Consider the following 56,478-nt stretch of genomic DNA (forward strand, 5'->3'; position numbering starts at 1 on the left):
CAATCGTGCCGATGTTGACGTGCGGTTTTGTACGCTCAAACTTTTCCTTTGCCATGATGGCCTCCTTTTTCGGTAATGAAGGGAGCCCGTGAACCGGACCCCCTCAAATCTTTGATTATGCGTATTTCGCCTGGATCTCGTCCGAGATGTTCTGCGGAACCGGATCGTAGTGGTCGAACTGCATGGTGAACTGGGCACGGCCCGACGACATCGAACGCAGAGTGTTGATGTAGCCGAACATGTTCGCCAGCGGAACGAACGCGTCGATCGCGATCGCGTTGCCGCGCGGTTCCTGACCAGACACCTGGCCACGACGCGAGGTCAGGTCGCCGATGATACCGCCGGTATATTCTTCCGGGGTGATCACCTCGACCTTCATGATCGGTTCCAACAGTTTCGCGCCAGCTTTGCGCATGCCTTCACGCATACACATACGGGCCGCGATTTCGAACGCCAGAACGCTCGAGTCAACGTCGTGGAACTTACCGTCCAGCAGGGCAACCTTGAAGTCGATCACGGGGAAGCCAGCCAGCGGGCCGCTATCCATGACCGAGTTGATGCCTTTTTCAACACCCGGGATGTATTCCTTCGGAACGGCACCACCAACGATGCGGCTTTCGAACGAATAACCTTCGCCTGGCTCGGTCGGCTGGATTTCCAGCTTAACTTCACCGAACTGACCCGAACCACCCGACTGTTTCTTGTGGGTGTAGGTGTGTTCAACCGGCATCGAGATGGTTTCGCGATAGGCCACCTGCGGTGCACCAATGTTCGCTTCAACCTTGAACTCGCGCTTCAGACGGTCAACCAGGATGTCCAGGTGAAGTTCGCCCATGCCCTTCATGATGGTCTGACCGGATTCCAGGTCAGTTTCCACACGGAAGGACGGGTCTTCGGCGGCCAGACGGGCCAGACCCTGGGACATCTTTTCTTGGTCGCCCTTGGTTTTGGGCTCAACCGCGATCTCGATCACCGGATCGGGGAAGGTCATGGTTTCCAGAACCACCGGATCCTTCGCATCACACAGGGTGTCACCGGTGGTGGTGTCTTTCAGACCCGCCAGCGCGATGATGTCGCCTGCAAACGCTTCTTCGATCTCTTCCCGGTTGTTGGAGTGCATCATCATCATACGACCGATGCGCTCTTTCTTACCTTTGGTCGAGTTCAGGATCGAGTCACCCTTGTTCATGGTGCCCGAGTAGATCCGGGTGAAGGTCAGCGAGCCAACGAAGGGGTCGTTCATGATTTTGAACGCCAGACCCGAGAACGCCATGTCGTCATCAGCACGACGGGCGATGTCACGAACTTCTTCCTCGTCGCCGGGTTTGAAGCCCATGTAATCAACAACGTCCAGCGGGCTGGGCAGATAGTCGATCACAGCGTTGAGCAGAGGCTGAACGCCTTTGTTCTTGAACGCCGAACCACCCAGAACCGGAACAAACGCGATGTCCAGAGTACCTTTGCGCAGCAGGGCGCGCAGGGTCGGAACGTCGGGCTCATTGCCTTCCAGATATTCCATCATCGCGTCGTCGTCCATTTCGACGGCCGCTTCGATCATTTTGCCGCGCCATTCGTCAGCCATGTCTTTCAGGCTGTCGCGGATCGGAGCTTTGATCCAGCTTGCGCCCAGATCTTCGCCCTGCCACAGCCATTCTTCCATGGTGACCAGGTCAATCAGACCTTCCAGCTCGGACTCGGCGCCGATCGGAATACCAACCGGAACAGCGCGTGCACCGGTGCGGTCTTCGATCATGCGAACGCAGTTGAAGAAGTCTGCGCCGATCTTGTCCATCTTGTTGACGAAAACCATACGCGGAACCTTGTAGCGGTCAGCCTGACGCCACACGGTTTCGGTCTGGGGCTCAACACCGGCGTTTGCGTCCAGAACGCAGACGGCACCGTCGAGAACCGCCAGCGAACGCTCAACTTCGATGGTGAAGTCAACGTGGCCGGGGGTGTCGATGATGTTCAGGCGGTGCTTGGGGGTATCGGCGGTTTTACCGTCCTCGGTGCGCTCCCAGAAAGTGGTGGTCGCAGCCGAAGTGATGGTGATGCCGCGTTCCTGCTCCTGCTCCATCCAGTCCATGGTGGCTGCACCATCGTGCACCTCACCGATGTTGTGGGATTTACCAGTGTAATACAGGATACGCTCCGAGCAGGTGGTCTTGCCTGCGTCGATGTGCGCCATGATACCGAAGTTACGGTATAGTTCGAGCGGATATTCGCGTGCCATTTTGGATAAGCCTCTGGATTACCAACGGTAGTGGCTGAAGGCTTTGTTCGCCTCGGCCATCTTGTGGGTGTCTTCGCGCTTCTTCACGGCAGTACCGCGGGACTGTACAGCGTCCAGCAGCTCACCGGCGAGGCGTTCTTCCATGGTGTTTTCGTTGCGGCCACGGGCGGCGGTGATCAGCCAGCGGATGGCCAGTGCTTCGCGGCGCTCGGGGCGAACCTCGACCGGAACCTGATAGGTTGCACCACCAACCCGGCGCGAGCGAACCTCGACCGACGGTTTGATGTTGTCGAGCGCTTCGTGGAACACTTCGACAGGTGCGCGCTTGATTTTGTTCTCAACGCGGTCAAACGCGTTGTAAACGATGCGCTCTGCGACCGACTTCTTGCCGTCGATCATCAGGTTGTTCATGAATTTTGTCAGAACCTTGTCGCCAAATTTGGCGTCAGGCAGGACTTCGCGTTTTTCGGCGGCGTGACGACGTGACATATCAGCCTCTCCTTCTTACTTGGGACGCTTCGCGCCGTATTTCGAACGACGTTGCTTACGGTCTTTGACGCCCTGAGTATCCAGAACACCGCGCAGGATGTGGTAACGCACACCGGGAAGGTCTTTTACACGGCCGCCACGGATCAGAACAACCGAGTGCTCCTGCAGGTTGTGGCTTTCACCGGGGATGTACGAGATGACTTCGAACCCGTTGGTCAGGCGCACTTTGGCAACCTTACGCATAGCCGAGTTCGGCTTTTTCGGTGTGGTGGTATACACACGGGTGCAGACGCCGCGTTTCTGCGGGCACTGCTCCAGGTGCATGGACTTCGAGCGTTTTACTTTGGGCTGCCGCGGTTTGCGGATCAGCTGTTGAATAGTTGGCATTCCGGTTTCTTCCCCGTTTTGCAACACACATGACATGCACGCGCATTGCGTGCGGTTAAACTTTGCTGCGCTCATGCGTCCACAAGCGCAAAACCCGCGAGCGTTCCCATTCCGAGGTGAACGTCGCGGTTGGTTATCAGAGGACGCGAACTGCAAAATTGTCCGGGTCTTGACCAGTCCATTACTGAGATCGGTTTTGGGGCGGCCCCCGGTACCGAGATGGGCGCGTAATAGGGGGAGTCGGCGCAAGTGTCAACAGTACACCGGACCCACCGCACGACAGGCCGCTTTGCGCTGATATATCCGGTCCGATTGTCGGCCGCCAGTACTGCTGACCGTTGCGAGTTCGCGACCGCAGGGGCATAGTCAGCCACAACGCCACGCACTACGGATGACCCATGCAAATCATCGGCCTGTGCCGCTTTTCCTACCCCGCTCATGGCGGCTTTCAGGTCGAACATGACACGATCGAGGAACGGCGCGCCTATCTCTACCACCCTACCCGGCTGGAAGAGAGGTTTCGCCTGTTCGAAACCACCACCCTGCCCTGTCTGCGCGAACAGACGGATGAGGATTTCCAATTGCTCATCGTGATCGGGGATTGCCTACCGAAACCCGCCTTTGATCGGCTGCACGACCTGACCACAGGCATGAAGCAGGTGCAGATCATCGCCCGTCGCCCCATGCGCCACCGCCGGGTGATGAAAGAGATCCTGAACGCCGCACGTCACGATCCCAACATGCCCTGCATCCAATTCCGGCATGATGATGACGACGCCGTGTCGGTGGATTTCGTCGAACGGCTACGTATCGCCGCTGACGAAGGCGGTGCGCTGATGCGCAACCACAAAACGGTCGCCATCGACTATAACCAAGGGTTTCTGGCGCGGTTCGGGCCCGAGGGCATTCACGCCGCGCAGGTATTTCAACCGCTGCTGGGGATCGGGTTTGCCATGTACGTTCGGGGTGGTAGCGATCTGACAATCATGAATTTCGGGCATCACCGGATCGGAAACTACATGCCGGTGATCAGCTATCCCGACGCGCCAATGTGGGTGCGCACACTAAATTCGTTCAACGATTCACCCCATGCCCGCAAAAGCAACACTCAACTTGCCCCCCTGACCCTCGAACAAGAGGGCGAGTTCATCGCCCGCTTTGCCATCGATCAGGACGCCGTGCGCCGCGTTCACTCGGGTGGGTGAACGGCCCGCTCACGGAATAGGGTGAAAAGCCCGGCACCCACGACCAGCGCGGCACCTGCCATGGTTACAGCGTCTGGCCAGTCTCCGAACACGACCCAACCCAAACCCAGGGCCCAAAGCAAGCTGGAGTAACGAAACGGCGCGATGAATCCCACATCGCCCTCGCGCATAACCATGACGCTGAACAGATAGCCCATCAGTACAAACACCGCCGCCGTCCCCACCATCACGCCCGCTCCGGGCGAAACTGGCACCCAACCTGTTGATACGGTCGCAATCGAGGCCGAAACGGTGATGGTGACGCTTGTGGCCAGCGTCACAACCAGCGACGGCACCTCACTAGACATGCGCCGCGTGATTAGATCCCGCACCGTGACCGAGATCACGGCGATCAGCGCGTAAATCGCATAGATGCTAAACCCCTCCGGACCTGGTCGGACGATCAGCAGCATCCCCACAAACCCCATCCCGATAGCCAGAATGCGCCGCCACCCGATCTGTTCGCGAAAAAACAGAACCGCGCCCAAAGTCACGGTCAGCGGCAGCGCCTGCAAGACCGCCGTCACATTGGCAAGCGGCATATGCAACAGAGCGGTCAGGAAAAAGAACGTGGCCGACAACTCGGCCAGGCTGCGCGCTCCGATCAGCCACTTGTCATGCCGCGGGAAGTTCAGATGCAGCGTCCCCAGGTTGCGCGCCATGAGATACACAAGAACCGTCGCCAAAACCCCGCGCATGGCCACCATCTGGAACAAAGGCACTTCGGCACCTGCCAGCTTGATCAGCGTATCGTTGATGGTAAAGGCCGCCATACTGCCCATCATCAGTAGGGCGCCTTTTATGTTTGGGGTCATCCAAAGTATCCCAGTCAGCAGTTTTTAAATACAGATACTATGTGTTTCGAACTAATCTGCCCCACCAGATTGCGTGCTTTGCCAACAACATCTTCTGTGGTCCATTCATCCAAGCAAAGCCGATCCACATCCTCCACGGTGATTTCCAGAACGGGCCACGGATCGGTTATATCCGCAAGCACAGCTTTGGCGTCTATTTCGTTAAGCGCACCCTCTTGATACGCCAATAAGGCGAAACGCACCCGAAATTCTTCCATATCATCAAGCCGCATTTCACGAAGTGCACCGTAGGCTTTAAAAAATGCACTCTGCAAGTCACCCAAACCCCTTACGATCACGAAATCCATCAGCCATTCTGGCGGCGCTTCGACCTGCAACAATAAATCCGCTGCCCAGTTAGAGAGGTCTTCGACTGTCCAGTAGTGTCCTTTGACAGCCGCGTAGACAGCGCAGATCAAATCCTCTTGTGATCGAATTCTCCAGTTTTCAATTTGCATTTATTCAACCCGCAGTTCCGAGCGCACTTGCATCAATATCTTACCAAGCTTGTTCCAACCCTGCCCGTCTGGCCCGCACCCCCAATAGGAATCCATCGGCGCGTTCTCGACGATTTGCGCTGTGCCCGTCGACAGCAGCAAAACGCGCGGGGTCTCATGGGTTGCGAATTTGACGCGAACGGCGTCCAGCATGATACGGTCCTTCACCTCTTCCCGATCTGACCGCAAAGGAATGCTGCGGGTCATGCCCAAAGCCTTGGCATCCTTGGGTTTAATGCTCTGACGAATACGCTCGCGGTAGGCGGCGTCATGAAACTTCTGAGCTTGAAAATAGTGTTCCACCGTGCGCCACCACACACCTTCCATGGCAATGCCAAAAGGTGCAAAGTTAGAAAACTCAGCGTAAAGATCTGTTTGCGCGTAAAAATAAATAGTGAGGCCATCTTCATTCATAGTGGGAACGAACACCAAATTGCCCGGCAGATGCAAGCAGTCGTTTCCCAACGCAAAAGAACAGGCCCCGCGTTTCCGCAGGGCCTGTTCTCTGTTCTGAAACCGCGCTTATTCGCGGCTTTCGGGGGCGTCGACCACGATGTCCAGCTCATCCCCGACCATGTCGTCATCGATCAGCGGCGCAGCCAGAGCAGCGGCGGCTTCGGCCTCTTCCCGGCGGGCTTCGATGACGACGTTATCGCGGGTTTGGGCGACCTGACGCACGGCCTGAGTGGCACCGCCGGTACCGGCGGGAATCAGACGACCGACGATGACGTTCTCTTTCAGGCCAACCAGCTTGTCTTTCTTGCCCTGAACCGAAGCTTCGGTCAGGACACGAGTGGTCTCCTGGAACGACGCCGCCGAGATGAACGAACGCGTTTGCAGCGAGGCTTTGGTGATCCCCAGAAGGATCGGTTCGCCCTGTGCCGGACGACCACCGCGGGCGATGGTCTTCTCGTTGGCCGCGTCGAACTCTTGCTTGTCGACATGCTCGCCTTTCAGCAGGGTGGTGTCGCCTGAATCCAGGATCTCCCACTTCTGCAGCATCTGGCGCACGATAACCTCGATGTGCTTATCGTTGATCTTCACGCCCTGCAGACGATACACGTCCTGCACCTCGTCGATCATGTAATCCGCCAGCGCTTCGACACCCATGATGGACAGGATGTCGTGCGGAGCCGGGTTACCGTCCATCAGGTATTCACCCTTCTGGATGAAGTCCCCTTCGGCGACCGGGATGTGCTTGCCCTTGGGCACCATGTATTCGATGGTCTCCATGGACTCGTCCGCCGGTTCGATGCTGATGCGGCGCTTGTTCTTGTAGTCGCGGCCAAAGCGCACGTAACCATCGGCTTCTGCGATGATTGCGTGGTCTTTTGGACGGCGGGCTTCGAACAGTTCGGCCACACGCGGCAGACCACCGGTGATATCCTTGGTCTTGGCACCTTCACGCGGGATACGCGCTACAACGTCACCGGCTTCGACGGTCTGACCGTCTTCGACCGACAGGATCGCATCCACCGACATCGGATAGTGAACCGGGTTGCCCGCGTCGTTGCGGACTGGTTCGCCATCTTCACCAACCAGAATGATCTCGGGCTTGAGGTCGCTGCCTTTGGGGGCCGCGCGCCAGTCGATCACGATCTTCTGGGTCATACCGGTTGCTTCGTCGGTCTCGTCGCGGACAGCAAGGCCCGAAACAAGGTCAACGTATTTCGCAGTACCGGCTTTCTCGGCGATGATCGGCAGAGTGTACGGATCCCATTCGAACAGCTTGTCGCCACGGGAAACGGTTGCGCCATCCTTGACGAACAGCTTGGATCCGTAACCCAGCTTGAAGCTGGCACGCTCTTCGCCGTGTTCGTCGTTGATAACCAGCTTCATGTTCCGGCCCATGACCAGGCTTTCGCCTGCGGCATTGATCAGAATCTGCGGGTTCTCGAACGCAACAACACCTTCCTGGTTGGCTTCCTGGAACGACTGCTGACCGCCTTGCGCAACACCACCGATGTGGAAGGTCCGCATAGTCAGCTGAGTACCGGGTTCACCGATCGACTGCGCGGCGATGATGCCGACAGCTTCACCCGTGTTGACCATGGTGCCGCGTGCAAGGTCACGACCATAGCAGGTTGCACAGACGCCTTCCTCGGACTCACAGGTCAGAGGCGAACGGATGCGCATCGACGCAACACCGGCCTCGTCGATGGTGTCGGCCATACGTTCGTCGATCAGCTGACCTGCTGCGACGATCACCTCATCGGTGCCCGGACGCAGGACATCGTCAGCCGCCACACGGCCCAGCACACGTTCGGCCAGCGAGGCAACAACCTCACCGTCGTTCACGGCTGCTTCGGCTGTGATTGCACGTTCTGTGCCACAGTCGATCTCACGCACGATACAGTCCTGCGCCACGTCCACCAGACGACGGGTCAGGTACCCCGAGTTCGCCGTCTTCAGAGCGGTATCCGACAGACCCTTACGGGCACCGTGGGTCGAGTTGAAGTACTCGAGAACGGTCAGACCTTCTTTAAAGTTCGAGATGATCGGCGTTTCGATGATGTCACCGTTCGGCTTGGCCATCAGGCCGCGCATACCGCCCAGCTGTTTCATCTGAGTGACCGAGCCACGCGCACCCGAGTGGGCCATCATGTAGACCGAGTTCGGTTCCTGCTCGGAGCCGTCCTCAGCCCGATCCGACGACGAGATCGTCGACATCATCGCCTCGGTGACGCGGTCGTTACACTTCGACCAAGCATCGACAACTTTGTTGTACTTTTCGCCCTGAGTGATCAGGCCGTCCATGTACTGCTGTTCAAAGTCCTTCACCTGACCGCGGGTGTCATCAACGATACCCCACTTGTCGTCCGGAATGACCATGTCGTCTTTACCGAACGAGATGCCCGCCTTGAACGCTTCTTTGAAGCCCATCGACATGATCTGGTCACAGAAGATAACCGACTCTTTCTGACCGCAATACCGGTAGACGGTGTCGATCACCTGCTGCACTTCTTTCTTCCGCAGCAGACGGTTGACCAGATCGAACGGCGCTTTGTTGTTCATCGGCAGCAAGGCACCCAGGCGCAGACGGCCCGGAGTGGTTTCATAGCGCTTCTGAACTTCGTTGCCTTCGTCGTCGATCTGCGTGATCCGCGCGGTGATCTTGGTGTGCAGGTGCACTTCACCGGAATCCAGCGCGTGCTGAACTTCGTCGATCGAACCGAACACCTTGCCTTCGCCCGGCATGCCTTCGCGTTCCAGGGTCACATAGTAGAGACCCAGGATCATATCCTGCGACGGAACGATGATCGGCGCGCCGTTTGCAGGCGACAGAACGTTGTTCGTCGACATCATCAGAACACGGGCTTCCAGCTGCGCCTCAAGGCTCAGCGGGACGTGAACGGCCATTTGGTCACCGTCGAAGTCAGCGTTAAAGGCCGAACAGACCAGCGGGTGCAGCTGGATGGCTTTACCTTCGATCAGGACCGGCTCGAACGCCTGAATGCCAAGACGGTGCAGTGTCGGCGCACGGTTCAGCATGACAGGGTGTTCGCGGATCACCTCGTCGAGGATATCCCACACTTCGGGACGCTCTTTCTCGACCAGTTTCTTCGCCTGTTTCACAGTCGAAGACAGACCTTTGGCTTCAAGGCGCGAGTAGATGAACGGCTTGAACAGCTCCAGCGCCATCTTCTTGGGCAGGCCACACTGGTGCAGCTTAAGCTCCGGACCGGTCACAATGACCGAACGTCCCGAGAAGTCGACGCGTTTCCCCAGAAGGTTCTGACGGAAGCGACCCTGCTTACCTTTCAGCATGTCCGACAGCGATTTCAGCGGACGCTTGTTGGCGCCGGTGATCACGCGGCCACGACGACCGTTGTCGAACAGAGCGTCAACAGATTCCTGCAGCATCCGCTTTTCGTTGCGGACGATGATGTCAGGCGCGCGCAGCTCGATCAGACGCTTCAGACGGTTGTTCCGGTTAATGACGCGGCGGTACAGATCGTTCAGATCCGAAGTCGCGAAACGGCCACCATCCAGCGGAACCAGCGGACGCAGTTCCGGCGGAATGACCGGGATTACGGTCATTACCATCCACTCAGGCCGGTTGCCCGACTCGAGGAAGCTTTCGACAACCTTCAGACGCTTGATGATCTTCTTGGGCTTCAGTTCACCGGTTGCTTCGGCCAGATCAGCGCGCAGCTGCTCGGCTTCGGCTTCCAGATCGATCTGGGCCAGCATCTCACGGATGGCTTCAGCACCGATATTGGCGGTGAACGCGTCCATGCCATAGGCATCCTGCGCGTCCATGTACTCTTCTTCGGTCAGCATCTGGCCATAGGTCAGGTCGGTCAGACCGGGCTCGATGACGACATAGTTTTCAAAGTACAGAACGCGTTCCAGATCGCGCAGTGTCATGTCGAGCATCAGACCGATGCGGGACGGCAGCGACTTCAGGAACCAGATGTGTGCAACGGGCGCAGCCAGTTCGATGTGGCCCATACGCTCGCGGCGGACTTTCTGCAGGGTGACTTCCACACCGCATTTCTCGCAGACAACGCCGCGATACTTCATCCGCTTATATTTACCGCACAGACACTCGTAATCTTTGATCGGGCCAAAGATACGCGCGCAGAACAGACCGTCACGCTCGGGCTTGAACGTCCGGTAATTGATGGTTTCGGGTTTCTTGATCTCGCCATAGGACCAAGACAGAATCCGCTCGGGCGACGCCAGCGAGACCTTGATCTCGTCGAAAACCTTCGGGGGCGTCAGCGGGTTGAACGGGTTGTTGGTGATTTCCTGGTTCATTTGTTACCTCAAATCTTGCGCAAGGGGGGACGGGAGAAAGGGCAGCGCCCTTACTCCTCAACCTCCGCATCCAGGAGTTCCATATTCAGGCCGAGGCCACGGACTTCTTTAACCAGAACGTTGAACGATTCCGGTACGCCCGCTTCAAAGTTATCCTCGCCCTTGACGATCGATTCATAGACCTTGGTCCGGCCGGCGACGTCATCCGATTTCACGGTCAACATCTCCTGCAGGGTGTAGGCGGCGCCGTAAGCTTCCAGAGCCCAGACTTCCATCTCACCAAAGCGCTGACCACCGAACTGCGCCTTACCACCCAGCGGCTGCTGGGTCACAAGGCTGTACGGCCCGGTCGAACGCGCGTGGATTTTGTCGTCCACAAGGTGGTGCAGTTTCAGCAGGTACTTGATGCCCACGGTCACCGGACGTGCGAATTGCTCACCGGTGCGACCGTCGAACAGAACCGACTGACCGCTTTCCGAGAAGCCCGCACGCACCAGCGCGTCGTTGACGTCAGCCTCTTTGGCGCCGTCAAAGACCGGGGTTGCGATCGGAACACCACGGGTCACGTTGCCCGCAGCCTCGATCAGGCCATCCTCGTCCAGACCCGTGATGCCTTCTTCGTAGACATTCTCGCCATAGGCCAGCTTCATCGCTTCGCGCACCGGGGTCAGATCGCCGGACCGGCGGTATTCACCCAGAGCTTCGTCGATGTTCAGACCCAGACCGCGCGCGGCCCAACCCATATGGGTTTCAAGGATCTGACCAACGTTCATACGCGAAGGCACACCCAGCGGGTTCAGACAGAAGTCAACCGGAGTACCATCGGCCAGGAACGGCATGTCTTCCATCGGAACAACCTTGGAGATCACACCTTTGTTCCCGTGACGACCGGCCATCTTGTCGCCCGGCTGCAGCTTGCGCTTCACGGCGATGAAGACTTTGACCATTTTCATCACACCCGGCGGCAGGTCGTCGCCACGGCGGACTTTCTCGACCTTGTCCTCGAAACGAGCGTCCAGAGCACGCTTTTGCACTTCGTACTGCTCGTTCAGAGCCTCGACGATCTGTGCGTCCTGCTCGCCTTCCAGCGCCAGCTGCCACCACTGACCACGGGTCAGGGTTTCCAGCAGCTCCTCGGTGATCACCGAGCCCGGCTTGACGCCTTTCGGGCCTTTGACAGCGGTTTTACCCAGGATCAGACCTTGCAGACGCGCATAGATGTTGCGGTCCAGGATCGCCAGCTCGTCGTCCCGGTCACGGGCCAGACGTTCGACTTCCTCACGCTCGATCTGCAGCGCACGCTCGTCTTTCTCGACGCCGTGACGGTTGAAGACGCGAACCTCAACGACCGTACCGTAATCGCCCGGTTTCACGCGCAGCGAGGTGTCGCGCACGTCAGATGCTTTTTCACCAAAGATGGCGCGCAGCAGCTTTTCTTCCGGGGTCATCGGGCTTTCGCCCTTCGGAGTGATCTTGCCGACCAGAATATCGCCCGGCTCAACATCCGCGCCGATGTAAACGATGCCCGCCTCATCGAGGTTGCGCAGCGCTTCTTCACCGACATTCGGGATGTCGCGGGTGATCTCTTCCGGACCCAGCTTGGTATCACGGGCGGCGACTTCGAATTCCTCGATATGGACCGAGGTAAAGACGTCGTCACGCGCGATACGTTCACTGATCAGGATCGAGTCTTCGTAGTTGTAGCCGTTCCAGGGCATGAACGCGACGACCACGTTCTTACCAAGGGCCAGTTCACCCATATCGGTCGAAGGACCATCAGCAATAACCTCGCCCTTCTGGACAGTGTCACCAACCTTGATCAGCGGACGCTGGTTGATGCAGGTGTTCTGGTTCGAACGCTGGAATTTGCGCAGACGATAGATGTCAACGCCAGCGTCGCCCAGTTCCAGATCCTCAGTCGCGCGGATAACGATACGCTGGGCATCGACCTGGTCGATGATACCGGCGCGTTTCGCCTGAATCGCAGCGCCCGAGTCAATCGCAACCTTTTCCTCAATGCCGGTACCAACCAGCGGTGCCTCGGCCCGCAGCAGCGGAACCGCCTGACGTTGCATGTTCGAGCCCATCAGAGCGCGGTTGGCGTCGTCATTTTCAAGGAACGGGATCAGCGATGCAGCGACCGACACCAGCTGTTTCGGCGACACGTCGATCAGGTCAACATTCTCGCGCGGGGCAAGGGTGTAGTCACCGGCCTGACGGGTCGACACCAGATCGTTGATGAACTTGCCATCCGCATCCAAAGTCGCATTCGCCTGCGCCACGGTGTGACGCATTTCCTCGGTCGCGGACATGTAGTGAACCTCATCGGTCACCTCGGCGTCTTTAACGACGCGGTAGGGCGTTTCGATGAAGCCATACTTGTTCACGCGGGCGAAGGTGGCCAGCGAGTTGATCAAACCGATGTTCGGACCTTCAGGCGTTTCAATCGGGCACATCCGGCCGTAGTGGGTCGGGTGAACGTCGCGCACTTCAAAGCCTGCACGCTCACGTGTCAGACCACCGGGGCCAAGCGCCGAGAGGCGGCGTTTATGGGTGACTTCAGACAGAGGGTTGGTCTGGTCCATGAACTGAGACAGCTGCGACGAGCCGAAGAATTCACGAACAGCAGCCGCAGCCGGTTTCGCGTTGATCAGGTCCTGAGGCATGACGGTGTCGATCTCGACTGACGACATACGCTCTTTAATCGCGCGCTCCATGCGCAGCAGACCGACGCGGTACTGGTTCTCCATCAGTTCGCCCACCGAGCGCACACGACGGTTGCCGAGGTGGTCGATATCGTCCACGTCGCCTTTGCCGTCACGCAGCTCAACCAGCGCCTTGATGCAGGCCACGATGTCTTCGCGGCGCAGGGTACGCAGAGTGTCAGGCGCGTCCAGTGCCAGACGCATGTTCATTTTCACGCGGCCAACAGCGGACAGGTCATAGCGCTCGCTGTCGAAGAACAGCGTGTCGAACAGGGCCGAGGCCGCTTCGACGGTGGGCGGCTCACCCGGACGCATGACGCGGTAGATGTCCATCAGCGCGGTTTCGCGGCTCATGTTCTTGTCCTGAGCCATAGTGTTGCGCATGTAGGGACCGACATTAACGTTGTCGATGTCCAGAACCGGGATGTCGGTGATGCCCGCATCCATCAGGTCCTTGACGGTGCCACCGATCAGGTCGCCGTCCTTGTCGTATTCCAGAGTCAGCTCATCACCGGCTTCGACATAGATCGCGCCGTTTTCTTCGTTGATGATGTCCTTTGCGACATACTTGCCGACGATGTTGTCGAAGGGAACTAGCAGGTCGGTGACGTTGCCTTCGTCTATCAGCTTCTTCACGGCGCGCGGCGTGACTTTCTTGCCCGCTTCGGCAATCACTTCACCTGATTTCGCGTCGATCAGGTCGTATGTCGGACGGGTCCCGCGCACACGCTCGGGGAAGAACGGCGTGACCCAGCCTTTCTTCTTGTCCAGCTTGTAGGACACGGTGTTGTAATACGCGTCCATGATCGCTTCCTGATCCAGACCCAGTGCGTACAGCAGGGTGGTCACAGGCAGCTTGCGGCGACGGTCGATACGGGCGAACACGATGTCCTTGGCGTCGAACTCAAAGTCCAGCCAGCTGCCGCGATACGGGATGATGCGGCAGGCAAACAGCAGTTTACCGGACGAGTGGGTCTTGCCCTTGTCGTGGTCAAAGAACACACCGGGCGAGCGGTGCATCTGGCTGACGATTACACGCTCGGTGCCGTTCACGATGAACGTTCCGTTCGGTGTCATCAGGGGCATGTCGCCCATGAACACGTCCTGTTCCTTGATATCTTTGACCGACTTGGCGCCGGTGTCCTCATCGACATCAAACACGATCAGACGCAGAGTAACCTTCAGCGGCGCGCTGTAGGTCATGTCGCGCTGCATGCACTCTTCGACGTCATATTTGGGTTTTTCCAGATCGTATTTCACGAACTCCAGCACGGAGGTTTCGTTGAAATCCTTGATCGGGAAAACCGACTGGAACACGCCTTTGATGCCTTCGCCGTCTGTGGGCTGTTCTGCATCGCCGGAGCGCAGGAAAAGATCATATGAAGATTTCTGGACCTCAATGAGGTTCGGCATTTCCAAAACTTCGCGGATTTTGCCGTAATATTTACGAAGACGTTTCTGGCCAAGGAACGTTTGAGCCATGTCAGATGTCACCTTTCGATGTTCTCAGCGGGCAAAGACACCGTCGGGCCCCGGCATCTTGCACAATCGAGACGACACGTCCGGATCAATTCGTGGCCACCGTCCCGAAGGTGGCCTCCCGATCCGAAAACCGTGTCTTAGAAAACGCCCCAAGATATGAGGCCCTTTCTAAGACAGGTTCGGCTGGACCCGGATTTCTCTGGGCCCAGCCTGAATTTTCGGCGCATCAGCGATGCACCTGTCGGTTGGCTTAGGCCAGCTCGACTTCGGCGCCAGCTGCTTCCAGCTTGCCTTTGACTTCTTCGGCTTCGTCTTTCGACACGCCTTCTTTGATCTTGCCGCCAGCTTCGACCAGTTCCTTGGCTTCTTTCAGGCCCAGACCGGTGATGCCGCGAACTTCTTTGATCACGTTGATTTTCGAAGCGCCGGCGTTCTTCAGAACGACGTCGAATTCGGTTTTTTCTTCCTCAGCTGCGCCACCAGCGTCGCCACCAGCTGCGACCATTACGGCGCCGCCAGCTGCGGGCTCGATGCCGTATTCGTCTTTGAGGATGGTTTTCAGTTCTTGTGCTTCCAGCAGGGTCAGACCCACGATGCTTTCTGCGAGTGCTTTCAGATCAGCCATTTTATCAGCTCTTTCCGTTTACAGTGTGTGTTCCAACGTCAGGGAGTGTTCCCTACGCAGATCATTCAGTGCCAACCGCTTACGCAGCTTCCGCCTTCTCTTCGATGGTGGAAAGGATGCTTGCGATGTTGCTTGCAGGTGCGCCAATCGCGCCGGCGATGTTCGAAGCAGGTGCGCCAATGCAGCCCACGATCGAAGCAATAAGCTCCTCGCGAGACGGCATTTTCGAAACTGTTTCCACGCCTTTGCGGTCCAGAGCGTTCTCGCCCATTGCACCGCCAAGGATTTCGAACTTCTTGTTCTCCTTGGCGAAGTCTTCGGCCACCTTGGCTGCTGCCACGGGGTCCTCGGAATAGGTCAGAACGGTCATACCCGTCAGCAGGTCAGCGATGCTCTCACATGGCTTTCCGTCGAGGGCGATTTTGGCGAGCCTGTTCTTGGCAACACGCACGGCACCACCCGCGTCACGAGCACGTGCGCGAAGGTCCTGCATCTCGGCAACTGTCAGACCGGCGTAGTGAGCTACCACTACGACGCCAGAGCTTTCGAAGATTTGGCCGAGTTCCTCGACCACTTTCTCTTTCTGGGCTCTATCCACAGTTCTCTCCAAGTTTGGGATGTTGGACATCCCGGCTCATATTTGCTGCGGTCGAAACCACAGCGTTCAGGTCCGTTGTTACGGGATTGGCCAAAATGCGCCCGAGGATCGCGACCCTCAGAATTCTTTGGTCTTACCCGTCTCAGGCAGGAGATTAAGGGGCCATATGGCACCACCCACCGTCTTGGACGAAACGAAATAAAGCGCACGACGAATCGCACGCTTTACTCCGCAAGTCTCTTTAGGGCAGATGGCGTGGGTTTCCAAGAGGTAAATTGCGGATTAGGCGCGGTTTTGCCATGGCATTGACAAGGGCTGCAACTGCCCGTCCATTGGGCAGATTATCAGACACGCCTGGACACGGTTCCCTCCAAGAATGCACCCTCTTTCGGACGCAGAATTTCACCGCGCCTCTCGCTATGTGGACGAGTTCGCCCGGCAAATCGGGGCCAATCCGGTTGGTGCGTTCGATTGCACCTACCGATCTCATGACTTTCCTGACACGCGTATGGTGATTAAACTGCGTGCTGCTCATGAGGTGTACGCCCTCAAGATTGACATCGACTCCCCTGACACCGGACGACTGAAACAGGAATTCGACCACCTTACCGCCTTGTCGGAGTATTTTTCACCTATGAAAGATTCCGACGTCGTGCACCCGGTCTATCTTTCGCCGTCTCAGGCGTTCTTTGTCACCCCCTTCATCGACCGACCAACCGCCGCAGACCTGATCCACAACAGCATAGATGACACCCAAGTCGCCCAGATCTATCGCCGCGCCGGCGCGTGGCTGAACGATCTACATTCTTTCCGTCCGTCCAAGGAGTACAGATTTCGCCCCAAATGGATGACTGACCTGATTGCAGAGTTGAACGCACAGGTTCCACCTTCGGTTCGAGCAGAAAGTGACGTCATGCTCAGGGTGCTGTTGGCCGAGATGGCTGGCCTGAGGGGCGCGCCCGAGACCCAGGTCCTGGCCCATGGTGATTTCCACAGCCAGAACCTGATTGTCGGGCAAGGGCAGATGGTCGGGCTGGATTTTACTGAAACCCGCGAAAAACTGGCGGTTTATGATATTGTAGACTTCTTGAAATCAGATGTATTCCGCAACGCGCCGACCGACGCCATTGACCGCAGTGGAATCGTGCAAGCCAACAAACAGATGTTCCTACGTCGATATCGCCATCCGTTCCGTATGGACGTCCTCGATTTCTGTCTGCGTGCCCGACTATTGATTGACTGGCTGTCCCTTTGGCAAGCTGATCACCCATATAGCGCCTATGATGAGGACAGGCGGAAAAGGCTCGGCGACCGGTTGCGTCCTGCGTTCCAAAAGCCCTGACTACACTGACGCTTTTTTGTAACGACATGGAAAGGTTTTGATATTTACCCTCTCGACCTGCACCAATATTTTGGTCCAGATTGCCTCGAAAAAATGATCCGTGATCCGGATCTTCAGCAGCTACAGGTGTTCGTATTCAATGGTACTTCGCAGCTTTTTTGCCCAGGATAGTGAAGCTCTGATCGTCACGTCCAGCCCCGACAGCTCGATTGAAGGCGATCCGATCATCAACAACTCGGACACGCCGGACGGAACGATTTTTGAATACTCCGGAGGCTTTGGCACCACTGTCACGCTGGATGACACCAGCGGAAGCCCTAACGTCTTCAACGATGACCAAGAAGCCGGGCACGTCATCACGGATGGTGGCGGTATCGTCGCCGACGGTACCCAGGTCGAATCCGAATCCATCATCGTTGTCCGCGCCCTCGACGAAAACGGAGTACCTACCGGCCCCGAGATCGAGATTTATGTCTTTTCGCAAAATGGCATCACCTCGGACGTTTGGGGGTTTGCAACATCCGAACCGCTGACACCCGGCACGTCCTACATCAAGATTTCCGGTTCCAACGCCGGGTCGTCTTCCTATGATGACTATATCCCTTGCTTTGGCCCCGGCACGTTGATCGAAACCGTCGATGGCGAAGTCGACGTAGCCCTGCTGAAAAAAGGTCAAATGGTCTGGACCCGCGACGCCGGGTTCCAACCCATTCTGTGGGTCGGCACAACCGAAGTGCAAGGCACCGGCGCCTTTGCCCCTGTCGTCATCGAAAAAGATGCGATTGGAAACAGCCGCAAGCTTATCTTGTCGCCACAGCACCGGGTACTGGTCTCGGCCCCCGTCACCGACATGCTGTTCGGCTCATCCGAAGTCTTCGTTGCCGCCAAACACCTGTGCGGCCTGCCTGGCGTTGAAATCTGCGAAATGGACAGTATCACCTACACGCATTTCATGTTCGACCGGCATCATATCGTCCGCTCAAACGGGGCACTGACTGAAAGCTATTTCTTTGGCGACACCGCCAAACACGCCCTGTCAGAGGCCCAACGGTCCGAGATTCTAACCCTATTCCCCATGTTGAAATTCGGAGTCTCTGCTTTCGGCGAAACCGCGGCCTCGACCATCAGCGCCCGTGAGGCAGAGGTTCTGCGCGCTTACTTGTAAACGCAAAAAAACCGGGCTGCATTTCGGCAACCCGGTTTCAAATCTGCATTGACGGAAGGGCTTATTCGCCCGACGCAGCCGCCACATCCAGGGTCACACCGGGGCCCATGGTCGAGCTCAGTGCGATCTTTTTCATGTAGGTGCCTTTTGCACCCGACGGCTTTGCCTTGGCCACAGCCGAGACGAAAGCGCGGACGTTTTCGGCCAGCTTGGCTTCGTCGAACGAAGCTTTGCCAACGCCTGCGTGCACAACGCCGCCTTTTTCCGCCTTGAACTGAACTTCACCGCCTTTGGCTGCTTCCACGGCCGCTTTCACGTCCATGGTCACGGTGCCAACCTTGGGGTTCGGCATCAGGTTGCGGGGGCCCAGAACCTTACCCAGACGGCCAACGATGGGCATCATGTCCGGGGTGGCAATGCAGCGATCGAATTCGATGGTGCCGCCCTGAATGGTTTCCATCAGGTCTTCTGCGCCAACGATATCCGCACCTGCTTCTTTCGCTTCGTCCGCCTTGGGACCACGCGCGAACACAGCAACGCGCATCGCTTTACCGGTGCCGTTGGGCAGACCAACAACGCCGCGAACCATCTGGTCTGCGTGACGAGTGTCAACGCCCAGGTTCATCGCGATTTCGATGGTCTCGTCGAATTTCGAGGTTGCATTGGCTTTGACCAGGGCAACTGCATCTTCAACCGACAGGTTTTCCTTGCCGGCGACAGCTTCGCGCGCAGCGCGGGTGCGTTTACCAAGTTTTGCCATCTTACTTCACCTCGATGCCCATGGAGCGGGCCGAGCCCAGGATGATCTGCATTGCGCCTTCGATATCGTTGGCATTCAGATCTTTCATTTTGGCTTCGGCGATTTCGCGAACCTGCTTCGAGGTCACGGTTGCCACGGTCTCGCGACCGGGGTTTTCCGCGCCACGGGGGCGGTTACGCTTGCCAACCGGCTTCAGACCAGCGGCTTTTTTCAGGTAATAAGACGCGGGCGGCGTCTTGATGTCCATGGTGAAGGACTTGTCCTGATAGTAGGTGATCACGGTCGGGCAAGGGGCGCCTTGCTCCATGTCTGCGGTCTTGGCGTTAAACGCCTTGCAGAACTCCATGATGTTGATGCCGCGCTGACCTAGCGCCGGACCAACTGGCGGCGAGGGGTTCGCCTGACCAGCAGGAACCTGCAGCTTCATTGTACCAGCAAGCTTCTTGGCCATTTGGTTTTCCTTTCAACTCGGGTGAAACGCGTTTCACCCAGACTATGTTGCGTGGTCCGATCCGGGATCGCGATCCCAGCAACCTCCCACGAGAGAATCTCGCCCGAAGACGATAGAGGCGGCATTTATAGTGGAATTGTGGGGTTGGCAAGTGGATGTCGCGCTATTGCCAGTTTGACTTTTTGTATTGACCGGACCTCAGTGGCTTTTGGGAACAGTCAAACAGAATAATTCATCTGAATACATAAGTTGCGTCAGAAAACAAGGCGGGTATCTTGGAGCAAATTGGCTACAAAAGAAGTGATCAGGGATGGCGTCATCTCGGCTAAACAAGGGGCTACTGATATGCGTGCTCTTAGCTATGTTGCCCGGATGCGGCAGCAAAGCGCAGGATCAGGGTGGTGCGTCCGGCGCAACTTCCCAAACCAGCGTGTCCAACACCGATGCTGCTTTCGCTGCGACAGGAATTGATCCCAGCACCTATTCGGGTCAGTTTCAGGTCAAGCTGACCAAGGAAGTTCCGCTGCGCGATATTCCGGTTCCCTTCACAGTCTACGCCGGCCTGGAGGAATCCAGCCCAACTCGGCTGCGATTGCGGGCGTTCATGGATTTGCGCGGATTGCAGGAAAAGGCACCGCAAATACTGACCGGTCCGTTGGAAGAAACCTGTAAGCGCCAGATCTATCTCGACATCCGAGACGTCACCGCCATCGGCGAAACCGTAAAGGTCGAGGGTTCGGCTCGTGCTCAATTCACGCGGTGCAAACGGAATGAAGAACCGGGCTTTCAATATTTTGGGGCCACGGTAGATGCAATTGCTGTCGCCAAGGCGGAAGTTAAGGGCCAATGCCTTACATTCAGTATCGAAAGCGCGGACCTCAGCCCGCGTGGGTTTATCGGAACTGTTACCAATCTTTTCGGGCTGACCGACCGCATCAACGAAGCGGTCCTTGAAAAGGGTGGAGAGTTTCTGGCAGCCAACCCGGTTTGCCCACCACTGCCAGAAGAATTCACGGTTCTTGATCCAATTTACGAGTCTGGTGGAACACGTGAAGTTGCACCCGGGGGAATGGGCGCTGCTGTTGTTGGATCAGCCGACGTAAGCGCCGAGACAATAGTCAAAGTTCTTGCGGGTCTAAAGAACCTTGGTGTTTTGGAGTTTGCTGAATGAGACTTTGGTTAATTATCCCAGTCTTGATGGCAGCCGTTGTAGGTGCCCGAGCCCCATACGCCCAACAGGTGGATTTTATCATCGACGCGACATTGCCAGTTCGCGATACGGATTTGCCCTACAAGCTAAATCTGACCCTAACTGCCGTTGACACTACACGGATAGGCGTCGGAGCATTACTCGACTTACGGGGCGCACAGAAAATTGTGCCCGAAAGACTGGCTGACAACGCGATAGTCGATAATTGCGGTCTGCAAGTCAGGCTAGATGACATAAGCTTTGGGGCCAAGGACGATGCAATTGATTTAGACGGCGAGGTTACTGTTACACTCTTTGAGTGCAGCCGCACCAGTGAGCGCGATTTTCAACGCGGCCAAGAAAAGAATTCCATTCTGGCGAACATGTCCACCGAAGCGACTGTCGAACTGCGCGACAATTGCGCCTACATCAAACTAATCGATCTCACACTCACGGCGCCGGAAGCGCAGCGCGAACAAATCTTGGAAGACGACACCCTCGAGTCCGTAAAAGAACTGATGCTGGCAGCTGTAGATCTTGTGCTCAACGAAACCCCATTGTGCCCGGAATTGCCGGCAGAACTCGCTTCACTTGATCCGGTCTACGAAAGCGGTGGCCCGCGCGAGATCGGAGACGGTGGACTTGGTATATTGCTTGACGGGTCTGTTGATGTCAGCCCGTCAACAATTCTGGATGTATTGACGGTGCTTCAGCAACAGGAACTCATTCCCGGTCGGCCCTAACCTCGGAGTGTTGCAACCGTTTCTTGCCAAAAAAGCGCCGCAGTGTTTTGGGCAGAGCGGGCGTTCCATTTCCAGGCACAGAGCGTTTAGCCCTGCTTCGTAACCTGCGTAAAGTCCAGCTCCACCGGTGTTTCCCGACCAAAGATCGAGACCGAAACTTTCAGCTTCTGGATCTGGTCATCCACGCCTTCGACCATGCCATCAAAATCCTCGAATGGGCCGTCGTTGACCTTGGCCTTCTCGCCAACTTCACAGCTGATCATCAGTTTCGGCGCTGCTTCGCCTTCCTGAACGCGGTTGATAGAGTTCACTAGGTTATAACCCTGTTTCTGCATCGCGCCTCGGGAAAAACCTCCGCCAGCAAAGCAAATCCCCGCGCACCGATCACGTCTTGGCTATTGTGACACTGCACGAGGGGCAGTTGTGCTATAGTGACTGCAACTATACGTATTTGGCGGAGGTTTATTATGATTATTCGATTCATCACAACACTGGGCATCGCGCTCTCGCTTGCCATTACAGCTCCACAGGTGGCCCGAGCGGATGCGGGCGAAATTCTTGGCGGTGCCGTCGTGGGTGGCGTCATTGGCTACGCAATCGGTAAAGAGCAAGGAAAGAAGCAATCCAGCCGATCGACAACAACGCGGACTTACAGATCGGGTATTCCGTCCACCTCACAGGGGGCTCAAACACAGACTGCCCTGAACTATTTCGGCTACAATGCCGGACGAGTCGATGGCCAAGTCGGGGGCGGTACCCGCGCAGCGATCGAGCGATATCAGGCGTCGATGGGCTACCCGGTCAATGGCTATGACTTTCCCCCCTATCAAAGCGACTTTCTGAACCAGGCCTACTACTGGGCGACCAGCGGCGGGCAAGCGGCGACGCAACTGTCGGGTCAGCCACTTTTGTTTGCCTATCGTCAGCAGGTTCACAGCGGCGCCGCGCTGGCGGCTGCCCCGCAGCCCCAGGCACAGGCTCCGGCCCCGATCACTCCGGTTGTGACTGCCCAGCCCGAGACCACACCCACAGAAGCCCCAACCGAAACCGCATCGACGGGCAGCTTGCCCAGCCTCTTTGCCGGTGGCACAGCACGGCCCTCACTTGCCAACCGGTGCAGTGCGGTGATGCTGCAAACCTCGACCAATGGCGGGTACACAACACTGGCCAATATGTCGGACCCCGATTTCGCCCTGAGCGAGCAGTTCTGCCTGGCTCGCAGCTATGCCATGGCGCGTGGTGAAGAACTGATCCAGGACATTCAGGGCCTGACCCCCGATCAGATCAGCACGCAATGTGCCGCCTTTGGTGACACCCTGTCGCCGCAGGTGGTTGCGCTTTCGCTCAGCTCGAAAGCCGATGCGGAAAGCCAGATGCGCAAATTCGCTCTGGATACCGGGCTGAGCCCAGCCGATCTGTCCGCCACAAGCAAGGTCTGTCTGTCGCTCGGCTACCGTCAGGACAACATGGATACAGCAGTTGGCTCGGCACTGATGCTGGTCGCCTTGGGTGAGCCTGCCTACGGAGAATTGGTCGGCCACCACCTGCGCGAAGGCTTTGGCGTGCAGGAACGTCAGGACCTTGCAATGCAATGGTATGACGCAAGCCTGTCGGCGCTTGACGCCGGATCGCAAGCGGTGTTCCTGCCGTCGCAAACCGACCGCCCGCAGCTTTTGCGTGCGGCCATGGTGCAGGCGCAATAAGCGGAGCATTAAAAACCAACTTTTGTGGCACTGAAAAGAAAAACGCCGCGTTGCTCATGGCAGCGCGGCGTTAGAAATTGCTGTGAAGGCTTAAATCAGCCCTGCTTGGTCACCTGTGTAAAGTCCAGCTCGACCGGTGTTTCGCGGCCAAAGATCGAGACCGAAACCTTCAGCTTCTGATTCTCGTCGTCCACGCCTTCAACCATGCCGTCGAAATCCTCGAACGGGCCGTCGTTGACCTTGACCTTCTCGCCGACCTCGAAGGAGATCATCAGCTTGGGCGCTTCTTCGCCTTCCTGAACGCGGTTGAGAATCTGGTTCACCTCAGCATCTCGCATCGGCATCGGGCGACCTTGCGGGCCCAGGAAACCGGTGACGCGGTTGATCGAGTTCACTAGGTGATAGCCCTGATCCGACATTTCCATGTGCACCAGTACATAACCAGGCATGAAACGGCGTTCGGTCGTGACCTTCTTGCCCCGGCGCACTTCGATCACCTCTTCGGTGGGCACCAGAACTTCGTCGATATCGTCCTCAAGGCCGTGTTCGGCCACCGACGTGCGGATCTGTTCTGCGATCTTCTTTTCGAAATTCGAAAGAACGCTGACCGAGTACCACCGTTTCGCCATGAACCTGTCGTCCTTGTTTGCCTTTGGGCCGCGACTGCGCCCGTCGTTTGAATTCAGTTACGTCATCCGGAATAAAAAGCGGCGCGCGGTCCGAATCGCCGCACGCCCATTCCGAAGAGTCCCGCGTGACCTACAAGGACATCGCGTGCTGTGCAAGGGGGAAGCGGCGTTTCCACCCAACCCCAAACGGGTTTAGCCGAACGCACCAAGGATCAGTTGAAGACCCCCGCGAATGCCCAGATCGACCAATGCAAAAAACACAGCGGTAAGAGCCGCCATGATGAACACCATGACCGTGGTCAGCAGAACCTCGCGGCGCGTGGGCCACACGACCTTTGCAACTTCGGCGCGGACTTGCTGAATGAACTGGATCGGATTCATGGTAGCCATTTGGCGGTGTTCTCTCTGCTAGCGGATGGGCCGGACATAACCGGGCATTGCGGCAATTTCAAGGGCTGTCAGGGCTTGGGCTTGTCGTCCCATTCATCGCTGAGGATACGACGGGCGTCCCCCTCGGGATCGTCATACTGATTCGAGCGGACAGTATAGACAAACGCCACCAGCCCAACCCCGCCCAGAAAAAGGGAAATCGGTATCAGATAGGCCAAGACTTCCATCGCTTTACCTTACCCGCAACGCGTTCAAAGACACAGTGATTGATGAGGCCGACATCGCCAGCGCCGCGATCAGCGGCGTAGCCAGACCAACCACGGCCAAAGGCACCGCGATGATATTATAGACGGTGGCGATGCGGAAGTTCTCGCGAATCCGTTTTGTGACTTTGGCAGCGGTATCGCAGGCATCGGCGATAGGTGACAGGTCGTTGCCCAGCAGCACGATATCTGACGCCACCCGCGCCGCATCCAGTGCGGACGCTGGTGAGATCGACACATGCGCCGCCGCCAGCGCCGCCGTGTCGTTCAGCCCGTCACCGACCATAAGCACATGATGGCCCTGATCGCGCAAAGCTTCGACATGCTGGGCCTTGTCCTGCGGCAGGGCCTGCGCAATCCAGTTTTCAATCCCCAGCTTGCCCGCCAGCGCCTGAACAGCGCCTTGCGTATCGCCCGAGATCAGGATGACCTCTTTGCCCGCTTCGCGCAGCGTTTGGACCGCATCCGCGGCACCAACGCGCAGCGCGTCCGAGAACAGGAATGCCGACGGCGCTTGCCCGGCGATGGCCAGCCATGCGGCGGTCTGGTCGCCCTCTTCCGCGCCGGTCCATGCCGCCCGGCCCAGACGTACGCGCTGACCACGATAGGTACCCTCAGTGCCGTAGCCCGGAACCTCGGTGACGTCTTTCAGCGTGGCGGGTTTTATCCCAGCCTCGCGAGCGGCCTTGGTCAAAGCAACCGACAACGGGTGCGAGGACGCCTCGGCCAGGGCCAGCGCGACCTCAAGATCCGCGCGGGAATGGTCGCCCAGATTGGTCAGTTCAGGGATACCAGAGGTCAGCGTGCCTGTTTTGTCGAAAACAACCGTATCAACCTCGGCCAGACGTTCCAGCGCGGTAGAGTGCTTGATCAGCATCCCCTTACGGAACAACCGCCCCGAGGCCGCCGTGGTCACCGCTGGCACAGCCAAGCCCAGCGCGCAGGGGCAGGTAATGATCAGAACGGCGGCGGCGATGTTCAGCGCCGTGCGCACGTCACCGGAATAGATATACCAACCCACAAAGCTGAGCGCCGACAGGATATGCACACCGGGCGCATAGAGCTTGGCCGCCTTGTCGGCCAGCGAGGTGTATCGCGAGCGCCCCGATTCCGCGATGGCCACAAGATCGGCCATGCGGTGCAGCGAGGTGTCCTCACCCACCGCCGTCGCGCGGATGGTCAGAGGGCCGGTCAGGTTGACTTCTCCAGCGCTGACAGTCGTGCCCGCCTCGGCGAACACCGGCAGGGTTTCTCCGGTCAGTAGGGACCGGTCGAGTTCAGACTGGCCCGAGACAATTTCGCCATCCACAGGCATCCGCCCGCCGGGGCGGATCAAGATCAGGTCGCCCACGCTCAGCGTGGCAACGGCGACCTCTTCCTCGATGCCATCCACGACCCGAATGGCGCGGGGGACTTCCAGCGCGGTCAGCTCCTCGGCCGCAGATCGGGCAGCGGCGCGGGTGCGGTAATCTAGATAACGCCCGGCCAGCAGGAAGAACGTCAGCGTCAGGGCGGCGTCGAAATAGGCATGTTCGCCGCTGAGCGTGGTTTCCCAAAGCGATGTGACCAGCGCCAACAGGATCGCCAGCACGATCGGCACGTCCATGTTCAGACGCCGCACGCGCAAGGCTGACCACGCATTCGCAAAGAAGGGCTGCGCGGAGAACGCGATCGCGGGCAGCGTAATCGCCGCCGATATCCAGTGGAACATGTCCCGGGTGGCGTCGGACGCCCCGGACCAGACCGAGACCGACAGCAGCATCACGTTCATTGAGGCAAACCCGGCCACAGCCAGCCGCATCAGCAGGTCGCGCCCCGCCTTGTCAGCCTGTGTGGCGGACAGGGCACCGGGGTCCAGCTCATGTGCCTCAAAACCCGCGTTTTCCAGCACTGGGATCAGATCGGTAGCACGCAGATCGGGCGCGGCTTTGATCATGGCGCGTTTCAGGGTCAGGTTGACGCGCGCATCTTCGACGCCGGGAGTGGCGTTCAGCGCGCGTTCCACCGTCGCGATACAGGCCGAGCAATGGATGCCCGGCAACGACAGAGCGATCTGTGTGTCCTGCGGAATGGGCCGTGCCGGTTCTGCTGGGGCCGCGATACAGCCCGGACAGGCCGCTGTGCCGGAACTGAGCTGCGCCACGATCCCCTACCCTTTCACATAAAGCGGCACGCGCTGCGCGAATTCCGCTCCGCTGTGGTCCTTGGCGACCAGACGGATGTTCCAGTTGCCCTTGCCCAGCGCCGCAGGGGTTGCATAGGCAGTACCGTCAAAGGTGAAATCAGGGGCGAAATCTTCTTTAACATGGGTGGCGCGGCCAATCACGGCCTGCAACTCGGCCACTTCGACCGGAGCGCCGGTTTGATCGGTGATGTGCAGAACCAGCAATCCGCCCGAAACCTCGGCCCGGATGAACCATCCAAGGGCTTGTTGTTCCTGCAAACGCTCGTTGAACTCTTGGCTCGCGACGTAAGAGTTTTTGACCTCTAGCCCCGGAAAGGTTTTCACCGCGCTGTATGCCAGCACCAGATTGACGGCGATGATCACACCAAAGGCCGCGACAAACACGGCCAGCGCGTGTTTTCCGGTGAATTGACGTTCAGCCATGCTCAGTTCCCCCGTCCGTTAAACGTGGTGTCCTTATAGGCGCGTTCGCCGCTTTCCAGATCCTCGACCCAGATGCGCACAGGCGTCACATCCGAAGCAGCAGGGCCGGTATCACCTGCGGTCACCACGTAGACACGGGTCAATTGTGCCGTATCTGCGGTGACATTGACAGTGTCTCCGTCGATGCCCTCGATCTGGATTTGCAAGGCCGGGTCGCCTGCCAGGGTCAGCTTGAACGGGCGTTCCTCACCATGTTTGTTGCGCAGACGCACGTCATAGGTGTTGCGGATTGTGCCATCTGAGAGGGTCACGAAGGTCGGGTTGCGCACAGGTGCGACGGTCAGGTCGATATCCGAGCGGATGAACAGCGCAAAAAGCAGCGCAAAACCAACCGCCGCCCACATGGCCGTATACATGATCGTGCGGGGCCGCAGAATGTGTTTCCAGACATTCTTGGGGGTCTCACCCGCCCGTTCGCGGGTCTCGTCACTCAGCGCCATGTAGTCGATCAGACCACGAGGCTTGCCGATCTTGGCCATCATGTCGTCACAAGCGTCGATACAGAGCGCACAGGTAATGCACTCCAACTGCTGCCCGTCGCGGATGTCGATGCCCACGGGGCAGACGTTCACGCAGGCCATGCAATCGATGCAATCGCCCAACTCAGAATCCGCCGTGCGTTTGCCCTTGCCGCGCGGCTCGCCCCGCCATTCGCGGTAGCCGACGACCAGAGTATCCTCGTCCATCATCGCCGCCTGAATGCGGGGCCACGGGCAAGCATAGATGCAAATCTGTTCCCGCGCGAAACCACCAAACAGGAAGGTGGTGCCGGTCAGGATCAGCATGGTTGTGTAGGCCACAGGATGCGCATTGCCCGTCACCAGATCACGCAGCAATGTGGGCGCGTCGGCGAAATAGAACACCCAGGCACCGCCGGTTGCTAAACCGATCAGGAACCAGGCGGTCCATTTCGTCAGGCGCAACCGTGCCTTTCGCATATCCAGCTTTTCTTGTCGGTGCAGACGTAGGCGGGCGTTGCGGTCGCCTTCGATCCAGCGTTCGACGAGAATATAGAGATCAGTCCACACCGTCTGCGGACAGGCATAGCCACACCACACACGCCCCAAGGCCGAGGTGAACAGGAACAGGCCCAGCCCAGCCATGATCAACAGGCCGGCAACGAAATAAAACTCGTGCGGCCAGATCTCGATCCAGAAGAAGTAAAAGCGACGGTTGGCCAGATCCAGCAACACCGCCTGATCCGGCAGGCTGGGGCCACGGTCCCATCTGATCCACGGAGTGATGTAGTAGATACCCAGCGTCACTGCCATGATGATCCATTTCAGATTGCGAAACGGACCGGACACGCGCCGGGGGAAAATCGGCTCTCGTGCGGCGTAAAGGCTAGGGGCGGGATCGGAATCGCTCACGGGCTGGCTCCAGACTCACTTCTATTCTGCGCCTTGTCCCAGATCACACCACCCGGCACTTTGACATGGGTCAAAAGCGCATCGTACAGACACCTTTTGTCACAGGTCGCGCGCCTGACGCCTAAGCCACGCGACAAAGGTCTTTACGGCAGGACGCAGGGGCGCATCGCCCAGAACGATATGATAACCAAAGTCGCCGGGTTCCTGAAACAGTTCGACGATACGACCGGATGATATGTCGCCTTCGACAAAATGCCGCGCGGTCACGGTCACGCCCTGCCCCGCGCGCACCCCATCCAGCAGCAGGTTGCCCGGCAGCGCGATGCGCCCGGCGCCCGGTCCGTGATCAACACCTTGCCGGGCCAGCCATGTGGTTGCCTCGGTCGTTCCGAATTCCTCAAGCCAAGGTAACTGGCTCAGCTCCTTCGCGGTCCAGTCGGTCTTGCCATCCAGCAGGGAAGGTGCGGCGACGATGACCATGGGGCTGGGTTGCAACATCTCGGCGCTGACACCCGGCCAGTCGCCCGTGCCATAGCGTATGGCCACATCCACCCCACCGGGTGTAAGGCTGACCAGCTTGGGCGAAGGGTCTAGCGCAAGATGGATATCCGGGTATTTGGCCTGAAACGTAGGCAGGCGCGGCATTAGCCAGGATGCCGCGAAGGATGAGGTCAAAGACACATGCACGGGCCGCCCCTGCCGGGCCTTGGTCAGATCAGCAATGGCCGTGCCAATCGCGCCAAAGCCCAGATGCAGGGCGCGGGCCAGCTCCTCGCCTTCCGGTGTCAGGGTCATGGATTTACCGGTCCGGTCCAGCAGGGCCACGCCCAGATGTTTCTCAAGCGCGCGCAATTGCTGACTGATGGCAGCGTGACTGACATTAAGCGCCGCACCAGCTGCAACCACATTGCGCCGCTCGGCGAAGGCAGAAAAGGCCCTTAGGGCCGCCAAAGGGGGCAGAGATAGCCAGTCCATATGTAATCCAAAATTACACGTTAGGGTTTCATTTGAGTCGCATTTCAAAGCCCAAAGGTCAATCTTTAACCCATGATCGCAGCGTATAGGAGGCTGACAATGTTCACCGTTTTTGCACGAACTTTTCTGACCGCAACCCGCGTCGATGCCCCGGTCATCCGGGATGCGCCCAAGCCAAACCAGTCCAGGAAGGAGTGGTTGCCGGACAGTCATTGGTGGAAAGAACCGCTCCGCGATGTCGATCTGAACGATCTGTGATCGCTTTACCCAAGTTCTGGACCCGTCATGGGCGGAACTCTACGGTAGGGAAATAGCACCGGCTGTTCTGGAAACGCGCGAACAGATGGAACAGCCGGTGCTGCAACCTTCGGGCGGCGAACCGTCCGAAGGTATTCTTTTGGCCTTACTGGCCGCCGCCCAACTGGTGGACGTAAGCCGTGACAGCGCGGATCTGCGCATCGGTCAGGCGGTTTTCCCAAGCGGGCATCACGCCAAACCGGCTGTAAGTCACCGTCTCGGTCAGCGCCTCTTGGCTGCCGCCATAGAGCCAGATCGCGTCGGTCAGGTTCGGCGCACCTTGAAAGACATCGCCAGTGCCGTCTTCGCCATGGCAAGCCGCGCAATTGTCTTCGAACACAACCTTGCCAGCCTGCGCCGCCGCATCATCGCTTTGGGCATTCGTCAGCGACATCACGTATTGAACCACCTGAGCAATCTCTTCTTTCTCAAGCAGCTCACCAAAGGCCGGCATCTCGGAATAGCGCGCATCGTCGCTTTCTTCGTTCCGGATGCCATGGGCGATTGTGAACTCGATATCCTCAAGTGAACCGCCCCACAGCCATGCGTCATCGAGCAGGTTCGGGAAACCCGGAGCACCCTGCGCTCCCGAGCCGTGGCATTGCGCACACCAGGTGCGGAACACGGCACCGCCTGAGTTCACAGCGTATTGCTGCAACTCGGCATCGGCCGAAATCTCTTCCAGCGGGGTTTCCACCAGACGTGCGTTCCAGGGCGCGTTGGCTTCTTCGAAGGATACAATATCCTGCTGCACTTCCCCGCGCGAGGACCAGCCAGTGACGCCTGCGGTTGCCGACTGAACCAGCGGCCATGCTGGATACATGATCGTGTAGATCACGCCCCAGAAGATACAGGCGTAGAAGGTCCACAGCCACCAGCGGGGCATCGGATTGTCGAATTCTTCGATACCGTCCCAGCTGTGACCCGTGGTATTCGGATCGCCTGGCTGTTTATCAGGTGTCTTGCTCATGGCCGCGCCTCCTTGGATTCGGCGGGTTTATCTTGATGCCGGAAGGGGATGTTGGCGGTGTCCTTGTATTCCTTGCTGGCACCGGGGCGGAAAACCCAGATGATGATGCCGACAAAGACCGAGAACAGCAGCAAAAGCATCCAGCTATCCGCGAACTGTCTGAGGAGTGTGTATTCTTCCATAACGCCCTCCTTAACGACTTGCGTCCGGGGTGAAGGTCGAGAAATCAACCAGCGTGCCCAGCATCTGAAGATAAGCCACCAACGCATCCGCTTCGGTCAGCTCTGGCTGACCGTCGAAATTGCGCACGCTGACCTTGTCGCCATAGCGTTCCAGCAGCCCGTCATAGTCGCTGTCCGGATCGGCCTGCGCACGGAAGTCGGCCTCGGCATTGGCCAGCATCTCTTCGGTGTAAGGCGTGCCGACAACGGCGTTCGCTTTCATGATGTCACCGATATACTTGCCGTCCAGCTTGCGATGCTCGAGGAAGCCGTATTTCGGCATAACCGATTCCGGCACAACCGACTGCGGATCACGCAGGTGGTCCACATGCCACTGGTCCGAATAGCGACCGCCCACGCGGGCCAGATCAGGACCGGTCCGCTTGGAGCCCCACTGGAACGGGTGGTCGTACATCGACTCAGCCGCCAGCGAGTAGTGACCGTACCGTTCGACCTCATCCCGCATGGGGCGGATCATCTGGCTGTGGCAGACATAGCAGCCTTCGCGCAGATAAACCTCACGGCCCGCCATCTCGAGAGGGGTATAAGGGCGCATGCCCTCCACCTTCTCGATGGTGTTCTCAAGGTAGAACAGCGGGGCGATTTGAACGATGCCACCAATGGTCACGACCAGAAAGCTGAACACCAGCAGGAGGGTCGCGTTGGTCTCGAGGATCTTATGTTTGTCGAGAATTGCCATTGCTCCGGCCCTCCTTATTCAGCCGGGACCGCGACGGTCAGGCTGGCCTCTTTGGCCGGTGCCTTCCGCACAGTCATCCACAGGTTGTAGCACATGATTACGGCACCAGCGACGAACATCACGCCACCCAGAGCACGCACCACATACATCGGGAACTTGGCTGCCACGGTGTCAGCGAACGAGTTCACTAGGAAGCCGTTGGCATCCACTTCGCGCCACATCAGGCCTTCCATAATACCGGTGACCCACATCGACGCGGCATAGAGAACGATGCCGATCGTGGCGAGCCAGAAGTGCCAGCTGACCATCTGCAGCGAATACAGACGCTCACGCTTCCACAGTACAGGCACCAGATAGTAGAGCGCACCAAAGGTGATCATACCGTTCCAGCCCAACGCGCCAGAGTGCACGTGGCCGATGGTCCAGTCGGTGTAGTGAGACAGCGAATTCACGGCACGGATCGACATCATCGGGCCTTCAAAGGTGGACATGCCGTAGAAACCGACCGAGATGACCATCATGCGGATCACAGGGTCCGTACGCAGCTTGTCCCATGCGCCCGAAAGGGTCATCAGACCGTTGATCATACCACCCCACGAAGGCATCCACAGCACGACCGAGAACACCATGCCCAGCGTCGAGGCCCAGTCAGGCAACGCGGTATAGTGCAGGTGGTGCGGACCAGCCCAGATATACAGGAAGATCAGCGCCCAGAAGTGGATGATCGACAGCTTGTATGAAAAGACCGGACGCTCGGCCTGTTTCGGGATGAAGTAATACATCATGCCCAGGAAACCTGCAGTCAGGAAAAAGCCCACAGCGTTGTGGCCGTACCACCACTGGATCATGGCATCTTGTACGCCCGACCAGACGATGACCGATTTCGAGCCCCAGATGCTGACAGGGATGGTCAGGTTATTGACCACATGCAGCATCGCAACGGTGACGATGAAGGCCAGGTAGAACCAGTTGGCGACGTAGATATGAGGCTCTTTCCGCTTGATGATCGTGCCCAGGTAAACGGCCAGATAGGCGACCCAAACGATGGTCAGCCACAGGTCAACATACCATTCGGGCTCGGCGTATTCCTTGGACTGTGTGCCACCCAGAACATAGCCGGTCGCGGCCAGAACGATGAACAGCTGATAGCCCCAGAACACGAACCACGCCAGGTTTCCGCCCCACAAGCGCGCGGCGCTGGTGCGCTGCACTACATAGAACGAGGTCGCCAGCAGCGCGTTGCCGCCAAAAGCAAAAATCACCGCCGAGGTGTGCAGCGGACGCAAACGGCCAAAGTTCAGATAGCCCTGTGCCCATTCGAAGTTGAGCGCAGGAAAGGCCAGCTGGAACGCAATAAAGGTCCCCGCCAGGAACCCGATTACCCCCCAAAAGGCGGTTGCGATCACGCCATAGCGGATCACGCCATCCATGTATTCACCCGAGCGATCAACGAACGTTTCTGGCTCATCCGTGTTTCTAAGCGTCCAGATGAACAAACCACCGGCGATCAACATCACCAGAATTGCGTGCACCTGATACGCCAAATCGCGTGCGTAATTGGTTGCGATCGCGGCGAATACCGCAATCACACCAAGCACGATCAGCTTGATATAATTTGACATATTGCGTCCCTTTGCCATGCCCCGCGCGATTCTTTATGTGTCGCGAGACCTTTTTGACTGGCTGCTGTTTTCTACCACAGCGGTTCTAACTGCTTTGATCTGTGTCAAGACGAGTCGGCAGATATTGTGACTATGCTTCAGAAACGAATGGGCTGGAACGTCGCAGTTTGCCCCGCCCCGTAGGCAAGAGGTCAAGATGTCTTACAAATCACTTCTCACCGTGATGACAGAAACCAAACCCTCAGATGCGGCACTGGGGCAGATGGTAGCGCTGGCCGAAGCGCAGGACTCACATGTCGAGGCATTATGCCTTGGCGTGGATCGCAGCCAGACGGGTTACTACTATGCAGGAGCCAATGCGCTGATCCTGCAAGAAACGCTGAGCCGGGCCAATGCCGAGGCCGAGGAAGTGCTGGATTATGCAAAGGCCTTCCTATCCAAATCCGGCACGCGCTGGTCTGCCGAAAACGGTGTGGCCCAGATCGCCGATCTTGGGCGCCACGTGGCGCATCGCGCCCGGTTTTCCGATCTGGTGATTCTGCCACAGCCCTATGGCGAGGACCGCGGCGCCGAAGCAGAACCAATTGTCGAGGCTGCGATGTTCGAAGGTCACGCCCCGGTTCTGATCGTCCCCGACAAAGCGCAGCCTTTCAGCCGCCCTGGAACGATTCTGATCGGCTGGAACGAAAGCGTAGAGGCCATGCGCGCTATCCGTCGAGCCCTGCCATTTCTGAAACAGGCCGATCTGGTGAGGATCGTGGTGATCGACCCGCCCCGCCATGGGCCGGATCGTTCTGACCCCGGCGGGATGCTATCACAGATGCTGGCCCGTCACGGGGTGCGATGCGAGATTGACGTTCTCAGCAAAACCATGACGCGGGTTTCGGATATCCTGAACCGTCACGCTTCGGACACCGAAGCCAACATGATCGTAATGGGCGCCTATGGCCATTCGCGGTTCCGCGAAGCCATTCTGGGCGGTGCGACGCGGAACATGTTGGAACAATCTTCAGTACCGGTGTTTCTGGCGCATTAGCGCCGGTTACACTAGGAAGCCGCCATCCGAATCGTCCCCGGCCTCTTCCATCAGGCGTCCCATATCGGGAATCGTCACGTGGCGCTTGCCTTCCAGCAGGATAACCTCATCCTTCTTAAGCGCCGAAATCTGGCGGCTGACCGTTTCCAGAGTCAGGCCGAGATAGTCCGACATCGCCTCACGCGTGAGGGGCAGATCGAATACGATGGGGCCATCGCTACCTCTTTGACCGACCGAGGCATCCCTGCGGGCGATGATGGACAATAGGCTCGCAATCTTTTCGCGGGCGGTCTTACGACCGAGAACCAGCATCCATTCACGGGCGGCGTCCAACTCGTCCAGAGTCATCTGCAACAACCTGTGCGCGATATGCGGAGTCGTGTTCATCAACTCTTCGAAGGGCTTCTTTCGAAAGCAGCACATGACCAGATCTGTGGTCGCCTGAATGTCATACGGGGCCGAATCGCGCCCCGGACGGCCGACGAAGTCGCTAGGCAACAAAAGACCGACCATCTGGGTACGACCGTCTTCCATTGTTTGCGTCAGAGACGCAATTCCAGACACGACCGAGCCTACAAAGTTCATCTGATCACCCGACCATATGATCGTCTGCCCGGCTTCGAAACTGCGATAATATTTAATGCCTTCAAGCTCTTCCAGCTCATCCGCGTCACAATGCGCACACACGGCCCGGTGGCGGATCGGGCAGTCTGCACAGTTCGTATGGTCGATCTTGAATGTGGGTGTCATGCGCGCTTCCACTTGATCTCTATCAAAGCATCTGTTCGTGGCGTCCTCTAACGGTACCGTCATGATAGTTAAACCACAACTGGCACGGCTTGGACTATTTGACGCGAAAGTCCCGCGTTATACAAGCTATCCCACCGCCCCGCACTTCAGCAATGACGTAGGGTCAAGCCTTTATGGCGACTGGATTTCCGACATCAAACCCGGAAGTTCGATCTCGCTGTATATCCATGTTCCATTCTGCCGCAGGCTGTGCTGGTTCTGCGCCTGCCGGACGCAAGGCACCCAGACCGACAATCCGGTCATCGCCTACGTGGATGTCCTCAAGGCCGAGCTAGACCTGCTGGCCGCGCGCCTGCCCGAGGGCGTGACCCTGTCTCGCCTGCATTGGGGTGGCGGCACGCCCACCTTGCTGAACCCCGACCTGATGCGCGATCTGGCCGCCCACATTCTCGACGTGGTCCCACTTGGCCCTAATGCCGAGTTCTCGGTCGAGATCGACCCGAACGAGATTGACGAGGCCCGACTGGATGCCCTGGCAGAGGCGGGCATGAACCGTGCGTCGATTGGGGTTCAGGACTTCGATGATGAAATCCAAAAGACCATCGGTCGCATCCAAAGCTATGACACAACACGCAAAGCGGCCGAAATGATCCGCGAACGGGGCATCCATAGTCTGAACGCCGATATCCTCTATGGTCTGCCGCATCAGACCAAAACGCGGATGACGGAAAGCGTACAGAAGCTGCTGTCGCTCAACCCCGACCGGGTTGCGCTGTATGGCTACGCCCATGTGCCGTGGATGGCCAAGCGGCAGCAGATGATCCCGTCCGACGCGCTGCCTACGCCTGAACAGCGTCTGGACCTGTTCGACACCGCCCGCCGCCTGTTCATGTGGGACAATTACGCCGAAATCGGCATCGATCACTTTGCCACTCAGGAAGACGGTCTGACCCGCGCCCTGAAGACCGGGAAGCTGAAGCGGAACTTCCAGGGCTATACCGATGATCAGGCCGAGGTTCTGATCGGTGTCGGCGCCAGCTCGATCTCGCGTTTTCCACAGGGCTATGCCCAGAACGCTCCGGCAACGTCGGCGCATACCAAGGCGATCCGCGAAGGGCGGTTCTCGACCTCGCGCGGGCACCTGTTCAAGGGGCAGGACATTCTGAGATCACGCCTGATCGAAGCGCTGATGTGCGATTTCAAGATCAATTCGGCGGAGATTCTGCGCGACCACGGCATCTCGGTTAGTGAGCTGAACCAGATGTATCAGTCGGCCAATGCCGCCTTCGACAATTTGCTCAGTATTACCGAAGACGGGCTGTTCATCCCGCCCGAAGCGCGCCCTCTGACCCGAATGATTGCCCGCAGCTTTGATGCCTATGACCTCAGCAAGGCCGGGCACAGTTCGGCAATCTAACCCCTTTCCCGGTGGGTCCCCACGCGGGCCTACCCATGCATACCCGCACAGGGGCTTGACGCAGGCCTCTGGTTTTCTCCACACTTGGGCTGTGCGTATCGCACCCTGAGGCAGGTGAATTTGCAGACAGTTCTTGCCGACGCATTCGCGCCGGACAGCCCTTTTCGTGCAGGTATTTCTGCAACCTTAAAGAGGGACAGCACTCATGCGCGTTTTCACCGTCCTCGGCCCCAGCCAATCGGGCAAAACCACTCTGGTCGAGGCCATCAGCCGCCTCGACGGGCGGCCCACCACATTCGACGTATCCGGAACCGTGCATGTGCACGGTTTTTCTTACTTGGACGAGCCATGGTGCGCCATCGACGTCGACGGAGGCGGCGACAATCTGGGCTATGTCGGCCCCGCCATGGCCATTTCGGACGCAGCAGTGGTGGTCGTCCCACCCGACCCGGATGCAGCCGTCCTGTGTGCGCCCTATCTGCGCCTGGTGGAAGAGGCAGGCATTCCTTGTTTTCTGTTCATCAACCGCATGGACAGCCCCAATGGCCGCATCCGCGATATCATCTCGGCACTGCAGACCTATTGCACACACCACATCGCCTTGCGACAGGTACCCATCCGCGAAGGCGACACGATTGTCGGTGCGGTCGATCTGATCTCGGAGCGGGCGTGGAAGTATCAGGAAGGCCAACCCTCGGCCCTGATCGAACTGCCGCAATCCGTTGAAGATCGTGAACAAGAGGCGCGGACCGAGCTGTTGGAAACGCTGTCGGACTTTGACGATCATTTGCTGGAGCAACTGATCGAGGACAAACAGCCCCCCAGTGGCGAGGTTTACGATCTGGCGGCACAGGTTTTGCAAAACCACCAACTGATCCCCGCCTGTTTGGGGGCCGCCAGCCACGGCAACGGCCTGACCCGGCTGATGAAGGCCCTGCGGCACGAAGCGCCCGAGTTCAACATCGCGGCAGACCGGGACGAGGCTGCCGAAAACGCGAGCGCCATTGCCGGATTTGCTGATGTGAAAAAGCATATCGGCAAGATCATCGTGCTGCGCGGGCTTGGTGACGGCGTCAAGGCTCACGAAGCGTTGGGCGGCGAAACCGTCGGCAACCTGACGACGCTGGATGCCAAAACCCAGATCGCCACGCTGGAGGCTGGACAAATCGGATTGGCGGTGAAATCCGACCATCTGAATCCCGGCAATATCTATGACAGCAAGGGCGCAACCGCCCTGCCGGAATGGGCCTGGTCCCATCCGGCCGCGCATCGTCAGGTCGTCTCACCATCGCATGAGCGGGACGATGTACGCCTGTCCAACGCATTGGCGCGGCTGGTCGAGATCGACCCCGGCCTGCATCTGGATCAGGACGAGTTGAGCGGACATTCGGTACTGGGCTCGCAAGGTCCACAGCACATGCGCCGCGTGACGGCGAAGCTGGCCGAGGATTTCGGTATCGAGATCGAGGCCGACCCAGTCGAGACCGCCTATCGCGAGACTATCCGTGCGCCCGTCGAACATCGCCACCGCCACCGCAAGCAATCCGGCGGGGCGGGGCAGTTTGCCGATGTAGTGATCTCAATCGCGCCGATGCCGCGTGGCGCGGGGTTCCAGTTTGAAGAGGTGGTCAAAGGCGGCGCGGTTCCGCGCAACTACATCCCCTCGGTCGAGCATGGTGCGAAAGACGCGCTGGTGCAGGGGCCCGAAGGCTTCCCTGTTGTCGATGTCAAAGTCACGCTCAACGACGGTAAACATCATAATGTGGACAGTTCTGACTATGCGTTTCGTACAGCGGGCAAGAACGCAGTGCGTGAGGCGCTGCCACAGGCCAAACCCGTGGTGCTGCAACCCATCTTGAACGCCGAGATACACCTGCCATCGGATTTCGTCGGCGACCTGGTGCCCACAATCAGCTCGCTACAGGGGCAGGTTCTTGGGTTCGAGGGCAATCCCAACGCTTCGGGCTGGGAGATTTTCAACGCCCAGCTTCCCGCAGTGGCGCAGGACGAGTTGCACCGGAGCCTTGCCAGCGCCACGCGTGGCACAGGATGGGTCAAGCTGAGCTTTGATCACTATGAAGAATTACGCGGCCCGGTTCCAAAAGCAGCGGTCAGGGAAACAGCCAACGCCTGACACATGGCGCGGGCTGTTTTCAGCCCGCTGCCGCAATCAGTTCGCGGGTATACTCTGTCTGAGCATTCTCAAACAGGTCTTCAGCCGCGCCCATCTCGACCACGTCGCCGTTGCGCATGACGATCACGTTATGCGACATGGCGCGCACAACCTTTAGGTCGTGGCTGATGAACAGATAGGCCAGCCCGTATTTGCGCTGTAGATCGCGCAGCAGATCGACGATCTGCACCTGCACTGTCATGTCCAGCGCGCTGGTCGGTTCATCCAGAACCAGCAGCTTGGGCCGCAGGATCATCGCGCGGGCAATGGCAATGCGCTGACGTTGCCCGCCCGAAAACTCATGCGGATAACGGTCCATCGCGGCAGGGTCGAGACCCACCTCGGTCATCACTTCGGCCACCAGATCACGGGGCGCGCGGTGCGGGTCGACGTTGTGGATCGCCAACCCCTCGGCAATGATCTGCATGCAGGTCATACGCGGGCTGAGGCTGCCGAACGGATCCTGAAACACGATCTGCATATCTTTGCGCAGCCGTCGCAACTCGCGCGTGGACCAGCGGCGCACGTCCTGATCACGGAAGGTGATCCCACCCTCTGACGCGATCAGCCGCATGATCGCCAGCGCTAGTGTCGTCTTGCCCGAGCCGCTTTCGCCCACGATGCCCAGCGTCTCACCCGCCCGCACGCTGAGCGTGGCGTCGTTCACGGCCTTCACGTGACCCACGGTTCGTTTCAGCAAGCCGCGCTGAATCGGGAACCAAACCTTCAGGTGATCAGTGCGCGCGACCTCTTCGGCGTCAGTCGCCACAGGATCGGGATGACCCGAAGGTTCGGCGGCCAGCAATTTGCGCGTATAGGGATGCTGCGGGTTATCGAAGATCTCGGATGTCAGGCCGGATTCCACGATCTCGCCATCCTTCATCACGCAAACCCGGTCAGCGATGCGGCGCACGATACTAAGGTCATGGGTGATGAACAGCATCCCCATATTCTCGGATTTCTGCAATTCGGCCAGCAGTTCCAGGATTTGCGCCTGAATGGTCACATCTAGCGCTGTTGTGGGCTCATCCGCGATCAGGATGTCGGGTTTGTTGGCCAGCGCCATGGCGATCATGACCCGCTGACGTTGTCCGCCGGACAGTTGGTGCGGGTAGCTGTCCAAACGCTCGCGCGGGTCGCGGATGCCAACCTTGGTCAGCAGCTCGACAATCCGTTCGCGCGCGGCGTCCCCTGTGACGCCCTGATGCAGCGCAAGCGATTCCGCCATCTGTTTCTGGATCGTGTGCAACGGGTTCAGCGAGGTCATCGGCTCTTGGAAGATAAAGCTGATATCGTTGCCGCGCACATCCATCAGCTTGGCTTGCGCGGCGCCGATCATCTCATCCCCGTCATAGGTGACCGAGCCTTCGACAATCGCGCTGTCGCCCAACAGCGACACGGTGCTGAGCGCGGTCACCGACTTCCCCGAGCCGGATTCGCCCACCAGTGCAACCGTTTCCCCGCGATCCACGGTGAACGACACGCCTTTGACCGCAGCAGAGACCTGCCCGTCCTGCTTGAACGAGACCTTGAGGTTTTTCACATCTAAAAGGCTCATGAGAAGGTCTTTCTGGGATCAAACGCATCCCGCACGCCTTCAAAGATGAAGACCAGCAGCGACAGCATGATGGCAAAGGTGAAAAACGCGGTGAAAGCCAACCACGGCGCTTGCAGGTTCTGTTTCGCTTGCAAAGTCAGCTCACCCAGCGACGGAGCCGAGGACGGCAGGCCAAACCCCAGAAAGTCCAGCGAGGCCAACCCGGCAATCGTACCTGTGACGATGAAGGGCATGAAGGTCAGCGTGGCTACCATCGCGTTGGGCAGCATATGGCGGAACATGATGGTCATGTTGCCCACACCCAGCGCCCGCGCCGCCCGCACATATTCAAGGTTGCGCGCCCGCAGGAATTCAGCACGAACGACGCCAACAAGGCCGGTCCAACTGAACAGAATCATCAGCGCCACCAGTAGCCAGAAACTTCGGCCCAGAATGGCGAACATGATGATGATCACGTAAAGTGAGGGCGTGGCCGACCAGATCTCGATCACGCGTTGGAAAATCAGGTCGAGCCAGCCACCAAAGAAGCCCTGAATGGCCCCCGCAAAAATGCCTATGATGCTGGCCGCGCCGGTGACCATCAGTGTGAACAGGATCGACAGGCGGAACCCGTAAATCACCCGTGCCAGCACATCGCGCTTGGTGTCATCCGTGCCCAGCAGGTTCTGCCCGTTGGGCGGCAGCGGAGCCGCGCCGGGGCGATCCACGCTGGTGTTGAAGGAATAGGGGATCAGCGGCCAGATAGCCCAGCCACGCTCGAACCCTTCGGCCTCGTATGTTCCGGCCTGAATTTGTTCAATGATGCCTTCGGGATCGTCAAAGCAATCTTCGATCCCGCCGCTGTCGATCAGACACTGAACCTCGGGGTCGCGATAGATCGCCTCGGTCTGGAAGTCGCCGCCAAAGGCCGTTTCGGGATAGAAGTTGAAGATCGGCGTGAAATACTCACCCCGGTAGTTCACCAGAATGGGTTTGTCATTGGCAATGAATTCGGCAAACAACGACAGGCCGAGCAGCACCGAGAAGATGATCAGCGACCAGAAGGCCCGTCCGTTTCGGCGGAAATTGCGCCAGCGGCGCTGGTTGAGTGGGGACAGTGCCATTTACCCCTCCCGCTTTTCGAAATCGATGCGCGGGTCGACCAGCACATACATCAGGTCGCTGATGATGCCGACAACCAGCCCCATCAGACCAAAGATGAACAGTGTCCCAAAGATCACCGGATAGTCGCGCGCCACTGCGGCCTCGAATCCCAGACGGCCCAGACCGTCCAGCGAGAAGATCGTCTCGATAATGATTGACCCACCAAAGAACACGCCAATGAACACTGCCGGGAAACCCGCGATCACGATCAGCATCGCGTTACGGAACACGTGACCATAGAGCACCCTGCGCTCGTTCAGGCCCTTGGCGCGGGCGGTCATCACATATTGCTTTTTGATCTCGTCCAGGAACGAGTTCTTGGTCAGCAAAGTCAGCGTCGCAAAGGCAGAGATTGTCAGAGCAATGATCGGCAAAGCGATATGCCAGAAATAATCCAGCACCTTGCCCACCGCGCTGAGGTCATCCCAATTGTCTGAGGTCAGCCCCCGCAGCGGGAAAATCTGCCAGTAGGAGCCACCGGCAAACAGCACCAGCAACAAGATCGCAAACAGGAAACCGGGGATGGCATAGGCCACGATGATTGCCCCGCTGGTCCAGGTATCAAAGGTCGAACCATCCTTCATCGCCTTGCGAATTCCCAACGGGATCGACACCAGATAAGCAATCAACGTTGACCACAGCCCCAACGAGATCGACACCGGCATTTTCTCCAGCACCAGATCAATCACGCTGATCGACCGGAAATAGCTCTCGCCGAAATCCAGCGTCAGATAGTTGCCCATCATGTCCAGAAACCGCTCGACCGGAGGTTTGTCGAATCCAAATTCTTTTTCCAACTCTTCAATGAACTCGGGCGGCAGCCCACGCGCACCGATATAGCGGTCATTCGCGCCGCCGGTTTGCTGCTCGATATCGCTGCCGCCGCCGGCAATGCCTTCGAACACATCGCCCCCACCTTCCATCTGGGCGATAATCTGCTCAATCGGGCCGCCCGGAACGAACTGAACCAGCGTAAAGTTGACGATCATAATCCCAAGCAAAGTGGGGATGACCAGCAACAGACGTCTTAGAATATATGCTCCCATGAGGGCGGATTACCTCAAGGCGCCCGAGGATTTCAACTCGGCTTCTTTATCGGCGTTGATCCACCACAGGTCCTCGACGCCCAGCGCATAGGGCGGCAGATTCGCAGGGTGCTCGTACATGTCCCAGTAGGCGACCCAGTATTTACCCAGAAACCAGGTGGGAACCATGATCCGCTTGGCCCGCAGCACACGATCCAGCGCCCGCACATTGGCGTGCAGTTCTTCGCTGTCAGTCGCGGCGACGATATTGTCGATCAGCGGTTCGATATCGGGGCCATGCGCGCCCGACGGGTTAAACACCGAATACGCGGCTGCCTCGGTCCCGAACTGCTGATAGAGCCCTGTGGATGGCTGCAACGAGGTCGGATAGCCGCCAAAGATCATGTCGAAATCCCGATCCCGACGGCGCAGTGTGAACTGAGCGTTGTCGACCCGGTTATAGGTCGCATCAATCCCCATGGCGCGCAGGTTGTCGACAAATGGTTGGATAATCCGATCCAAAGTGGGCTGGTCCGACAGAAACTCGATCTTCAGAACTTCGCCATTGTCATTGCTGCGGATGCCGTTGTCTCCGACTTTCCAGCCTGCCTCATCCAACAGTTGCATCGCAGCACGCAGGTTGCGGCGGTCATTCTGACGGGCCGGGCGCGAGTCATGGGCCGAGACCGGTTCTTCGGTCAGCACAGCAGGGTCCACCGCATCGCCTAGACTTTGCAGCACCTCAAGCTCACGCCCTTCGGGCAGGCCGGTTGCCTCAAGATGCGTGCCTTGCCAGAACGAATCGCGCTGCTGGAACAGGCCATATTGCAGGCTTTCATTGGTCCATTCGAAGTTATAACCCAGTTGAACCGCCTCGCGCACGCGGGGGTCCTGAAACTGAGGCCGGTCAAGGTTCATGATAAAACCAGAGGCCGACGGGACGTTGCCGTCCTCAAGCTCGACCCGCAGGACATTGCCATTTGCAATCGCCGGGAAATCATAAGCCGTCGCCCAGCTTTTCGAGTTGTTTTCCTGCCGAAGAGTGAATGTTCCGGCCTTGAACCCCTCCATCGCGGCAATCGAGTCGCTGAAATACTCGATGCGGATGGTGTCATAGTTGTTCCGACCCACATTCACATTGATCTCATCGCCCCAATAGTCGGGATTGCGCTTGTAAACGATGCGTCGGTTGATGTCGTAGCTGTCCAGAAGATAGGGGGCCGACCCGATGCCTGGTTCAAGGCGAGATTTGTCCAGACGGCGGTTTTCCGGGTCTGCCTCGAACCACGCTTTGGAAAACACCGGCGTGCCACCAACCTGAGAGATCAGCGCCCGGCGCGGGATATCAGGGGCAAAGTAGAATTTTACGCGATGTTCATCCAATGCCTCGGCGCGGGGGATACGCTTGCGAACGGCCTCGGCGTAAGATTTCAAACCCTGATCTAAAAGCAGATTGTGAGAAAACACGACGTCCTCTGCCGTGACTGGCGTTCCATCAGAAAACCGTGCCTCGGGCCGCATATTGAAAATGACCCATTCCTGACTTTCCGGGTATTCGAGACTCTCCGCCAGCAAGCCGTAATACGAGGCAGGCTCGTCATAAGACTCGATCAACAGGGATTCGTATTGGTCTGCGGATCGTGCGCCCGCTCGCCCCTGCCGGGTGAAGGGATTGAAACTGTCAAACGTGCCCTGCGCGGCATAGGAAAGCTCTCCTCCGCGCGGGGCGTTCGGGTTGACGTAGGCGAAATGCGCAAAGCCTTCGGGATATTTTAGATCACCAAATTCCGAGAAACCGTGACTTTTGATGATCGTTTCCTCGGCCCGCCCCGGCAGTGCCATCAACATCACCATGACCATACCGGCCATCAGAGCCCAAAGCCAGCCTCTGAAATCCAATACACGCGCCTGAACGATTTCCCGGTTGGACCTCATGTTGCTCATCCCCTGTTGCATCACGTGTTTTAATCTTGCGTTCGCCAGCTAAAATACCAGCACTTACAAATTCAAGTTTAGAATGCGTGAGCGCTTTGTGAAGTTCTGTTTAGACAAAAAAAGCCGCTGCACGGGGCAGCGGCCTTTGTTTTTTCGGGTTATTCGCAGGATCAGTTGCCGATGGTCTGCAAATAGGCAATCAGGTCGGCACGCTCTTGCGGCTTTTTCAGGCCCGCGAAGCTCATGGATGTGCCGGAAATATAGGCGCTCGGGCGCTCAAGGAAGGCGTCCAGCGCTTCGGGTGTCCAGTTGCCGCCATGGGCCTGCATCGAGGCCGAGTAGCCGGTGAAGCCATTGGCCGACGCGACCGGACGGTCAACGATGCCATACAGATAAGGGCCTGTGCCGTTCGCGCCGTCTTCCAGCTTGTGGCAAGCGGTGCATTTACGGAAAACGCGTGCGCCTTTTTCCGGGTCGGCTGCGGCCAGCAGGTCTTCGAACACCACTTCCTCACCGTCGGCGCTTTCGCCTGCGCTTTCGGTTTCAATGATGTACGAGGCCGTCTCGCCATGACCATCGGCATGGTACAGGCCTTCGGCGGCCCATTTGGCCAGAAGCAGCACCAGGAAGGTGCCAAACAGGCCTGCGGCGGCCTTGGTAACTGTCATCGTGTCGAACATTGATCGCGAGTCCATTTCAGCTGTCTGCGGGGTGTCTAAGGCTTCCCCTGACAAGAGGCAAGGTATAGACACCGCGACTAAACGCCCAATTCTGGAACTTGTTGCACGGAATCGACCAAATGACCAAACGTATCGCATTTCAGGGGGAGCCCGGCGCCTATAGTCACGAGGCCTGCCGTAACGCACGCCCCGATATGGAGGCCCTGCCCTGCCGCACTTTCGAGGATGTGATCGAATCGGTGCGCTCGGGCGCGGCGGATCTGGCGATGCTGCCGGTTGAGAACACGACCTATGGGCGCGTGGCCGATATCCACCGCCTGCTGCCTCATAGCGGGCTGCACATCATTGATGAGGCCTTTGTCCGCGTCCATATCAACCTGCTGGCCGTTCCGGGTGCCACGCTGGACGATATTACCGAGGCCCATTCCCATCTGGTTCTGCTGCCCCAATGCGCGGGCTTTCTGAAACAGCACAACATCCACGGGCGCGTCAGCCCCGATAATGCCCGCGCCGCGCGCGAAGTGTCCGAACAGGGCGAACTTCACTCGGCCGCGCTGGCCAGCGAACTGGCCGGAGAGATTTATGGCCTGAACGTTCTGGCCCGACATATCGAGGACAATGACGACAACACCACCCGCTTCCTTGTAATGTCACGCGAGGAAGACCGCACGCGGCGCGGTGAACACGGAATGATCACCAGCTTCGTCTTTCAGGTCCGCAACATCCCTGCCGCGCTATATAAAGCGATGGGCGGGTTTGCCACGAATGGGATCAACATGACCAAGCTGGAAAGCTACATGGTCGACGGCTCATTCACCGCCACGCAGTTCTATGCCGATATCGTGGGGCACCCCGACGACCGCAATGTGCAACTGGCGATGGAAGAGCTGGAGCATTTCACCACAAATGTCGAAGTGCTAGGCGTTTACCCGGCGGCGGTCACAAGGTGAAGGATTTGCGGCGCGCGCCGTCAATTCGGCGGCAGTCCACGAACCCCCTTGCCTGATAATAGGCCAGCCCTTCCGCATTGTTGACGCCAATCGTCGCGTCGATCGCCACAAGGCCTGCTGCACGGGCAGCTTTCAGGGTTTCCTGAAACAACGCCCGACCGACCCCGCGCCGAGCCGTCGAAGGGCGAATATGCGTGCCGATCAATCCCCAGCCGACAGGCGCGCCATAGGGGTTGCCCTCTACCGCTTACTTCAGCGATTGAAACCCCAGCACCTCGTCCCCGTCCAACGCCAGAAGGCACTGAATCTGACCGGGATGAGAGACATAGTGCGTTTCGGCGAACCCGGCATCTGCCGGTTTGCTGCGCTTGTCTGCCAAAACAAGGGCTTGCAACACTCCAGCAATACCCGGCGCGTCGTATGAGGTTGCCTGTCTCAGGATCAGATCGCTCATATCGGTTTTACGACCCGTGCAGGTGTCGTTCCTCCATCTCGCGGGCGAATTCGGTCAGTCGGGATTGGAACCGGGCCCGGAACCGCGATTTGCCCAGCCGCAGCGATTGCAGAAACAGCCGCGCGGGCAGGGATTTGGCCGTCAGCGTTACATCCACGCTTAACCGGGTACGGCGTTGGGACAGAGCCAGAAGATCAACCTCAGTGACACCGCCGACCCCTTTGCCGATTGCCTCGAACCGCATTTGCGCGGGCGGGTCGCTGTGTGCCATTGTTATCTCAACATGGCGTGGCTTGCCCCGCAGGGTGAAGTCGGCCTGCCATTTGGTGCCCGGCACCACCCCCATGTGGCCGGACAGCCGCCGCACCTCGATCCCGCGGCGCATGGCCATACGTTCGAACCGTTCGAAATCGGCGACCATTTCGAAAACGGCGTTGATCGGTGCCTGAATATCTTCCTGTACTGTGAACTGCATTCCGACCTTTAGTTCGTTGATCTATTGCGTTTCTATTTCGTCAGTCCAGCGTATCTGCAAGCCAGTTCTGCAACAGGAAATGTGCAATGGCCCCTTTGCGGGCAGGTTTCAGAACCGGGTGCTCACCGGCAAAGGCCTGCATCATCTCGGACTTGCTGACCCACATGGCATCTTCAATTTCAACGGGATCAATCGAGATGTCACGCGACAGCGCCTGGCCCGCGCAACCAAACATCAAAGAGGCCGGGAAGGGCCAGGGCTGGCTGGACAGATAGGTGACAGCGCCGACGGGCACGCCCGCCTCTTCGAACACTTCGCGGCGCACAGCAGCTTCGAGCGTTTCGCCGGGTTCGACAAAACCCGCCAGCAGCGAATACATCCCCTCGGGCCAACCCGGAGACCGCCCCATCAGGACAGAGTCCCCATTGGTGATCAGCATGATCACCACCGGGTCCGTGCGCGGAAAGTGCTGGCCGCTACACGTGGGGCAGCTTCGTTGCCATCCGGCCTGCGTCATCGCGCTGGCCGCGCCACAGCGGGCGCAGAATTTATGGGTTTCGTGCCAGCCGATCACCGCCTTGGCGGTTGCCGCAAGCTCGGCATCACGCGGGGACAACCACGTCATGATCCGGCGCAGTTCGGCAAATACGAACCCGTCTGGCAGGTCAGGATGCTGCTGTTCCGAGCCATCCACGAAACCACCTACTTCGGACAAATCCTGCCCGTCAGGCTCCCAATTCGAGATATCGGCAGCAAAGACCGGGACACCATCCGACAGGCCCAGAAAAATCAGCCCATCCGCAACTCCGCCCGGTCCGTTTTCGACCAGCGCATGAGACACCGGGATCAGACCCAAACGATCCGAAGCCTCACCCTGCACAAGGGGTTTGCCGCGCCATATCAGCAGGCATTTGGCATCCGGGTCCGCCACCAGACCAGCCAGCGCATCGGCATCGCCCCGAATATGCGCCGCACGGTCCAGCCCTGATCCGCCGAACGTCACAAACTCTGCATTCTTCATTGCATGCCCCCCAGATTGTGCGCATAGGGCTGCCACGATGGTTCTGGGGTTGCAATGGGTATTCATGGAACTCCGAAAAAACACCCGCTGCCGCTGAAAGACCGCAGGTCCGCCTTGAAAATTGCACGCATCACTCTTTTTGTTGAAAATGATTAATATAAAACTGCCTAAAGTAGAGTAGTGTCGACTTTTCCTTCCTATCAAACCGTCCAACTGCGGATTCTGGCCACGTCCGATCTGCATATGAACCTGACGGCATATGATTATTACACTGACAGGTCCGAACTGACGATTGGCCTGACCCGGACCGCAGACCTGATCCGCAAGGCCCGAAGCGAGGTACAGGACGGGTTGGTTCTGCTGGTAGACAATGGCGACTCGGTCCAGGGCACGCCGCTGGGCGACTGGGCCGTGGCTCAACACCCCGAGCGCCATGTTCTTATGCAGGCCTTCGACCTTCTGGGCTATGATGCCATAGGGCTGGGTAATCACGATTATGGCTTTGGTCTGGACGTGTTGGACCGGATCATGCGGCAGGCCCCCTGCCCTGTTCTGTGCAGCAATGCCCACAAATCCTCCAGCCCGCAGGTCTGGCAGGAGCACACGATTGTCAGGCGTCAGGTCGAAATCCAAGGGCACGCGCACGAGCTTGCAATCGGCATATTCTCGGTCCTGCCACCCCAGACCGCAAAATGGGAGGCGCACAAGCTGGCAGGTGCAGTTCAGATCGGCGACATCCTTGACTGTGCGCGCCGCAAAGTCGCTGAACTGCACGAACTGGGCTGCGATATCGTTGTGGCGCTGGCGCATACGGGGTTCGGTCCGGCGCAAGACACGCCCGGCATGGAAAACGCGTTGGTACCGTTGGCCGCCATCGACGGGATCGACGCCATTGCGGGCGGGCATTCCCATATGGTTTTTCCCAGCCCTGAACAAGAATACAGCGGCTATATCGACGTTGATCGCGGGCTGGTGCACAGCACCCCCGTCGTGATGCCCGGTGCGGCGGGGTCATATCTGGGCGTCATCGACCTGACCCTCGGCACATCACTGGACGACCGATGGCAGGTATTTCATGGACACGCGCAGGTGCGTTCGGTTTCGACAGAGGCGTCAGATGAAGACGCCGCACTGACGCAGCTACTTGCCAACGGCCACGCCGAGACGCGGCGGCGGGTGGCCGAACCTGTGGGACAGGTACAGCAGCACATGCACAGCTATTTCAGCTTTTGCGGCTATGACCGGGGCTTGGCTTTCGTGGCCGCCGCTCAAACCCTCGCGTTGCGACCTTTTCTAAAGGATACGGACTATCGGGACTGCCCAATCCTGTCTGCCGTGTCCCCGTCGAAATTCGGCGGGCGTGCCGGGCCTCGGTTCTTTACCGACGTCCCGGCCGGGGAAATCTGCCTGCGCCATGTGACGGACTTGAACGTTTTTCCCGATGAGATGATGGCTGTCGCCGTCACCGGTTCGCAAATCGAAGACTGGCTGGAAATGTCCGCAGGCGTCTTTAACAGGATGATCCCCGGCCAACGATGCGATCTGCTGGCCTCGGACCGCGCAGGGCATAATTTTGACGTCCTGCATGGGCTGACATACCGGATCGACCTTAGCCAGCCCGCTCGGTTTGGCGCAGATGGGGCACTTTTGCACCCATCGGCCCGCCGCGTCCGCGAGATTCGTTTCGAAGGCCAACCCTTGGATGCAGAGCAGACCTTTGTGGTGGCGTTGAATAATTACCGCGCAAATGGCGGTGGGCACTTCCCCTTTGCCGGGCGGGCGACGCGCGTTCCGCTGCCGATTCTGCCCCTACAAGATCTGGTCAAAAACTACGTGACTGCCGGGCCTCATTCCGGCACCGTGTTCGAGCGTCCGTTTCGTCTGTCCCCTGTGGCCGGGGCGTTGGCGGTTCTGCGTACAGGCCACAAGGCCTGGCAGCATCTGGACGACATCTCGGAATTTGCACCAAACATCGCCGGAGAGGACGAGGCCGGTTTTCTGATGATCCATTTGACGCTCTGACGGGTTGTCATTTGCCGCGCACTTGCCTATATCGCGTGCTGAGAGGTTGGCGCGGGCGAGCGCCTCGCCAACCTGGTCAGGTCCGGAAGGAAGCAGCCACAACGAGCCCCGCTTGGGTCGATGTCCAACCTCTCACTTATCTCCCACATGATCCTGGGCAATAAGCTGCGGCCAGACCGCTGCGTTGCGACGGGCGAACACGCCTATATGCCCGATCTCTTTCACCCCGAAATCTGACGGAGACAACAGCCGACGCCGCGCATGCGGGCCACAAAGCTCAGCCAGACGCCACACCGCTTTGGGGGGCACCACCTGATCGTCGTCGAATGCGATCAGATCGACCGGCACTCCCTGCCCGGCCCAGCGCGCCTCGGGCAGGGTCTTGCCCAAATCGGGCAGGTAGTTCGTCGGTGCCGTGCACCATCTACGCCACTGCCAGTAGACCCGCGCGGGCAAGTCAGCCCCAAAGCCCAAAGCCCTGCCCGGCAAATACCCCGCCGCTTTGACAACCAGCGGCGCATGGCCATACCAGAACAACCCCGCCAGTGCCTTGTACGGCCACGGGTGATCAGACAGAGTGACCAGCCCGGAGCAAACACAGATCATGCGGTCAATCTGCGCGATATCCGGTTGAACCGGGCCCAACATTCCGCCAACGGAATGGCCGATGCTCCATTGTTCCGCGTCCGGGAAGCGTCTGCGCATTTCCGCGCGGGCGGCGGGCATGTCGACCAGCGCCCAGTCCGCCATAGTTACCTGCGAGTCCTGCAATCGGCCGGTCAGCGAATGGCCGAAATCCCGATAGTCATAGGTCAGACAAGCCATACCCTGCTCGGCCGCCAGCCAATGGGCAAAATGCTGATAATAGTCGCGGGGCACGCCGGTCGCTGCATGGATCACCACAACTGTCTTGGGAGGCAGAGCAGGCAGATAGAGCCGCCCCGACAGCATCGCCGGACCGGACGGAAACTGGACATCTTCGGTCAAAACAGAATGCGTATTGTCCAACATCGCCCGCGCCTCATATTCTAAACTGTTTAGTTCACCCGCGCAGTCGGCCCTGTTCCGTCATCAGAGTCAAGCCGTGGGGAAATTGACCCAACGTCGCGCCGGTATTCAATGGCGCTTGACTCGAAGCCCGCTCAACCGCTAGCGATGGCGTGATGGTTCTCGTCCCCGGTCACGGGGCGGGATGAAAAGGGAACACGGTGCGATCCTGCCCGGCATTGCCGGAACGGATCAAGGCCGAGACTGCCCCCGCAACTGTAAGCGGTGAGCAATGCCGAGATACCACTGGCCAACAGGCTGGGAAGGTCGGCAAAGCCACGACCCGCAAGTCAGGAGACCTGCCATCGAACGAAAACCGAAACTCGGGCGGGGTGTCCGGGACAGGTCGTCAGCACGCTGTCACACCTGATCCATGCCCCTCGTCCAGCGCGCGGAGGGCGCATCATGATCTGGAAGACCAAGACCCACGAATTCACCGCGACGGTATGCCAAAAAACCGGCGCCCCCTGCCCGGCACTGGCCCGAATGGCACGCGCCCTGACGGATGCAATGGCCACGGCCCGTCCGGCAACAACCGATGCGTTCGAGATCGAAGGCAGCAGCGACTTGACCCATTGCGCCGAAGGGTGCTCGGCCCGGTTTCGCGCCCAACCCGATCAGATCCGGGTGTTCTGCGGTGTGGCCGCCGACACTCCGGCCGAGCGGCTGGATCGCTATGCGGATATGTTGTTCGGAGCAGATTTCACCGCCCACGCAGCCAGCCTTTTGCCGACACCGCCCTGCGCGATGATGGAAGTGGTTACCACGGCGCCCCAGCCAGCCGCGCCGACCGAACACCAGCTTTCAGCCTGAATTCAGCTGCCCGTCCGGGCCGCCGAAGTGGCCCAGACCATCTGCGCCTCGGTCTCGACGGCGCAGGGACGTACTGTCCGTAGCATCTGCAAAGCGGTATCTGCGGGCAGTCCGCTATCCGTCATCAACCGCAAAGCAACCATACCTGATCGCCCGCAGCCGCCCCGACAATGGACCAAAATGCCTCCATCGCCGGACAGAAACGCACGGGCGCGCTGGCTGACATCTGGCCAAATGGCCTGTATCCGCGCATCCGGCGCACCAAAATCCTGGACCGGCAGGTGAGCCCATTCGACCCCGAGCCGCTCCAGATCGACACCGAACGCCGCCGCTCCCAGGTTTTTCATCTCAGAGCTTGTGGTCATTGAAATCACCAGATCCGGTCGCCAGTCCTGCACCGTCTTCAGATCGGCCGCATAGGCACCTCCCGCGCCGGGCAGCGGAGATATCCCCAGACGACCCGGCCCCAGTCGCAGGGAATAGATGGCGAAATTATCCATGGCACGTTCCGATCAATCTGCGCCGATGATGTATCGCCTGCGTCCTTGCTTGCAAATCGAATTTCCTGCGCTGCTGCTGTGGACGTGGGCGGCAGGGGTCACTACGCTGCATCGGACTCCGAATCCGACAGAGCAGATATGACCGACACGCCCAGCCCCGCCTATCAGGTTCTTGCCCGCAAATACCGCCCGGAAACCTTCGCCGATCTAGTCGGTCAGGACGCCATGGTACGCACGCTGAAAAACGCGTTCGAGGCGGATCGAATTGCGCAAGCCTTTATCATGACCGGCATTCGCGGCACCGGCAAAACCACCACGGCCCGAATCATCGCCAAGGGTATGAACTGCATCGGCCCCGATGGCGAGGGCAAGCCGACCACCGAACCCTGCGGCCAGTGCGAACATTGTGTGGCCATTATGGAGGGCCGCCATGTGGACGTGATGGAGATGGACGCCGCCAGCCGCACCGGCGTCAATGATATTCGCGAGATCATCGACAGCGTCCGCTACCGCGCGGCCTCGGCCCGCTACAAGATCTACATCATCGACGAGGTCCACATGCTGTCGACCAGCGCCTTCAACGCGCTGCTCAAGACGCTTGAGGAACCACCCGAGCATGTGAAATTCATCTTTGCTACCACCGAGATTCGCAAAGTACCCGTGACGGTTCTGTCGCGTTGCCAGCGGTTCGACCTGCGCCGGATCGAACCCGAAGACATGATCGGCTTGCTGCGCCGCATTGCCGAGGCCGAAGGTGCGCAAATCGCCGAGGACGCGTTGGCGTTGATCACCCGCGCGGCGGAAGGCTCGGCGCGGGATGCGACCTCTCTGCTGGATCAGGCGATTTCACACGGTGCCGGGGAAACCAGCGCCGATCAGGTGCGTGCGATGCTGGGTTTAGCCGACCGTGGCCGAGTGCTGGACCTGATGGACATGATCCTGCGCGGCGACGCCGCCGGGGCGCTTACTGAGCTTGGCGCGCAATATGCCGAAGGCGCCGACCCGCTGGCCGTGCTACGCGATCTGGCCGAGATCACCCATTGGGTCTCGGTCGTGAAAATCACGCCGGATGCCGCCGAAGACCCGACCGTGTCCCCCGACGAACGCGCGCGCGGTCAGCAAATGGCAGAGGCCCTGCCGATGCGCGTCCTGACCCGTATGTGGCAGATGTTATTGAAGGCTCTGGAAGAGGTCTCAGCCGCCCCCAACGCCATGATGGCCGCCGAGATGGCCGTGATCCGCCTGACCCATGTTGCCGACCTGCCCAGCCCGGAAGAGTTGATCAAACGTTTGCAAGACTCCCCGCCTCCGTCACCCAATGGCGGACCCGGCGGCGGAATGACCGCCCCAACGCACGCCGTGCAGGCCCCCTTGGCCTCTGCCTATGCGCCACCCGTCCGCGGCGGAGCAGGTGCACCGACGGCGGCACTGGCGCAGGATGTGCAGACGGCTCTGGCCCGCTACTCGACCTTCGAACATGTGGTCGAACTGATCCGCACCAACCGGGATGTGAAACTGCTGGTCGAGGTCGAAAACGGTGTCCGGCTGGTTTCGTACCAACCCGGACGGATCGAATTCACACCGACGGACTCGGCCCCAACCGACCTGGCCGCTCGCATGGGTACCGCACTGCAACGCTGGACCGGCAATCGGTGGGCGGTGACGATTGTCGCCAACGGTAAGGCAGCAACCATCGCCGAAATCCGCGACGCCGCCGATCTGGCGTTGAAAGCCGAGGCGGAACAGCACCCGCTGGTGCAGGCGGTGCTGGCTCAATTCCCCAAAGCCAAGATCAAACGCATCGAAACCCCCGAAGAACGCGCCGCCAAGGTCGAAACCGAGGCCCTGCCCGAGGTCGAAGACGAATGGGACCCGTTCGAAGAGGACTAACCCTCCCGCGCCCGCCACGGGCCATCGGCTGACGCCGATACCCCTGAGCGACCTTGGGCCCGGCAGAGCGCGGGCGTTGCCCGCGCTCTGCCGGGCCCAACGGGAGGAGAGGTCTTGCAAAAGACCGCGACGACGGGCGGGAGGGCACTGCCCCCTTGTGCCGCACGGGCGCTATCCGTATCTAGGCGACAAACCGATTCGCAGGAGAAAAAGTAATGCTCAAAGGACTCGGCGGTCTGGGCGATATGGCCAAGATGATGAAATCCGCGCAGGATCTGCAGACCAAGATGACCGACATGCAGGAAGAACTCAACAATCTGATGGTTGTCGGCGAATCCGGTGCAGGTCTGGTCAAAGCCACTGCCACCGCCAAGGGCGAACTCAAAGGTCTGGACATCGACCCCTCGATCTTCAACGGCGACGATAAGGAAGTCGTAGAAGACCTGATCCTCGCCGCCATCAAGGACGCACAGACCAAAGCCGCTGAACGCGCGCAGGCAGAGATGGCCAAGCTGACCGAAAGCATGGGTCTGCCCGCAGACATCAAGCTGCCGTTCTGATACACACTCCTGACGACCCAAAGGCCGGGCCCGCAAACTCGGCCCTTTTGCAGGAGCACACGCGTTGAGTTCGAACAGCGACATCGACAATCTGATCGACCTGATGGCCAAACTGCCGGGGCTTGGGCCCCGCTCGGCCCGTCGCGCGGTGCTGCACCTGATCCGCAAACGTGCGCTGCTGCTGACACCCCTGTCGGACGCCATGCAGCAGGTCGCCATCACCGCCCGCGAATGCTTGAACTGCGGCAACGTGGGCACCATGGACATCTGTGACATCTGCGACGCCGAGGCCCGCGCCACCGGAGAGCTGTGCGTAGTCGAAGACGTAGCCGACCTCTGGGCGATGGAACGCGCAGGCGTGTTCAAAGGCCGCTATCACGTGCTGGGCGGGACACTCTCGGCACTGGACGGCGTCGGCCCGGACGAACTGCGCATCCCGCGCCTCAAGGACCGGGTCACGGCCGAAGGAATCACCGAAGTCATCCTCGCCCTGAACGTCACCGTAGACGGCCAGACCACAGCCCACTACATAGCCGATCAGTTGGAGGGGCAGGTCCGCCTGACCTCACTGGCCCAGGGCGTGCCGATTGGGGGCGAGCTGGACTATCTGGATGACGGGACGATTACGGCAGCACTGAGGGCACGAAAAGAGCTCTGAACTAAGCAAAACGGCAGCATCCGGAACGCTATGGCCCCTTCCGGCCACACACAAGCTTCGGTCTCATATGTCAGGTGTAAGCCCCCGACGAGTAGGTCAATTCGTAGGAATGGCTATAAATCTCGAAGACAATGCCAAAGGGGTCTTCGACATAGACCATACGGTAGGGCTTCTCACCGGGATAATAGTATCGAATTGGCATCCGCTGCTTGCCACCCGCTGCAACGATTTTTTCCACCAAGCCTTCGACATCCGGGTCTTGGACGCAAAAATGGAACGTACCATTCTGGCGAAAGTCGATATTGTTTTCCGGTACATAATTCCCGTCAAACTCGAAAAGCTCGAACCCAATGCGATCAGCAGTCGCGAGATGTGCAATACGTAGTTTTTTCCATTCCGGGCCAAACACATCGGTACACATGACACCGATATCCGTATCGTCCTCTACTACATCGGTCGGCGGCATGATCACGTAGAAACCAAGGACTTCGGAGTAGAACTGTACAGCCTCGTCAACGTTTGGGACAGACAATCCGATGTGAGAGAATGTTCTTGGATGTTGCGGCATAGCTCGCTCCTTGTTTTGTGAGACGAAAACTATTGTGCGACAGCCAAGTTTCAAGCGTTCCCTTGGCAAGGCAAAGCCGGGTTCCGCCATGCACATAGGTGTTCCTTCGCGGCGACATCAGTCAAGAATGGCCTTTGCCTGCCGCACGCGGCGTGTACTATGGCTTTGACCTTGTCCATTTGATTTTGGGAACTGTAATGAAACGCCTTTTTGCTGTCGTACTTGCCGCCTTTACAGCCACTACTGCGTTTTCGCAGCAGCTAATCGACAAAGGCTTTGTCGAGGGTTGGAACATCATGATGGATCCAGCGCTTGGCAATGGGTGCTTGATACAGACGATCTATCAAGACCTCTCGGTCGTGCGTATCGGCTATGATGCGTTGGACAATCGCGGGTATTTTGCCGTCTACAACAAGGCCTGGGGTGATATCAAACAGGGCGAAAGCTATCCGATCCGTTTTGAACTG

Annotated in this window: 53 protein-coding genes, 1 other RNA gene, 1 pseudogene and 1 riboswitch (1 of these 56 only partly in view); of the genes and pseudogenes, 18 read left to right on the plus strand and 37 right to left on the minus strand. The window is 58.7% G+C overall.

Annotation, left to right across the window (positions count from 1 at the left end; all coding sequences use genetic code 11):
• Positions 1–115: 115 nt before the first annotated feature.
• The 3 genes from fusA to rpsL are packed head-to-tail and all read right to left on the minus strand — an operon-like array spanning position 116 to position 3,109.
• The gene (fusA, locus tag GOV79_RS18400; RefSeq protein WP_170774631.1) at positions 116–2,233 is read right to left on the minus strand and encodes an elongation factor G; all 2,118 of its coding nucleotides are present in this window, start codon (positions 2,231–2,233) and stop codon (positions 116–118) included.
• Positions 2,234–2,251: 18 nt separating this feature from the next.
• The gene (gene rpsG / locus GOV79_RS18405; RefSeq protein ID WP_039529242.1) at positions 2,252–2,722 is read right to left on the minus strand and encodes a 30S ribosomal protein S7; all 471 of its coding nucleotides are present in this window, start codon (positions 2,720–2,722) and stop codon (positions 2,252–2,254) included.
• Positions 2,723–2,737: 15 nt separating this feature from the next.
• A complete protein-coding gene (gene rpsL, locus GOV79_RS18410) occupies positions 2,738–3,109 on the minus strand; it encodes a 30S ribosomal protein S12 (RefSeq protein ID WP_005621086.1) in 372 nt (123 codons plus the stop codon).
• Positions 3,110–3,507: 398 nt separating this feature from the next.
• Between rpsL and GOV79_RS18415 the strand changes: the two genes are divergently transcribed.
• Positions 3,508–4,314 (plus strand): putative rhamnosyl transferase, encoded by an 807-nt coding sequence (locus GOV79_RS18415; RefSeq protein ID WP_170791097.1) that lies wholly within the window; start codon positions 3,508–3,510, stop codon positions 4,312–4,314.
• Here GOV79_RS18415 and GOV79_RS18420 read toward each other — a convergent pair.
• From GOV79_RS18420 to rplJ, 7 genes are all read right to left on the minus strand, one after another.
• Positions 4,299–5,168: a DMT family transporter gene (locus GOV79_RS18420; RefSeq protein ID WP_170791098.1), complete on the minus strand. Its 870-nt coding sequence runs from the start codon at positions 5,166–5,168 to the stop codon at positions 4,299–4,301. The two genes, GOV79_RS18415 and GOV79_RS18420, sit on opposite strands and share 16 nt — an antisense overlap.
• A gap of 14 nt (positions 5,169–5,182) precedes the next feature.
• Positions 5,183–5,665 (minus strand): hypothetical protein, encoded by a 483-nt coding sequence (locus tag GOV79_RS18425; RefSeq protein ID WP_170791099.1) that lies wholly within the window; start codon positions 5,663–5,665, stop codon positions 5,183–5,185.
• Complete coding sequence (locus GOV79_RS18430; protein ID WP_170791368.1) at positions 5,666–6,118, minus strand: riboflavin biosynthesis intermediates N-glycosidase; 453 nt, start codon at positions 6,116–6,118, stop codon at positions 5,666–5,668.
• 108 nt (positions 6,119–6,226) lie between these two features.
• Positions 6,227–10,468, minus strand: coding sequence for a DNA-directed RNA polymerase subunit beta' (gene rpoC, locus GOV79_RS18435; protein WP_170791100.1), 4,242 nt, complete (start codon positions 10,466–10,468; stop codon positions 6,227–6,229).
• 50 nt (positions 10,469–10,518) lie between these two features.
• Positions 10,519–14,655: a DNA-directed RNA polymerase subunit beta gene (gene rpoB, locus GOV79_RS18440; protein WP_170774639.1), complete on the minus strand. Its 4,137-nt coding sequence runs from the start codon at positions 14,653–14,655 to the stop codon at positions 10,519–10,521.
• Positions 14,656–14,905: 250 nt separating this feature from the next.
• Entirely contained in the window at positions 14,906–15,280 is a 375-nt protein-coding gene (rplL, locus tag GOV79_RS18445; RefSeq protein WP_010441182.1) for a 50S ribosomal protein L7/L12, read from the minus strand.
• 79 nt (positions 15,281–15,359) lie between these two features.
• Positions 15,360–15,878, minus strand: a complete 519-nt coding sequence (gene rplJ / locus GOV79_RS18450) for a 50S ribosomal protein L10 (protein ID WP_170774641.1) — start codon at positions 15,876–15,878, stop codon at positions 15,360–15,362.
• 376 nt (positions 15,879–16,254) lie between these two features.
• Between rplJ and GOV79_RS18455 the strand changes: the two genes are divergently transcribed.
• Positions 16,255–17,220 carry a phosphotransferase gene (locus GOV79_RS18455; RefSeq protein ID WP_170791106.1) on the plus strand — a complete coding sequence of 322 codons (966 nt, stop codon included), beginning with the start codon at positions 16,255–16,257 and terminating at the stop codon, positions 17,218–17,220.
• Between the two features lie 139 nt (positions 17,221–17,359).
• Positions 17,360–18,385 carry a Hint domain-containing protein gene (locus GOV79_RS18460; RefSeq protein ID WP_170791108.1) on the plus strand — a complete coding sequence of 342 codons (1,026 nt, stop codon included), beginning with the start codon at positions 17,360–17,362 and terminating at the stop codon, positions 18,383–18,385.
• Positions 18,386–18,446: 61 nt separating this feature from the next.
• Here the strand turns inward: GOV79_RS18460 and rplA are convergent, their stop codons facing one another.
• On the minus strand, positions 18,447–19,145 hold the full coding sequence (rplA, locus tag GOV79_RS18465) for a 50S ribosomal protein L1 (RefSeq protein WP_170774647.1): 699 nt from the start codon (positions 19,143–19,145) through the stop codon (positions 18,447–18,449).
• Between the two features lies 1 nt (position 19,146).
• The gene (gene rplK / locus GOV79_RS18470; protein WP_170774649.1) at positions 19,147–19,596 is read right to left on the minus strand and encodes a 50S ribosomal protein L11; all 450 of its coding nucleotides are present in this window, start codon (positions 19,594–19,596) and stop codon (positions 19,147–19,149) included.
• Positions 19,597–19,957: 361 nt separating this feature from the next.
• Between rplK and GOV79_RS18475 the strand changes: the two genes are divergently transcribed.
• The gene (locus GOV79_RS18475) at positions 19,958–20,767 is read left to right on the plus strand and encodes a hypothetical protein (RefSeq protein ID WP_170791109.1); all 810 of its coding nucleotides are present in this window, start codon (positions 19,958–19,960) and stop codon (positions 20,765–20,767) included.
• The gene (locus GOV79_RS18480) at positions 20,764–21,528 is read left to right on the plus strand and encodes a hypothetical protein (RefSeq protein WP_170774653.1); all 765 of its coding nucleotides are present in this window, start codon (positions 20,764–20,766) and stop codon (positions 21,526–21,528) included. Before GOV79_RS18475 ends, GOV79_RS18480 begins: the two co-directional genes overlap by 4 nt.
• Before the next feature lie 86 nt (positions 21,529–21,614).
• On the opposite strand, the pseudogene GOV79_RS18485 reads toward GOV79_RS18480, so the two are convergent.
• Positions 21,615–21,863, minus strand: a pseudogene (locus GOV79_RS18485) (transcription termination/antitermination protein NusG); the annotation flags it as partial.
• Positions 21,864–21,995: 132 nt separating this feature from the next.
• Here GOV79_RS18485 and GOV79_RS18490 point away from each other — a divergent pair.
• Positions 21,996–23,231 (plus strand): peptidoglycan-binding domain-containing protein, encoded by a 1,236-nt coding sequence (locus GOV79_RS18490; protein WP_170774655.1) that lies wholly within the window; start codon positions 21,996–21,998, stop codon positions 23,229–23,231.
• Positions 23,232–23,326: 95 nt separating this feature from the next.
• Here GOV79_RS18490 and nusG read toward each other — a convergent pair whose 3' ends face one another.
• From nusG to GOV79_RS18525, 7 genes are all read right to left on the minus strand, one after another.
• Complete coding sequence (gene nusG, locus GOV79_RS18495; RefSeq protein WP_170774657.1) at positions 23,327–23,860, minus strand: transcription termination/antitermination protein NusG; 534 nt, start codon at positions 23,858–23,860, stop codon at positions 23,327–23,329.
• A 192-nt stretch (positions 23,861–24,052) separates the two neighbouring features.
• Positions 24,053–24,250, minus strand: a complete 198-nt coding sequence (gene secE / locus GOV79_RS18500) for a preprotein translocase subunit SecE (RefSeq protein WP_058272489.1) — start codon at positions 24,248–24,250, stop codon at positions 24,053–24,055.
• Positions 24,251–24,318: 68 nt separating this feature from the next.
• Entirely contained in the window at positions 24,319–24,477 is a 159-nt protein-coding gene (ccoS, locus tag GOV79_RS18505; RefSeq protein ID WP_170355309.1) for a cbb3-type cytochrome oxidase assembly protein CcoS, read from the minus strand.
• Between the two features lie 4 nt (positions 24,478–24,481).
• Entirely contained in the window at positions 24,482–26,659 is a 2,178-nt protein-coding gene (locus GOV79_RS18510; protein ID WP_170791370.1) for a heavy metal translocating P-type ATPase, read from the minus strand.
• 3 nt (positions 26,660–26,662) lie between these two features.
• The gene (locus GOV79_RS18515) at positions 26,663–27,121 is read right to left on the minus strand and encodes a FixH family protein (RefSeq protein WP_170791111.1); all 459 of its coding nucleotides are present in this window, start codon (positions 27,119–27,121) and stop codon (positions 26,663–26,665) included.
• A gap of 2 nt (positions 27,122–27,123) precedes the next feature.
• Positions 27,124–28,551, minus strand: a complete 1,428-nt coding sequence (gene ccoG, locus GOV79_RS18520) for a cytochrome c oxidase accessory protein CcoG (RefSeq protein WP_170791113.1) — start codon at positions 28,549–28,551, stop codon at positions 27,124–27,126.
• Positions 28,552–28,650: 99 nt separating this feature from the next.
• Complete coding sequence (locus GOV79_RS18525) at positions 28,651–29,526, minus strand: LysR family transcriptional regulator (protein ID WP_170791115.1); 876 nt, start codon at positions 29,524–29,526, stop codon at positions 28,651–28,653.
• A 99-nt stretch (positions 29,527–29,625) separates the two neighbouring features.
• On the opposite strand from GOV79_RS18525, the gene GOV79_RS18530 reads away from it, so the two are divergent.
• Complete coding sequence (locus tag GOV79_RS18530) at positions 29,626–29,784, plus strand: hypothetical protein (RefSeq protein ID WP_170791117.1); 159 nt, start codon at positions 29,626–29,628, stop codon at positions 29,782–29,784.
• Positions 29,785–29,929: 145 nt separating this feature from the next.
• On the opposite strand, the gene ccoP is transcribed toward GOV79_RS18530, so the two are convergent.
• From ccoP to ccoN, 4 genes are read right to left on the minus strand one after another with little or no spacing between them, the layout of a single operon-like run.
• A complete protein-coding gene (gene ccoP, locus GOV79_RS18535) occupies positions 29,930–30,793 on the minus strand; it encodes a cytochrome-c oxidase, cbb3-type subunit III (RefSeq protein WP_170774665.1) in 864 nt (287 codons plus the stop codon).
• Entirely contained in the window at positions 30,790–30,975 is a 186-nt protein-coding gene (locus tag GOV79_RS18540; protein WP_170774667.1) for a cbb3-type cytochrome c oxidase subunit 3, read from the minus strand. The genes ccoP and GOV79_RS18540 overlap by 4 nt, the downstream gene beginning before the upstream one ends.
• Before the next feature lie 10 nt (positions 30,976–30,985).
• Positions 30,986–31,714, minus strand: a complete 729-nt coding sequence (ccoO, locus tag GOV79_RS18545) for a cytochrome-c oxidase, cbb3-type subunit II (protein WP_170774668.1) — start codon at positions 31,712–31,714, stop codon at positions 30,986–30,988.
• Positions 31,715–31,728: 14 nt separating this feature from the next.
• Positions 31,729–33,336 (minus strand): cytochrome-c oxidase, cbb3-type subunit I, encoded by a 1,608-nt coding sequence (ccoN, locus tag GOV79_RS18550; RefSeq protein WP_170774670.1) that lies wholly within the window; start codon positions 33,334–33,336, stop codon positions 31,729–31,731.
• Between the two features lie 196 nt (positions 33,337–33,532).
• Here ccoN and GOV79_RS18555 point away from each other — a divergent pair, with 196 nt between their 5' ends.
• The gene (locus tag GOV79_RS18555) at positions 33,533–34,372 is read left to right on the plus strand and encodes a universal stress protein (protein WP_170791119.1); all 840 of its coding nucleotides are present in this window, start codon (positions 33,533–33,535) and stop codon (positions 34,370–34,372) included.
• Between the two features lie 6 nt (positions 34,373–34,378).
• Here GOV79_RS18555 and fnrL read toward each other — a convergent pair whose 3' ends face one another.
• The gene (gene fnrL, locus GOV79_RS18560; RefSeq protein WP_170791121.1) at positions 34,379–35,122 is read right to left on the minus strand and encodes a transcriptional regulator FnrL; all 744 of its coding nucleotides are present in this window, start codon (positions 35,120–35,122) and stop codon (positions 34,379–34,381) included.
• Between the two features lie 61 nt (positions 35,123–35,183).
• Here fnrL and hemN point away from each other — a divergent pair, with 61 nt between their 5' ends.
• Both hemN and GOV79_RS18570 read left to right on the plus strand, forming a co-directional pair.
• Positions 35,184–36,539 (plus strand): oxygen-independent coproporphyrinogen III oxidase, encoded by a 1,356-nt coding sequence (gene hemN, locus GOV79_RS18565; protein ID WP_170791124.1) that lies wholly within the window; start codon positions 35,184–35,186, stop codon positions 36,537–36,539.
• A 205-nt stretch (positions 36,540–36,744) separates the two neighbouring features.
• Positions 36,745–38,673 (plus strand): elongation factor G, encoded by a 1,929-nt coding sequence (locus tag GOV79_RS18570; RefSeq protein WP_170791126.1) that lies wholly within the window; start codon positions 36,745–36,747, stop codon positions 38,671–38,673.
• A 19-nt stretch (positions 38,674–38,692) separates the two neighbouring features.
• Here GOV79_RS18570 and GOV79_RS18575 read toward each other — a convergent pair whose 3' ends face one another.
• From GOV79_RS18575 to GOV79_RS18595, 5 genes are all read right to left on the minus strand, one after another.
• Positions 38,693–40,270, minus strand: coding sequence for an ABC transporter ATP-binding protein (locus tag GOV79_RS18575; protein WP_170791128.1), 1,578 nt, complete (start codon positions 40,268–40,270; stop codon positions 38,693–38,695).
• Positions 40,267–41,373, minus strand: a complete 1,107-nt coding sequence (locus GOV79_RS18580) for an ABC transporter permease (protein WP_170791130.1) — start codon at positions 41,371–41,373, stop codon at positions 40,267–40,269. Before GOV79_RS18580 ends, GOV79_RS18575 begins: the two co-directional genes overlap by 4 nt.
• The gene (locus GOV79_RS18585) at positions 41,374–42,459 is read right to left on the minus strand and encodes a microcin C ABC transporter permease YejB (RefSeq protein ID WP_170774684.1); all 1,086 of its coding nucleotides are present in this window, start codon (positions 42,457–42,459) and stop codon (positions 41,374–41,376) included.
• 9 nt (positions 42,460–42,468) lie between these two features.
• A complete protein-coding gene (locus GOV79_RS18590) occupies positions 42,469–44,373 on the minus strand; it encodes an extracellular solute-binding protein (protein WP_237218061.1) in 1,905 nt (634 codons plus the stop codon).
• A gap of 170 nt (positions 44,374–44,543) precedes the next feature.
• Complete coding sequence (locus GOV79_RS18595; protein ID WP_170775003.1) at positions 44,544–45,053, minus strand: c-type cytochrome; 510 nt, start codon at positions 45,051–45,053, stop codon at positions 44,544–44,546.
• A gap of 119 nt (positions 45,054–45,172) precedes the next feature.
• On the opposite strand from GOV79_RS18595, the gene GOV79_RS18600 reads away from it, so the two are divergent.
• Positions 45,173–46,003 carry a prephenate dehydratase gene (locus GOV79_RS18600; RefSeq protein WP_170774687.1) on the plus strand — a complete coding sequence of 277 codons (831 nt, stop codon included), beginning with the start codon at positions 45,173–45,175 and terminating at the stop codon, positions 46,001–46,003.
• Here the strand turns inward: GOV79_RS18600 and GOV79_RS22400 are convergent.
• The 4 genes from GOV79_RS22400 to nudC are packed head-to-tail and all read right to left on the minus strand — an operon-like array spanning position 45,993 to position 47,953.
• Positions 45,993–46,208: a GNAT family N-acetyltransferase gene (locus tag GOV79_RS22400; RefSeq protein ID WP_237218062.1), complete on the minus strand. Its 216-nt coding sequence runs from the start codon at positions 46,206–46,208 to the stop codon at positions 45,993–45,995. The two genes, GOV79_RS18600 and GOV79_RS22400, sit on opposite strands and share 11 nt — an antisense overlap.
• Positions 46,209–46,250: 42 nt before the next feature.
• Positions 46,251–46,457: a GNAT family N-acetyltransferase gene (locus GOV79_RS22405; RefSeq protein WP_237218063.1), complete on the minus strand. Its 207-nt coding sequence runs from the start codon at positions 46,455–46,457 to the stop codon at positions 46,251–46,253.
• 7 nt (positions 46,458–46,464) lie between these two features.
• Positions 46,465–46,932: an SRPBCC family protein gene (locus tag GOV79_RS18610; RefSeq protein WP_170791135.1), complete on the minus strand. Its 468-nt coding sequence runs from the start codon at positions 46,930–46,932 to the stop codon at positions 46,465–46,467.
• Positions 46,933–46,972: 40 nt separating this feature from the next.
• Complete coding sequence (gene nudC, locus GOV79_RS18615) at positions 46,973–47,953, minus strand: NAD(+) diphosphatase (RefSeq protein ID WP_170791137.1); 981 nt, start codon at positions 47,951–47,953, stop codon at positions 46,973–46,975.
• A gap of 180 nt (positions 47,954–48,133) precedes the next feature.
• Between nudC and GOV79_RS18620 the strand changes: the two genes are divergently transcribed.
• Together GOV79_RS18620 and ffs are read left to right on the plus strand one after the other, a co-directional pair.
• Positions 48,134–49,975, plus strand: a complete 1,842-nt coding sequence (locus GOV79_RS18620; protein WP_331252736.1) for a bifunctional 2',3'-cyclic-nucleotide 2'-phosphodiesterase/3'-nucleotidase — start codon at positions 48,134–48,136, stop codon at positions 49,973–49,975.
• Between the two features lie 39 nt (positions 49,976–50,014).
• Positions 50,015–50,113, plus strand: an RNA gene (gene ffs / locus GOV79_RS18625) — signal recognition particle sRNA small type.
• Here ffs and GOV79_RS18630 read toward each other — a convergent pair.
• Complete coding sequence (locus tag GOV79_RS18630; RefSeq protein ID WP_170791139.1) at positions 50,108–50,986, minus strand: alpha/beta hydrolase family protein; 879 nt, start codon at positions 50,984–50,986, stop codon at positions 50,108–50,110. The two genes, ffs and GOV79_RS18630, sit on opposite strands and share 6 nt — an antisense overlap.
• Before the next feature lie 136 nt (positions 50,987–51,122).
• Positions 51,123–51,343, plus strand: a riboswitch (cobalamin riboswitch).
• Positions 51,344–51,427: 84 nt separating this feature from the next.
• Here GOV79_RS18630 and GOV79_RS18635 point away from each other — a divergent pair.
• Complete coding sequence (locus GOV79_RS18635) at positions 51,428–51,835, plus strand: hypothetical protein (RefSeq protein ID WP_170774699.1); 408 nt, start codon at positions 51,428–51,430, stop codon at positions 51,833–51,835.
• 2 nt (positions 51,836–51,837) lie between these two features.
• Here GOV79_RS18635 and GOV79_RS18640 read toward each other — a convergent pair whose 3' ends face one another.
• Positions 51,838–52,335, minus strand: a complete 498-nt coding sequence (locus GOV79_RS18640; protein ID WP_170791140.1) for a protein-tyrosine phosphatase family protein — start codon at positions 52,333–52,335, stop codon at positions 51,838–51,840.
• A gap of 138 nt (positions 52,336–52,473) precedes the next feature.
• Between GOV79_RS18640 and GOV79_RS18645 the strand changes: the two genes are divergently transcribed.
• The 3 genes from GOV79_RS18645 to recR all read left to right on the plus strand — a co-directional run bounded on the left by GOV79_RS18645 (position 52,474) and on the right by recR (position 55,443).
• Positions 52,474–54,225: a DNA polymerase III subunit gamma/tau gene (locus GOV79_RS18645; RefSeq protein ID WP_170791142.1), complete on the plus strand. Its 1,752-nt coding sequence runs from the start codon at positions 52,474–52,476 to the stop codon at positions 54,223–54,225.
• A gap of 215 nt (positions 54,226–54,440) precedes the next feature.
• Entirely contained in the window at positions 54,441–54,785 is a 345-nt protein-coding gene (locus GOV79_RS18650) for a YbaB/EbfC family nucleoid-associated protein (protein ID WP_170355334.1), read from the plus strand.
• A gap of 64 nt (positions 54,786–54,849) precedes the next feature.
• Positions 54,850–55,443 carry a recombination mediator RecR gene (recR, locus tag GOV79_RS18655; RefSeq protein WP_170791144.1) on the plus strand — a complete coding sequence of 198 codons (594 nt, stop codon included), beginning with the start codon at positions 54,850–54,852 and terminating at the stop codon, positions 55,441–55,443.
• A gap of 70 nt (positions 55,444–55,513) precedes the next feature.
• Here recR and GOV79_RS18660 read toward each other — a convergent pair whose 3' ends face one another.
• Positions 55,514–56,011, minus strand: coding sequence for a lactoylglutathione lyase family protein (locus tag GOV79_RS18660; RefSeq protein WP_170783036.1), 498 nt, complete (start codon positions 56,009–56,011; stop codon positions 55,514–55,516).
• Between the two features lie 197 nt (positions 56,012–56,208).
• On the opposite strand from GOV79_RS18660, the gene GOV79_RS18665 reads away from it, so the two are divergent.
• A protein-coding gene (locus GOV79_RS18665) for a hypothetical protein (protein WP_170791145.1) crosses the window boundary here: on the plus strand, positions 56,209–56,478 show its 5' portion. 219 nt of this gene lie beyond the right edge of the window; the window shows 270 of its 489 coding nt (coding positions 1–270); the start codon lies at positions 56,209–56,211; its stop codon lies beyond the right edge, outside the window.

The sequence above is a fragment of the Ruegeria lacuscaerulensis genome (genome assembly GCF_013034745.1).
GTDB lineage: Bacteria > Pseudomonadota > Alphaproteobacteria > Rhodobacterales > Rhodobacteraceae > Ruegeria > Ruegeria lacuscaerulensis_B.

What these genes read in the sequence shown, in the direction of transcription:
- GOV79_RS18555 (WP_170791119.1), top strand. Translation starts at nt 33,533, where the DNA reads ATGTCTTACAAATCACTTCTCACCGTGATGACAGAAACCAAACCCTCA.
- fnrL (WP_170791121.1), bottom strand. Translation starts at nt 35,122, where the DNA reads ATGACACCCACATTCAAGATCGACCATACGAACTGTGCAGACTGCCCG.
- GOV79_RS18515 (WP_170791111.1), bottom strand. Translation starts at nt 27,121, where the DNA reads ATGGCTGAACGTCAATTCACCGGAAAACACGCGCTGGCCGTGTTTGTC.
- GOV79_RS18590 (WP_237218061.1), bottom strand. Translation starts at nt 44,373, where the DNA reads ATGAGGTCCAACCGGGAAATCGTTCAGGCGCGTGTATTGGATTTCAGA.
- ccoN (WP_170774670.1), bottom strand. Translation starts at nt 33,336, where the DNA reads ATGTCAAATTATATCAAGCTGATCGTGCTTGGTGTGATTGCGGTATTC.
- GOV79_RS18635 (WP_170774699.1), top strand. Translation starts at nt 51,428, where the DNA reads ATGATCTGGAAGACCAAGACCCACGAATTCACCGCGACGGTATGCCAA.
- rpsG (WP_039529242.1), bottom strand. Translation starts at nt 2,722, where the DNA reads ATGTCACGTCGTCACGCCGCCGAAAAACGCGAAGTCCTGCCTGACGCC.
- GOV79_RS18425 (WP_170791099.1), bottom strand. Translation starts at nt 5,665, where the DNA reads ATGCAAATTGAAAACTGGAGAATTCGATCACAAGAGGATTTGATCTGC.
- GOV79_RS18460 (WP_170791108.1), top strand. Translation starts at nt 17,360, where the DNA reads ATGGTACTTCGCAGCTTTTTTGCCCAGGATAGTGAAGCTCTGATCGTC.
- GOV79_RS18530 (WP_170791117.1), top strand. Translation starts at nt 29,626, where the DNA reads ATGTTCACCGTTTTTGCACGAACTTTTCTGACCGCAACCCGCGTCGAT.
- ccoS (WP_170355309.1), bottom strand. Translation starts at nt 24,477, where the DNA reads ATGGAAGTCTTGGCCTATCTGATACCGATTTCCCTTTTTCTGGGCGGG.
- GOV79_RS18490 (WP_170774655.1), top strand. Translation starts at nt 21,996, where the DNA reads ATGATTATTCGATTCATCACAACACTGGGCATCGCGCTCTCGCTTGCC.
- GOV79_RS18525 (WP_170791115.1), bottom strand. Translation starts at nt 29,526, where the DNA reads ATGGACTGGCTATCTCTGCCCCCTTTGGCGGCCCTAAGGGCCTTTTCT.
- GOV79_RS18600 (WP_170774687.1), top strand. Translation starts at nt 45,173, where the DNA reads ATGACCAAACGTATCGCATTTCAGGGGGAGCCCGGCGCCTATAGTCAC.
- nudC (WP_170791137.1), bottom strand. Translation starts at nt 47,953, where the DNA reads ATGAAGAATGCAGAGTTTGTGACGTTCGGCGGATCAGGGCTGGACCGT.
- hemN (WP_170791124.1), top strand. Translation starts at nt 35,184, where the DNA reads ATGATAGTTAAACCACAACTGGCACGGCTTGGACTATTTGACGCGAAA.
- GOV79_RS18650 (WP_170355334.1), top strand. Translation starts at nt 54,441, where the DNA reads ATGCTCAAAGGACTCGGCGGTCTGGGCGATATGGCCAAGATGATGAAA.
- GOV79_RS18660 (WP_170783036.1), bottom strand. Translation starts at nt 56,011, where the DNA reads ATGCCGCAACATCCAAGAACATTCTCTCACATCGGATTGTCTGTCCCA.
- rplK (WP_170774649.1), bottom strand. Translation starts at nt 19,596, where the DNA reads ATGGCCAAGAAGCTTGCTGGTACAATGAAGCTGCAGGTTCCTGCTGGT.
- GOV79_RS18455 (WP_170791106.1), top strand. Translation starts at nt 16,255, where the DNA reads ATGCACCCTCTTTCGGACGCAGAATTTCACCGCGCCTCTCGCTATGTG.
- GOV79_RS18585 (WP_170774684.1), bottom strand. Translation starts at nt 42,459, where the DNA reads ATGGGAGCATATATTCTAAGACGTCTGTTGCTGGTCATCCCCACTTTG.
- GOV79_RS18570 (WP_170791126.1), top strand. Translation starts at nt 36,745, where the DNA reads ATGCGCGTTTTCACCGTCCTCGGCCCCAGCCAATCGGGCAAAACCACT.
- GOV79_RS18575 (WP_170791128.1), bottom strand. Translation starts at nt 40,270, where the DNA reads ATGAGCCTTTTAGATGTGAAAAACCTCAAGGTCTCGTTCAAGCAGGAC.
- rpoB (WP_170774639.1), bottom strand. Translation starts at nt 14,655, where the DNA reads ATGGCTCAAACGTTCCTTGGCCAGAAACGTCTTCGTAAATATTACGGC.
- GOV79_RS18415 (WP_170791097.1), top strand. Translation starts at nt 3,508, where the DNA reads ATGCAAATCATCGGCCTGTGCCGCTTTTCCTACCCCGCTCATGGCGGC.
- GOV79_RS18630 (WP_170791139.1), bottom strand. Translation starts at nt 50,986, where the DNA reads ATGTTGGACAATACGCATTCTGTTTTGACCGAAGATGTCCAGTTTCCG.
- rpsL (WP_005621086.1), bottom strand. Translation starts at nt 3,109, where the DNA reads ATGCCAACTATTCAACAGCTGATCCGCAAACCGCGGCAGCCCAAAGTA.
- GOV79_RS18640 (WP_170791140.1), bottom strand. Translation starts at nt 52,335, where the DNA reads ATGGATAATTTCGCCATCTATTCCCTGCGACTGGGGCCGGGTCGTCTG.
- nusG (WP_170774657.1), bottom strand. Translation starts at nt 23,860, where the DNA reads ATGGCGAAACGGTGGTACTCGGTCAGCGTTCTTTCGAATTTCGAAAAG.
- ccoP (WP_170774665.1), bottom strand. Translation starts at nt 30,793, where the DNA reads ATGAGCAAGACACCTGATAAACAGCCAGGCGATCCGAATACCACGGGT.
- fusA (WP_170774631.1), bottom strand. Translation starts at nt 2,233, where the DNA reads ATGGCACGCGAATATCCGCTCGAACTATACCGTAACTTCGGTATCATG.
- GOV79_RS18580 (WP_170791130.1), bottom strand. Translation starts at nt 41,373, where the DNA reads ATGGCACTGTCCCCACTCAACCAGCGCCGCTGGCGCAATTTCCGCCGA.
- rplA (WP_170774647.1), bottom strand. Translation starts at nt 19,145, where the DNA reads ATGGCAAAACTTGGTAAACGCACCCGCGCTGCGCGCGAAGCTGTCGCC.
- GOV79_RS18480 (WP_170774653.1), top strand. Translation starts at nt 20,764, where the DNA reads ATGAGACTTTGGTTAATTATCCCAGTCTTGATGGCAGCCGTTGTAGGT.
- GOV79_RS18430 (WP_170791368.1), bottom strand. Translation starts at nt 6,118, where the DNA reads ATGAATGAAGATGGCCTCACTATTTATTTTTACGCGCAAACAGATCTT.
- GOV79_RS18645 (WP_170791142.1), top strand. Translation starts at nt 52,474, where the DNA reads ATGACCGACACGCCCAGCCCCGCCTATCAGGTTCTTGCCCGCAAATAC.
- rplL (WP_010441182.1), bottom strand. Translation starts at nt 15,280, where the DNA reads ATGGCTGATCTGAAAGCACTCGCAGAAAGCATCGTGGGTCTGACCCTG.
- GOV79_RS18420 (WP_170791098.1), bottom strand. Translation starts at nt 5,168, where the DNA reads ATGACCCCAAACATAAAAGGCGCCCTACTGATGATGGGCAGTATGGCG.
- GOV79_RS18540 (WP_170774667.1), bottom strand. Translation starts at nt 30,975, where the DNA reads ATGGAAGAATACACACTCCTCAGACAGTTCGCGGATAGCTGGATGCTT.
- GOV79_RS18475 (WP_170791109.1), top strand. Translation starts at nt 19,958, where the DNA reads ATGTTGCCCGGATGCGGCAGCAAAGCGCAGGATCAGGGTGGTGCGTCC.
- rpoC (WP_170791100.1), bottom strand. Translation starts at nt 10,468, where the DNA reads ATGAACCAGGAAATCACCAACAACCCGTTCAACCCGCTGACGCCCCCG.
- secE (WP_058272489.1), bottom strand. Translation starts at nt 24,250, where the DNA reads ATGGCTACCATGAATCCGATCCAGTTCATTCAGCAAGTCCGCGCCGAA.
- GOV79_RS18610 (WP_170791135.1), bottom strand. Translation starts at nt 46,932, where the DNA reads ATGCAGTTCACAGTACAGGAAGATATTCAGGCACCGATCAACGCCGTT.
- ccoO (WP_170774668.1), bottom strand. Translation starts at nt 31,714, where the DNA reads ATGGCAATTCTCGACAAACATAAGATCCTCGAGACCAACGCGACCCTC.
- GOV79_RS18595 (WP_170775003.1), bottom strand. Translation starts at nt 45,053, where the DNA reads ATGTTCGACACGATGACAGTTACCAAGGCCGCCGCAGGCCTGTTTGGC.
- GOV79_RS22405 (WP_237218063.1), bottom strand. Translation starts at nt 46,457, where the DNA reads ATGAGCGATCTGATCCTGAGACAGGCAACCTCATACGACGCGCCGGGT.